This window comes from Bradyrhizobium sp. 61 (assembly GCF_023073075.1).
Taxonomy (GTDB): domain Bacteria; phylum Pseudomonadota; class Alphaproteobacteria; order Rhizobiales; family Xanthobacteraceae; genus Bradyrhizobium; species Bradyrhizobium barranii.
In genome coordinates this window covers 1-57,671 of the sequence record NZ_JADPIU010000077.1, presented here as the reverse complement: position 1 = coordinate 57,671, position 57,671 = coordinate 1, and the positions used below count along the sequence as shown (strand labels likewise).

General features: G+C 65.2%; 49 protein-coding genes and 2 tRNA genes (1 of these 51 running past the window's edge). 39 read left to right on the top strand and 12 right to left on the bottom strand.

The features are described from left to right. Positions 1-449, bottom strand: partial view of a TRAP transporter small permease gene (locus tag IVB46_RS29990; RefSeq protein ID WP_247311531.1) — the 5' portion only. 160 nt of this gene lie to the left of the window's left edge; the window shows 449 of its 609 coding nt (coding positions 1-449); its start codon is at positions 447-449; the stop codon falls past the left edge of the window. A gap of 231 nt (positions 450-680) precedes the next feature. Here IVB46_RS29990 and IVB46_RS29985 point away from each other — a divergent pair, with 231 nt between their 5' ends. Beyond that, the gene (locus tag IVB46_RS29985) at positions 681-1,373 is read left to right on the top strand and encodes a GntR family transcriptional regulator (protein WP_247310440.1); all 693 of its coding nucleotides are present in this window, start codon (positions 681-683) and stop codon (positions 1,371-1,373) included. Between the two features lie 126 nt (positions 1,374-1,499). Here IVB46_RS29985 and IVB46_RS29980 read toward each other — a convergent pair whose 3' ends face one another. Genes IVB46_RS29980 through dctP form a run of 3 tightly spaced genes read right to left on the bottom strand, consistent with a single transcriptional unit; the run spans position 1,500 to position 4,428 of the window. Continuing rightward, the gene (locus tag IVB46_RS29980; RefSeq protein ID WP_063983437.1) at positions 1,500-2,858 is read right to left on the bottom strand and encodes a TRAP transporter large permease; all 1,359 of its coding nucleotides are present in this window, start codon (positions 2,856-2,858) and stop codon (positions 1,500-1,502) included. Then, the gene (locus IVB46_RS29975; protein ID WP_063983436.1) at positions 2,855-3,409 is read right to left on the bottom strand and encodes a TRAP transporter small permease; all 555 of its coding nucleotides are present in this window, start codon (positions 3,407-3,409) and stop codon (positions 2,855-2,857) included. The genes IVB46_RS29980 and IVB46_RS29975 overlap by 4 nt, the downstream gene beginning before the upstream one ends. Next, on the bottom strand, positions 3,406-4,428 hold the full coding sequence (dctP, locus tag IVB46_RS29970) for a TRAP transporter substrate-binding protein DctP (protein WP_063983435.1): 1,023 nt from the start codon (positions 4,426-4,428) through the stop codon (positions 3,406-3,408). The genes IVB46_RS29975 and dctP overlap by 4 nt, the downstream gene beginning before the upstream one ends. Positions 4,429-4,725: 297 nt before the next feature. Here dctP and IVB46_RS29965 point away from each other — a divergent pair, with 297 nt between their 5' ends. Continuing rightward, positions 4,726-4,968: a pentapeptide MXKDX repeat protein gene (locus IVB46_RS29965; protein WP_247310437.1), complete on the top strand. Its 243-nt coding sequence runs from the start codon at positions 4,726-4,728 to the stop codon at positions 4,966-4,968. A 137-nt stretch (positions 4,969-5,105) separates the two neighbouring features. Here IVB46_RS29965 and IVB46_RS29960 read toward each other — a convergent pair whose 3' ends face one another. Then, the gene (locus tag IVB46_RS29960; protein ID WP_247311528.1) at positions 5,106-5,453 is read right to left on the bottom strand and encodes a DUF6481 family protein; all 348 of its coding nucleotides are present in this window, start codon (positions 5,451-5,453) and stop codon (positions 5,106-5,108) included. A 263-nt stretch (positions 5,454-5,716) separates the two neighbouring features. Between IVB46_RS29960 and IVB46_RS29955 the strand changes: the two genes are divergently transcribed. The 3 genes from IVB46_RS29955 (at position 5,717) to IVB46_RS29945 (ending at position 7,196) form a co-directional block, all read left to right on the top strand. Further along, positions 5,717-5,944: a hypothetical protein gene (locus IVB46_RS29955; protein ID WP_028150973.1), complete on the top strand. Its 228-nt coding sequence runs from the start codon at positions 5,717-5,719 to the stop codon at positions 5,942-5,944. 70 nt (positions 5,945-6,014) lie between these two features. Beyond that, entirely contained in the window at positions 6,015-6,239 is a 225-nt protein-coding gene (locus tag IVB46_RS29950; RefSeq protein ID WP_166096504.1) for a hypothetical protein, read from the top strand. Between the two features lie 174 nt (positions 6,240-6,413). Continuing rightward, entirely contained in the window at positions 6,414-7,196 is a 783-nt protein-coding gene (locus IVB46_RS29945; RefSeq protein WP_247310434.1) for a hypothetical protein, read from the top strand. 100 nt (positions 7,197-7,296) lie between these two features. On the opposite strand, the gene IVB46_RS29940 is transcribed toward IVB46_RS29945, so the two are convergent. Next, the gene (locus IVB46_RS29940) at positions 7,297-7,455 is read right to left on the bottom strand and encodes a hypothetical protein (protein WP_028161343.1); all 159 of its coding nucleotides are present in this window, start codon (positions 7,453-7,455) and stop codon (positions 7,297-7,299) included. Between the two features lie 188 nt (positions 7,456-7,643). On the opposite strand from IVB46_RS29940, the gene IVB46_RS29935 reads away from it, so the two are divergent. The 3 genes from IVB46_RS29935 (at position 7,644) to IVB46_RS29925 (ending at position 8,721) form a co-directional block, all read left to right on the top strand. Beyond that, positions 7,644-7,796: a hypothetical protein gene (locus IVB46_RS29935; protein WP_014495428.1), complete on the top strand. Its 153-nt coding sequence runs from the start codon at positions 7,644-7,646 to the stop codon at positions 7,794-7,796. 267 nt (positions 7,797-8,063) lie between these two features. Beyond that, the gene (locus tag IVB46_RS29930) at positions 8,064-8,282 is read left to right on the top strand and encodes a hypothetical protein (protein WP_063983431.1); all 219 of its coding nucleotides are present in this window, start codon (positions 8,064-8,066) and stop codon (positions 8,280-8,282) included. 265 nt (positions 8,283-8,547) lie between these two features. Further along, on the top strand, positions 8,548-8,721 hold the full coding sequence (locus IVB46_RS29925; RefSeq protein WP_155795230.1) for a hypothetical protein: 174 nt from the start codon (positions 8,548-8,550) through the stop codon (positions 8,719-8,721). A gap of 238 nt (positions 8,722-8,959) precedes the next feature. On the opposite strand, the gene IVB46_RS29920 is transcribed toward IVB46_RS29925, so the two are convergent. Next, positions 8,960-9,036, bottom strand: a tRNA-Arg gene (locus IVB46_RS29920). Positions 9,037-9,200: 164 nt separating this feature from the next. Here IVB46_RS29920 and IVB46_RS29915 point away from each other — a divergent pair. The 7 genes from IVB46_RS29915 to IVB46_RS29885 all read left to right on the top strand — a co-directional run bounded on the left by IVB46_RS29915 (position 9,201) and on the right by IVB46_RS29885 (position 20,613). Beyond that, positions 9,201-9,443, top strand: coding sequence for a hypothetical protein (locus tag IVB46_RS29915; RefSeq protein WP_166341529.1), 243 nt, complete (start codon positions 9,201-9,203; stop codon positions 9,441-9,443). Beyond that, the gene (locus IVB46_RS29910; RefSeq protein ID WP_247310427.1) at positions 9,440-14,644 is read left to right on the top strand and encodes an alpha-2-macroglobulin; all 5,205 of its coding nucleotides are present in this window, start codon (positions 9,440-9,442) and stop codon (positions 14,642-14,644) included. Before IVB46_RS29915 ends, IVB46_RS29910 begins: the two co-directional genes overlap by 4 nt. After that, a complete protein-coding gene (gene pbpC, locus IVB46_RS29905) occupies positions 14,644-16,836 on the top strand; it encodes a penicillin-binding protein 1C (protein WP_247344041.1) in 2,193 nt (730 codons plus the stop codon). Before IVB46_RS29910 ends, pbpC begins: the two co-directional genes overlap by 1 nt. A 50-nt stretch (positions 16,837-16,886) precedes the next feature. After that, a complete protein-coding gene (locus IVB46_RS29900) occupies positions 16,887-18,629 on the top strand; it encodes a glycosyltransferase family 39 protein (protein WP_247310421.1) in 1,743 nt (580 codons plus the stop codon). Beyond that, positions 18,630-19,475, top strand: a complete 846-nt coding sequence (locus IVB46_RS29895) for a phosphatase PAP2 family protein (RefSeq protein WP_085401447.1) — start codon at positions 18,630-18,632, stop codon at positions 19,473-19,475. It begins immediately after the preceding gene. Between the two features lie 65 nt (positions 19,476-19,540). After that, positions 19,541-20,278, top strand: coding sequence for a glycosyltransferase family 2 protein (locus IVB46_RS29890; protein WP_071914140.1), 738 nt, complete (start codon positions 19,541-19,543; stop codon positions 20,276-20,278). Beyond that, on the top strand, positions 20,275-20,613 hold the full coding sequence (locus tag IVB46_RS29885; protein ID WP_028151722.1) for a lipid-A-disaccharide synthase N-terminal domain-containing protein: 339 nt from the start codon (positions 20,275-20,277) through the stop codon (positions 20,611-20,613). Before IVB46_RS29890 ends, IVB46_RS29885 begins: the two co-directional genes overlap by 4 nt. A 9-nt stretch (positions 20,614-20,622) precedes the next feature. Here the strand turns inward: IVB46_RS29885 and IVB46_RS29880 are convergent, their stop codons facing one another. After that, positions 20,623-22,311 (bottom strand): Na/Pi cotransporter family protein, encoded by a 1,689-nt coding sequence (locus IVB46_RS29880; RefSeq protein ID WP_247344039.1) that lies wholly within the window; start codon positions 22,309-22,311, stop codon positions 20,623-20,625. A 179-nt stretch (positions 22,312-22,490) separates the two neighbouring features. After that, entirely contained in the window at positions 22,491-23,675 is a 1,185-nt protein-coding gene (gene metC, locus IVB46_RS29875; RefSeq protein WP_247310412.1) for a cystathionine beta-lyase, read from the bottom strand. A gap of 393 nt (positions 23,676-24,068) precedes the next feature. On the opposite strand from metC, the gene IVB46_RS29870 reads away from it, so the two are divergent. Genes IVB46_RS29870 through IVB46_RS29855 form a run of 4 tightly spaced genes read left to right on the top strand, consistent with a single transcriptional unit; the run spans position 24,069 to position 28,576 of the window. After that, complete coding sequence (locus tag IVB46_RS29870; RefSeq protein WP_208086720.1) at positions 24,069-25,085, top strand: amino acid ABC transporter substrate-binding protein; 1,017 nt, start codon at positions 24,069-24,071, stop codon at positions 25,083-25,085. Positions 25,086-25,104: 19 nt separating this feature from the next. Further along, on the top strand, positions 25,105-26,310 hold the full coding sequence (locus tag IVB46_RS29865) for an ABC transporter permease subunit (protein ID WP_247310409.1): 1,206 nt from the start codon (positions 25,105-25,107) through the stop codon (positions 26,308-26,310). Beyond that, positions 26,307-27,827 (top strand): amino acid ABC transporter permease, encoded by a 1,521-nt coding sequence (locus IVB46_RS29860; protein WP_247344035.1) that lies wholly within the window; start codon positions 26,307-26,309, stop codon positions 27,825-27,827. The genes IVB46_RS29865 and IVB46_RS29860 overlap by 4 nt, the downstream gene beginning before the upstream one ends. Positions 27,828-27,838: 11 nt before the next feature. Beyond that, positions 27,839-28,576, top strand: coding sequence for an amino acid ABC transporter ATP-binding protein (locus tag IVB46_RS29855; RefSeq protein ID WP_063983419.1), 738 nt, complete (start codon positions 27,839-27,841; stop codon positions 28,574-28,576). A gap of 173 nt (positions 28,577-28,749) precedes the next feature. Here IVB46_RS29855 and IVB46_RS29850 read toward each other — a convergent pair whose 3' ends face one another. Both IVB46_RS29850 and IVB46_RS29845 read right to left on the bottom strand, forming a co-directional pair. Further along, positions 28,750-29,784 carry a cysteine synthase A gene (locus IVB46_RS29850; RefSeq protein WP_028161359.1) on the bottom strand — a complete coding sequence of 345 codons (1,035 nt, stop codon included), beginning with the start codon at positions 29,782-29,784 and terminating at the stop codon, positions 28,750-28,752. 96 nt (positions 29,785-29,880) lie between these two features. Continuing rightward, a complete protein-coding gene (locus IVB46_RS29845; RefSeq protein ID WP_063986386.1) occupies positions 29,881-31,110 on the bottom strand; it encodes a cyclopropane-fatty-acyl-phospholipid synthase family protein in 1,230 nt (409 codons plus the stop codon). A 648-nt stretch (positions 31,111-31,758) separates the two neighbouring features. Between IVB46_RS29845 and IVB46_RS29840 the strand changes: the two genes are divergently transcribed. From IVB46_RS29840 to IVB46_RS29795, 10 genes are all read left to right on the top strand, one after another. Next, complete coding sequence (locus IVB46_RS29840; protein ID WP_247310405.1) at positions 31,759-33,210, top strand: efflux transporter outer membrane subunit; 1,452 nt, start codon at positions 31,759-31,761, stop codon at positions 33,208-33,210. Further along, entirely contained in the window at positions 33,200-34,600 is a 1,401-nt protein-coding gene (locus IVB46_RS29835) for an efflux RND transporter periplasmic adaptor subunit (protein WP_063983416.1), read from the top strand. Before IVB46_RS29840 ends, IVB46_RS29835 begins: the two co-directional genes overlap by 11 nt. Before the next feature lie 36 nt (positions 34,601-34,636). Continuing rightward, the gene (locus IVB46_RS29830) at positions 34,637-37,786 is read left to right on the top strand and encodes an efflux RND transporter permease subunit (protein WP_247310403.1); all 3,150 of its coding nucleotides are present in this window, start codon (positions 34,637-34,639) and stop codon (positions 37,784-37,786) included. Further along, positions 37,786-40,890, top strand: a complete 3,105-nt coding sequence (locus IVB46_RS29825) for an efflux RND transporter permease subunit (RefSeq protein ID WP_247310401.1) — start codon at positions 37,786-37,788, stop codon at positions 40,888-40,890. Before IVB46_RS29830 ends, IVB46_RS29825 begins: the two co-directional genes overlap by 1 nt. A gap of 225 nt (positions 40,891-41,115) precedes the next feature. Beyond that, entirely contained in the window at positions 41,116-41,916 is an 801-nt protein-coding gene (locus IVB46_RS29820; RefSeq protein ID WP_247310399.1) for a class I SAM-dependent methyltransferase, read from the top strand. Positions 41,917-42,426: 510 nt separating this feature from the next. Beyond that, positions 42,427-43,161, top strand: a complete 735-nt coding sequence (locus IVB46_RS29815) for a tRNA-uridine aminocarboxypropyltransferase (protein ID WP_247310397.1) — start codon at positions 42,427-42,429, stop codon at positions 43,159-43,161. Between the two features lie 196 nt (positions 43,162-43,357). After that, on the top strand, positions 43,358-44,074 hold the full coding sequence (locus IVB46_RS29810) for an ABC transporter permease (RefSeq protein WP_346016149.1): 717 nt from the start codon (positions 43,358-43,360) through the stop codon (positions 44,072-44,074). Between the two features lie 7 nt (positions 44,075-44,081). Next, the gene (locus IVB46_RS29805) at positions 44,082-44,843 is read left to right on the top strand and encodes an ABC transporter ATP-binding protein (RefSeq protein ID WP_247310393.1); all 762 of its coding nucleotides are present in this window, start codon (positions 44,082-44,084) and stop codon (positions 44,841-44,843) included. 56 nt (positions 44,844-44,899) lie between these two features. Next, positions 44,900-44,973: transfer RNA gene (locus IVB46_RS29800), tRNA-Cys, on the top strand. Between the two features lie 189 nt (positions 44,974-45,162). Then, positions 45,163-45,309 (top strand): hypothetical protein, encoded by a 147-nt coding sequence (locus IVB46_RS29795; protein WP_166341563.1) that lies wholly within the window; start codon positions 45,163-45,165, stop codon positions 45,307-45,309. Between the two features lie 81 nt (positions 45,310-45,390). Here IVB46_RS29795 and IVB46_RS29790 read toward each other — a convergent pair whose 3' ends face one another. Continuing rightward, entirely contained in the window at positions 45,391-45,585 is a 195-nt protein-coding gene (locus IVB46_RS29790; protein WP_039148908.1) for a hypothetical protein, read from the bottom strand. 262 nt (positions 45,586-45,847) lie between these two features. On the opposite strand from IVB46_RS29790, the gene IVB46_RS29785 reads away from it, so the two are divergent. From IVB46_RS29785 to IVB46_RS29740, 10 genes are all read left to right on the top strand, one after another. Continuing rightward, the gene (locus IVB46_RS29785; protein WP_063983409.1) at positions 45,848-46,111 is read left to right on the top strand and encodes a hypothetical protein; all 264 of its coding nucleotides are present in this window, start codon (positions 45,848-45,850) and stop codon (positions 46,109-46,111) included. Positions 46,112-46,550: 439 nt separating this feature from the next. Beyond that, entirely contained in the window at positions 46,551-47,468 is a 918-nt protein-coding gene (locus IVB46_RS29780; RefSeq protein WP_247310391.1) for an ABC transporter substrate-binding protein, read from the top strand. Continuing rightward, positions 47,468-49,090, top strand: a complete 1,623-nt coding sequence (locus tag IVB46_RS29775; protein WP_247310389.1) for an amino acid ABC transporter permease/ATP-binding protein — start codon at positions 47,468-47,470, stop codon at positions 49,088-49,090. The genes IVB46_RS29780 and IVB46_RS29775 overlap by 1 nt, the downstream gene beginning before the upstream one ends. A gap of 43 nt (positions 49,091-49,133) precedes the next feature. Further along, positions 49,134-50,375, top strand: coding sequence for an acetamidase/formamidase family protein (locus tag IVB46_RS29770; protein WP_247310387.1), 1,242 nt, complete (start codon positions 49,134-49,136; stop codon positions 50,373-50,375). A gap of 134 nt (positions 50,376-50,509) precedes the next feature. Beyond that, positions 50,510-52,858 (top strand): acetamidase/formamidase family protein, encoded by a 2,349-nt coding sequence (locus IVB46_RS29765; RefSeq protein WP_247310385.1) that lies wholly within the window; start codon positions 50,510-50,512, stop codon positions 52,856-52,858. Continuing rightward, positions 52,855-53,238, top strand: coding sequence for a RidA family protein (locus IVB46_RS29760; protein WP_247310382.1), 384 nt, complete (start codon positions 52,855-52,857; stop codon positions 53,236-53,238). Before IVB46_RS29765 ends, IVB46_RS29760 begins: the two co-directional genes overlap by 4 nt. 340 nt (positions 53,239-53,578) lie before the next feature. Continuing rightward, positions 53,579-54,742 carry a PspA/IM30 family protein gene (locus IVB46_RS29755; RefSeq protein WP_247310380.1) on the top strand — a complete coding sequence of 388 codons (1,164 nt, stop codon included), beginning with the start codon at positions 53,579-53,581 and terminating at the stop codon, positions 54,740-54,742. 10 nt (positions 54,743-54,752) lie between these two features. Then, positions 54,753-55,412: an OB-fold-containig protein gene (locus IVB46_RS29750; RefSeq protein ID WP_247310378.1), complete on the top strand. Its 660-nt coding sequence runs from the start codon at positions 54,753-54,755 to the stop codon at positions 55,410-55,412. Positions 55,413-55,435: 23 nt separating this feature from the next. Next, positions 55,436-57,130, top strand: a complete 1,695-nt coding sequence (locus IVB46_RS29745) for a flotillin domain-containing protein (RefSeq protein ID WP_247310376.1) — start codon at positions 55,436-55,438, stop codon at positions 57,128-57,130. Positions 57,131-57,340: 210 nt separating this feature from the next. Beyond that, the gene (locus IVB46_RS29740) at positions 57,341-57,607 is read left to right on the top strand and encodes a hypothetical protein (protein ID WP_247344029.1); all 267 of its coding nucleotides are present in this window, start codon (positions 57,341-57,343) and stop codon (positions 57,605-57,607) included. Positions 57,608-57,671 lie beyond the last annotated feature (64 nt).

Here is a 57,671-nt window from a genome sequence, read left to right as displayed (position 1 = left end):
TGGGTGTGCTCGGTATAGAGAAAGTTGAAGGTCTCGGCCGCGAGCTTGCGCCCGTCGAAGCCGGCACGCGCGAGGCCAATCGGGTCCATCCAGAGCATGCAGGTCACGATCAGTGCGATTCCGAACGCGACGACCATGCCGGTCGAGATCACCTTTGCGATCTTCTGGTGCCGTGGCGAAAGACGCTCCGTCAGCATGGTGACCGCGAAATCGAGCCGCAGCCGCGTCATCGCGGAGGCGCCGACAAAGGTCAGCCAGACCACGCAATAGACCGCGGATTCATCGATCCAGTAGATCGGGAAGCGCGCGTAACGGGTGACGACGTTCACCAGGATCAGGCCGGTGAGCAGGTACATCAGGCCCATCAGCGCGACGCGCTCGACGGCGAGCAGGGCACTGGACGCGCGGACGACCATGTGTCGAACGCTGAATGCGCGCGTGGCCGGCATCGTCTGCTCGATCATGAAAGAGGCCCCGACCCCTGAGAAATCTCGTGCTATCGACAAATGTATAATTTATACATTTTGCGTGTCAAACGGAGATTGCGGTCATTTCGGCGGCAGGACGCGCTTTTGCTGGGCACTGGCTTTTGCCGGGCCCCACACTTTTGTTGGGCCCCTCAACATGCAAGAGAGAGACCGCTTCGGCCGGATGAGTCGGGAAGGACAACAGAAGGTCAGATGAAACAGCCTCTGAAGCATCGCACCCTGTCGGCCGCGATCGTCGACCAGCTCAGGCAGGCGATCCTCGACGGCACCTATCCGGCCGGATCGCAGCTACGGCAGGACGCACTTGGCGAGGCCTATGGCGTCAGCCGCATCCCGGTGCGCGAAGCGCTGTTCCAGCTCGAAGCCGAAGGCCTGGTGCGCATCGTCCCGCAGAAGGGCGCGATCGTCTCGGAGCTGTCGCTGGACGAGATCAACGATGTGTTCGACCTGCGCGGAATCCTGGAGCCACGCCTCCTGGCGCAATCGGCGCCGCGTTTCACCGCCGATGATTTTAGCGGGCTCGATGACATCCACAAGAGCTTCGAGAAGGCGATCAAGGCGCGTAACGTCAGCGAATGGGGCCAGCTCAACGCCGATTTTCACATGGCACTCTACGTTCACGCCCCGCAGCCGCGTACGCGCGCGATCGTGCTGTCGCTGCTCCAGACCAGCGACCGCTACACGCGCCTCCAGCTCTCCAACACCAAGGCGATGGGGACAGCCGAGAAGGAGCACGCCCATCTGATCGCGCTCTGCCGTGCACAGAAGGTCGAGGAGGCCTGCCGGTTCCTGGAGCGGCACATCGAGGCCGTGCGCAAGGATCTGTTGCAGGTGGTGGCCGGCAGCACGATCGCGCCGAAGTTACGGCGGAAGGATAAATCGTAGAGATCTTAGGGTTAGCTCGTAGGGTGGGCAAAGCGAAGCGTGCCCACCACTTTTATCGGGATCGAGGAGAGATGGTGGGCACGGCGCTGCGCGCCTTTGCCCACCCTACGGCACTTGCGATTGCCTCTACCTGCTCCCGTCCGGCCCCATCACCAGGTCCGGCAGCCCGGTCGAGATTCCCGGGAAGAAGCACAGCAGCAGCACCGCGAGCATCATCAGCAGCACGAAGGGCAGGGTGCCCCAGATCACCTCGCGCAAGGGAATGTCCGGCGCGACGTTGCGGATGACGAAGATGTTGAGGCCGACCGGCGGATGGATCAGCCCCATCTCCATCACGATGGTCATGACTACGCCGAACCAGATGATGTCGAAATTGGCGGCGCGGAGCGGCGGCAGGATGATCGGCGCGGTCATGAGAATAATGGAGACCGGCGGCAGGAAGAAGCCGAGCACGACGACCATGACGAGGATCGCGAACAGCAGCTCCCAGCGCGGCAGGTGCATCGCGACGATGGATTCGGCGACCGATTGCGAGATGTGCAGATAGCTCATCACGTAGGAATAGAGCAGCGACATGCCGATGATCATCATCAGCATGGTCGATTCCCGGATCGTCGACTTCAAGATCGGGGCGAGGTCGCTCGGCCGCCACACGCTGTAGATCGCCGCGATCAGCGCCAGCGCGAGCAGGCCGCCGAGGCCGGCGGTTTCCGACGGCGTCGCGTAGCCGCCATAGAGCGCGATCATGACGCCGGTGAGCAGCAGCACGAACGGGATCACGCGCGGCAGCACGCTGAAGCGTTCGGCGAGCGTGTATTCGTCGCGGGCCAGGATCGCCGCCTCAGGCCCGCCTTTCTCAAAGATCGCCTGCGCCGCGGCATATTCCTGGCGGAAGCGGATCACCGCATAGGCGCCGAACAGGGACACCAGCAGCAGGCCGGGCCCGATGCCGGCGAGGAAGAGACGGCCGAGCGATTTTTCAGCGGCGACCGCGAACAGGATCATCGTGATCGAGGGCGGCAGCAGAATGCCGAGCGTGCCGCCGGCCGCGATGATGCCGGCGGCAAAGCCGCCGGAATAGCCGCGCTTACGCATCTCGGGGATGCCGGCCGATCCGATCGCCGAGCAGGTCGCAGGGCTGGAGCCCGCCATCGCCGCAAACAGCGCGCAGGCGAACACGTTGGCGACGCCGAGGCCGCCGGGGACGCGATGCAGCCAGGCATGCAGGGCCGAATAGAGATCCTGGCCGGCGCGCGATTTACCGATGGCGGCGCCCTTCAGGATGAAGAGCGGGATCGACAGCAGCGTGATCGAGGCCATTTCCTCGTAGACGTTCTGCGTCACCGTATCCAGGGACGCGGCCGGCATGTAGATGCCCATGAACACGACCGCGACCGCGCCGAGCGCGAACGCGATCGGCATGCCTGAGAACATCACGACCAGCGTCGCGATACCGTAGGCGAGGCCGATACCGAAAACGCTCATGGACGCCTGGCTCCTGCGAAAGGCAGCGCAAGCTGCACGAGGATCTGGATGCAGAGCAGGCTCATCCCGAGCGCCATCAGCGAATAGGGAATGGCGAGCGGCGGCGACCACATCGAGTTTGAGACCTGACCGTCGACATAGGCTTCATGGGTCAGCGTCCAGGACTTCCAGGCGAAAAAGGCGCAGAACAGGAACGTCGCGGCATCGACCAGCCAGAGCCTGATCCGGTTCGCGAGCGGTGACAGCAGGCCGACAAAGGCCTCGATGCCGATATGGCCGCGGTTCTGCTGCACATAGGCCGCCGTCATGAAGGTGGCGCCGACCAAGAGGAATACGGCGGCCTCGTCCTGCCAGTAATTGGCGGCCTTGAACAGGGCGCGGCTGAGCACGCTGTAGCTCAGGATGGCGCAGGCCGCGATCAGCGCGATCGCTGCGAACACGACGATGATGGTGTTGAGGACGGCGAGACCGCGATCGATCGCCGCCGCAAGGCCGGTCCCTGCGGCAGCGTTCGCCTGGTCATCACGATCCGGAAGCGGACCGTGGCTCATGCGCCGACGTCGGAGGCGAGCTTGAGCAGGTTGGCGGCGGTCGCGGTCTTGGCGCCGTAATCCTTCCACGCGGTGTCGCGGGCGATGTCGCGCCATTTGCCGACGGTGGCGGCATCGAGCGCACTGACCTTGGCGCCGGCCTTCTCGTAGACCTTGGCGACCTCGACGTCGTCGTCCTGCGCGCCCTTGCGGCCGAAGGCTTCGAGCTCGGTGCCGACCGCGAGCAGGACGTCCTGCTGGTTCTTCGGCAGCTTGTCGAAGATCGCCTTCGACATCATCAGCGGCTCGAGCATGAACCAGTAGGAGGCACCCGCACCCGAGGTCAGCGACTTCGCGACCTCTTCGAGCCGGAACGAGATCAGGCTGGTCGAGGAGGTGATGCCGGCATCGCAGGCACCGGTCTGCATCGCCGCGTAGATTTCGTTCGACGGCACCGAGAGCACCGAGGCGCCGGCGGTCTGGAGCACCATGTCCATCTCGCGCGAGCCGCCGCGCACCTTCATGCCCTTGGCATCTTCAGGGGCGACGATCGGTTTGGAGCGGCTGGCGACGCCGCCGGCCTGCCACACCCAGGTGAGCAGGATGATGCCCTTGTCGGCGAGGAAGTCAGTCAGCGCCTTGCCGACCGGCGCCTTCTTCCAGCGCATGCCCTGGTCGTAGGTGGTCACGAGGCCCGGCATCAGGCCGATATTGGTCTCCGGTAGCTCACCACCGGCGTAAGGCATCGGATAGAGGCTGATGTCGAGCGCGCCCTTGCGCATCGCGGAGAACTGCGCGTTGGTCTTGATCAGCGAGGAGTTCGGATAGATTTCTGCAGCGATGTCGCCTTTGCTGCGCTTGGCGACTTCAGCCGCGAACATGCGGCAGAGCCGGTCGCGGAAGTCGCCCTTGTCGATGGTCCCTCCCGGGAATTGATGCGAGATCTTTAGCGTGGTCGCGGCATGCGCGGTACCAGTGCCGAAGCGAAGAATGGCGGGTGCGGCGACGGCGGTCGCGATCAGATGACGGCGCGTGAGCATGGTGTATCCCCTTGGACGGCCCTTGGCCGGTTCTTGTTTGGTGTGAGGTGGGCTGGGTCCTTGAGACCAGCGCATAGGTCCATCCTAGCCGGTCTCTCACCCAATATTCTCTCATCTGATAGTTCGAGACCGAATGCCGGGGCAAGTGCCGGCCTTGCTGCAGTGCACACGGAACATCCTCGCAGCCGGCCCGCAGAAATTTTGTCAGTGGGCGCGTAACAACGCCAGCGGGCAATCCGTCGAGATCAGATAGCGGCGTCCGTCGCTGACAAACACCATCTCGAAGGGAAATCACTCATGACCATTCGCACCCGCATCGTGCTCGGCGTCTCGGCTGCCGCTCTGTCGCTTGGCCTCGCGCTGTCGCCGGCCGCTTTTGCCCAGGACAAGATGGGCAAGGACGACGGCATGATGAAGAAGGACACGATGTCCAAGGACGGCATGAAGAAGGACACCATGTCCAAGGACGACGGCATGAAGAAGGACCACATGTCGAAGGACGGGATGAAGAAAGACGACGGGACGATGAAGAAGAACTGATCTTCCGCCGTCGTCGCGGCGTCTGCGAAGGCAGACGCGCGCTTGGAAGTCCGAGGGCGGTCACATGGACCGCCCCCAGCGATGTTTCAGTTCAACTTCACTTGAACGCGACGTGAGTTGAACGTGACTTGCGAACGTTACTTCCGCTTAGCCTTTCGGGCAGCGTAGCGGGCGTCGCGCTTGGCCTTTTGCTCGGCCTCGACTTCAGCCTGCTTGGCGATCGCTTCTTCCGCTTCGCGGGCGATACGCGCGGCTTCGGCCGCTGCAGCTTCTTCCGCAATACGCTTCTGCTCGGCCTTCTCGACTTCGCGCGCGGCCTTTGCCTCTGCGCGCTTGGCCGCGAGCGCCTCGCGCTCAGCACGACGTGCCGCCACCGCCGGATCATCCAGCCCGGGCTGCGACTTGAATTTGTTCAAAAGATTTTTGCGCGCTTCCTGCGCCGCCTTTTGCCGGTCTGAAAACCCGGGTTCCCTAAATCCACTCACGGGCCTTGCCTTCCTCGCTTTCAATCCTACATCGGTGACTGTTGGTACGTCGGCTGGGCATAGCAGGCACCACGCGACGCAGAAGCGTGTACATCGGCGCGCGTCGCGAAGCCACCCATAATCGCAGCCGATCAGGTAGACGAAAAATCGCCACCCCCGACGATCTCTCGTAGCCCCGAAAAACTGCCGAATTGTGATGTCCTTCATAGAGGACCACACGGAGCGGCGCCTAGCGTCCGCCCGGTACGAGACGGAGCACGGGCATGATGATCTCAAGACTGAGCCCGAAGGCGCTCGCAATCGCCGTCGCGGTGGTCGCCTTGGCTGGCGTCGCACTGTTGCTTGCCCGCCCGAAGCCGATCGAAAGTGCCGTCCTCGGCGCGGATTGGGAATGCACCCAGACCGCATTCTTGCTGACGACCTGCGCACCGCGGGCCACACCGGCGGTCGAAACCTCGCGCAAGGATGCGATCCGGCAGACCCGGGGCTGAACGATCGACCGGGATGTGACGCGACGTCGCAGAGGTGGTAAAGCCGGCTCACCCCTGCGATCGGCCAGTCATGTCCAAGTCTGAGTCCAAGCCCGAACCGGGCAAAAAGCCCAAATCCCTCGCAAAACCTCAATCCGGCGACAACCGTCGCGGCGCGATTGCCGGATTGATCATCGCGCTCGTGATCCTCGGTGTCGGCTGGTGGCTCGCCCGCGATCTCACCGCGGCCAGCAAGATGCAGGACTGCCTGATGTCGGGGCGGACCAACTGCAATGTGATCGAGCCGGCGCGCTAGAACGGTTCCGCCGCGCCCCCCAGGGCCGAAAATTGCCGTGATCTTAATCATTTGTAACGGGACTTAGCCGACCAAAGCAGGTCAGTTATGTCCGCCGGCATCAGCCAGGCGCGAGGCGAATCGTCTATCGCGCTAGGCACCACGGCAATCGCGAGAGTAGGGGGTTAAGCACGCATGAGTGCGTCCAGCCGCATGAAGATCATTATTCCCTTGGTTTCGGCCATGTCCCTTGTCGCGCTTTCGGCGCAGGCACAGGACTCATTGCCGCCAAGACCCCAGGCCCAGACGCCTGCGGGGCCCGGCGCGGGCGCGCCGCCCCAGAACAATCAGAACATGCGCAAGGGCCCCCCGCCGCAGCAGGCGGCCCGGCCCGCGCAACAGCCCGGCGGCCAGCCCCACGCCGGCGGCCCCGGTCCCGGCCCACACGGAGCAGGTGGCCCGCCGCCCGGACGCAATTACGCCAGGGGCCCCGCACCGGAGCGCGACTGGGGCGGACACGCCTATCGCGGCAATCGCGCCTGGGATGGCGGGCGCTGGCGCCACGAGGTCCGCAACGGCCGCTCCGGCTGGTGGTGGGACGTCGGCGGCGTCTGGTACTATTATCCGCAGCGGATGGCCGGCCCGCCGGCCTACATCTCCGAGGATTACTTCGACGACATGCCGGTGGCCTATGCCCCGGCGCCGCCTCCCGTCGCCTACGAACCGCCGCCGCCTCCGCCACCGGCTGATCCCGGCGCAAGCGCGCTTGGCGGCGCTATCGTCGGCGGCGTGCTGGGCGGCCTGATCTCGGGCAACGCCTCGGGCGCGGCCGCGGGTGCCGTGATCGGCGGCGCCACCGGCGCGATCGCCGGCGCCACGGCTGCCTCGCGGCCCGGCTATTATTTCGCCCAGGGCAATTGCTACTACCGCTATCCGAGCGGCCAGTATGTGCAGGCCGATCCTCGCGCGTGTTACTGAGGCTTCAGGCAAGGTCTGAAACAAGGAGGCGGGCGCAGGCCCGCCTCTTTTTGTCTGGGCAACGTATTGCTTGCTGAAGCGATACTGATCGCTTCGCGCGTCACACCAGCCAGTTGAAGAACGCGATCGCGGCCCAGACCAGGCCTGCGATCCAGGCCAGCATCACGATACCGATGGTGGCAAGAAACGTGGCGCCGAACAGGTCGGGCCTTGCGCGTCGCGTTGGGACGTGAGCCTCGGCTGCTGCTTCCTGTGTCATGATGGACCACCCATGCCCTCTCGCGGTGGTGCGAGCGGTTGAGTTCTGTTTAGCCGAGACGCCGGTTGCAGGCTGTGACGCACTTCACAGATGCGTCAGGGTGGGTTCGGACGACGCGAAGCCACCCCGCATTCATACGGACGAAATTGCCATCGGTCCGTCCATATCGGTCGGTTAGGTTCGGCCTCATGTGCCCCAAGTACGACCCACAGCACGAAGCCGAGGCGGCGATGAAGCGGGCCGCGGCGTCCGCCGACGGCGCCGACCGGCAGAGACTGATCCAACTGGCTCTGGCCTGGCATCAGCTCGCCCGCGACCGGCGCGACGAGCAGACGGACTAATCGCATCCTCGGCGAGATCTCGCGTCAATGGCCGGCCGAGGTCGGGACGCTGGTTGGCCTGCATGAGAAAGCCCCGTGCTCGGGGGGACAAGCACGGGGCCCTTCAAAGCCGACCGGGGCTGGCGGGTCGGCACCACTCCATTTCGTTGCAGCCAACGTGCTGGTCGTGATCTCGTTCGCGGCGCTACGCATTTCGTCGCGCCGTGGTTCGCTGCGACTGACGTTGCGCGGTTAGGAACATCCGTTCCCCGTCGACGTTGGCCGGCTATGACAGACCCCGAATTGCGCGCGCAGTCTTTCGAGATCGCCTGGAAATATCTCGACCAATCCGGCCTGCTCACCGGTGAGCCCAATGATTCAGCCCGCTTCATCCTGAACAGGATCGACCGGTTGATGCTGCGCGGCGAGCGGCGCAGGCTGCTGCTGTCGAACGCCGCGATCGATGCGTACCGATTGCGGCCCGTGCTCGTGACCTCGGATGCATGAACGAACCGAGCCAGCGAAACGCGGCATTAATGAATGCGCGCTGCCGATTTTTGCGATGACGATTCGTGCTTTTGGAACGAAGCGGAGTCGGACCGTGAACAAAAGAAAGGCCGCTTAGGCGTCGGCTGATCTGGTGCTGCGCCTGACTCAATCGATCGCCAGGCAGTGCTCCAAATGTGGCTCCGAGTCCGCCTTCTGGCGGCTTGGACGCGCCCAGGCCTGGATAGCGAAGGCGAGTTGATGCTGACTGGCCGCCGCGTCCGCAATGGAAGCCCGCGCCGTCTCGATGCGCCGTGTGATCACGCTGGAGTTCACGACGCCTGCGTCGATTGCCAAATACGACATCGCGATCACGGCAACCGCAGATGCGATAGCCATTCTCGTCCACTCGGTTGGCAGCATCGAATTCCCTATCGGGCGCACGTCGCCCGGCGCATAGATAGGGTTCGTCTGCCCGGTTCAAAGACCGGGGCGAGGGTACCCACGTATTCGTGAAGTAATGAGGATAGGTAACTGTGCGTCCGTCACGTCGATCAAGCGGCACCGAAATTCCGGCAGCGCGAATCGAAATCGTCCAAGGGATCGACGAGAACAGCGAGGCTCTTGAAGACGTCACCGGTGAGCGGGCGGCCGATACCGCAAGTCGGCTCCGTCGGCCTCGTCAATCCAGTAATGAATGGCGATCCCAGCAGGACTCGAACCTGCAACCCGCGGAGTAGAAATCCGCTACTCTATCCAGTTGAGCTATGGGACCGTCTTGATGCCGGCCTCGGCTACCACCTTGCCGGTCTTCTATCACGCCAAATATGAAAAATCCGCAGCTTCGCCAAGTCTGAACCGAACCGTTTTCCTCAACGCCGCGACTAAGCGGAACGGTGGGGTGTCAGGGTGCCGGGTTGAGCGGCAGCGGACTGGACGATGGATTACATCGCCGGGAACGCTGGCCAGCTTCCGGGACACGGCCGCCGGTCGATCGGTCAGGTATGGCTGCGCCATCAGGACGGCGTGCGCGGTGATATCTCGATCGGTCTCCTCAGGGCTTGCCTTGTCATGGCGAATGCGACGATTTGCACCTTTGGTTCCATCGCCTTGAGTCCGTCACCTTTCCGCGCATTTCATGCTCACGCGGCGTTCGCCGCGATTTCCGGGAGTCCATTATGATCGGTCTTGTTCGCGCCGTCACACTCTGCGCCACGCTGGCGCTCGGCCTTAGCGCAGCGCTGGCCGCCGACAAGGCGTTCAAGCGCGACGACCTCGCCGATTCCGCGATCAAGCTGGAGGCCCAGATCAAGAGCGAAGCGGGGCCGGTCGCCAAGACCAGCGCGACGCTGCGCACCGACGCCGACGCCGCCTTCCGGCGCAATGATTTCCGCACCGGGCTGTCGGTGCTCGGCCAGATCGCCGCGACCACGCCGGAGGATACCGGCAACTGGCTGCGGCTCGCCAAGGTGATCTTCCAGATCTCGCCGAAAAGCTCGAGCGAGCAGACGTTCCTGCTGGAGCGGGCCTCGACCGCCGCCTACATCGCCTACCAGCGCGCCGGCAATCCGGGCGAGGAGGCGGATGCGCTCGCCGTGCTCGGCAAGTCGCTGGCCGAACGCAAGCTGTGGCGGCCGGCGCTGGATGCGCTGCGGCTGTCGCTCGACATGCGCGAGGTCGCTGACGTCCGCGGCCAATACGAGAAGATGCGCGATGAGCACGGCTTCCGGCTGCTCGACTATACCGTGGACTCGGATTCGGCGAGCCCGCGCGCCTGCTTCCAGTTCTCGGAGGAACTGGCCAAGCGCACCGATTTCGCGCCGTACCTCGCGCTGGCAGGCCAGGACAAGCCGGCGCTGTCGGCCGAAGGCAAGCAGCTCTGCGTCGACGGGCTGAAGCACGGCGAACGCTACAACATCAATCTGCGCGCCGGCCTGCCGTCCACCGTGAAGGAGGGCCTGCCGAAATCGGCCGAGTTCAACGTCTATGTGCGCGACCGCAAGCCCTTCGTGCGCTTCACCAGCCGTGCCTATGTGCTGCCGCGGACCGGCCAACGCGGCATTCCCGTGGTCAGCGTCAACACGCCCGCCGTCAACGTCAACGTCTTCCGGATCGGCGACCGCAACCTGATCAACACGGTGGTCGACAGCGATTTCCAGAAGACGCTGTCGCGCTACCAGCTCGCCGATCTCGGCGGCGAGCGTGGCGTCAAGGTCTGGACCGGCGAGCTCGCGACCGCGATGACGCTGAACCAGGACGTCACCACCGCATTCCCGGTCGACCAGGCGCTCGGCGAGCTCCAGCCCGGCGTCTACGTGATGACCGCCGCGGCCAAGGGGCCGGGCTCGGATGACGACTACCAGCTCGCAACGCAATGGTTCATCGTCTCCGACCTCGGGGTCACCGCCTATTCCGGCAATGACGGCATCCACGTCTTCGTCAATTCGCTGGCCTCGACCGACCCGGTCGGCAAGGCCGAGGTCCGGCTGGTTGCCCGCAACAATGAGATTTTGGCGACCCGCAAGACCGACGACAGCGGCCATGTGCTGTTCGAGGCGGGCCTTGCGCGCGGCGAAGGCGGCCTGTCGCCGGCGATGCTCACGGTCACGGGCGAGAAGGCCGATTACGCCTTCCTGAGCCTTAAGACCTCGGCATTCGACCTGTCCGACCGCGGCGTTTCGGGCCGGGCGGTGCCATCGGGCGCCGATGCCTTCGTCTATGCCGAGCGCGGCGTCTATCGCTCCAGCGAGACCGTCTATCTCACCGCGCTCTTGCGCGACGGGCAGGGCAATGCCGTTGCCGGCGGGCCGCTGACGCTGGTGATCGAGCGCCCCGACGGCGTCGAATTCCGCCGCGCGGTGCTGGCCGACCAGGGCGCCGGCGGCCGTACGCTGTCAGTGCCGCTCAATTCGGCGGTCCCGACCGGGACCTGGCGGGTCCGTGCGTTCACCGATCCGAAGGGCTCGTCGGTCGGCGAAACCACCTTCATGGTTGAGGACTACGTCCCTGATCGGATCGAATTCGACTTGTCCGCCAAGGACAAGCTGATCAAAGCTAACGCTCCGGTGGAACTCAAGGCGGATGGCCATTTCCTCTATGGCGCGCCGGCCTCCGGTCTCCAGCTCGAAGGCGACATGCTGGTCGCGCCCGCGAGCGAGCGCCCGGGCTTTGCCGGCTACCAGTTCGGCGTCGCCGACGAGGAGACCACCTCGAACGAGCGCACACCGCTGGAGAATTTGCCGGAAGCCGACGCCAATGGCGTTGCCACCTTCCCGGTGACGCTGGACAAGCAGCTTGCCTCGACGCGCCCGCAGGAGGCGCAGATCTTCGTTCGCATGGTCGAGACCGGCGGCCGCGCCGTCGAGCGCAAGATCGTGCTGCCGGTCGCGCCCGCCAACGCCATGATCGGCATCAAGCCGCTGTTCGGCGACAAGAACGTCGCCGAAGGCGACAAGGCGGAGTTCGATGTCGTGTTCGTCTCGCCCGAGGGTGAGAGACTGCGCCGCGACGGCCTGCGCTACGAGCTCCTGAAGATGGAGTCGCGCTACCAGTGGTATCGCCAGAACAATTACTGGGAGTACGAGCCGGTCAAATCGACCTCGCGCGTTTCCGACGGCGACGTGACGGTCGCGGCCGACAAGCCGTCGCGGATCTCGCTCAGCCCGCAGCCCGGCCGCTACCGGCTCGATGTGAAGTCGAACGATGCCGACGGTCCGGTGACCTCGGTGCAGTTCGACGTCGGCTGGTATTCCGACGGCAGCGCCGACACGCCGGACCTGCTGGAGACCTCGATCGACAAGCCGCAATACGCCTCCGGCGACACCATGACGGTGTCGGTGAACGTCCGCAGCGCCGGCAAGCTCACCGTCAACGTGCTCGGCGACCGCCTGCTGACGACGCAGACCATCGACGTCAAGGAAGGTACCGCACAGGTGCGGCTGCCGGTCGGCAAGGACTGGGGCACCGGCGCCTATGTGGTGGCGACGCTGCGCCGCCCGCTCGATGCGGCTGCGCAACGCATGCCGGGCCGGGCGATCGGCCTGAAATGGTTCGGCATCGACAAGCAGACCCGCACGCTCCAGGTGAGGCTGACGCCGCCGGCACTGGTCCGCCCGAATGCGACGTTGAAGATCCCGGTCAAGCTCGACGGGCTCAATCCGGGTGAGGACGCCAAGGTCGTGATCGCCGCGGTCGATGTCGGCATCCTCAACCTCACCAATTACAAGCCGCCGGCGCCTGACGATTATTATCTCGGCCAGCGCCGCCTGAGCGCGGAGATCCGCGATCTCTATGGGCAACTGATCGACGGCATGTCGGGCACGCGCGGACAGATCAAGTCCGGCGGCGATGCCGGTGCGGGCGAATTGCAGGGCTCTCCGCCCGCGCAAAAGCCGCTCGCGCTCTACTCGGGCATCGTCACGGTCGCCGCCGACGGCACCGCCGAAGTGAGCTTCGACATCCCCGAGTTCGCCGGCACCGCGCGCGTCATGGCGGTGGCGTGGACCGCGACCAAGCTCGGCCGTGCCAACACGGATGTCGTGATCCGCGATCCCGTGGTGCTGACCACGACCTTGCCGCGCTTCCTGCTCAATGGCGACCACGGCACGGTCAACCTCGAGATCGACAATGTCGAGGGCCAGGCCGGCGACTACGTCATCAACGTGAAGACCGGCGGCCCGGTGAAGATGACCGGCAATCCCGCAACCACGGTCAAGCTCGCCGCCAAGCAGCGCAACGCGTTTACGCTCGCGATCGACGCGACGGCAGCAGGGCAGGCGACGCTCGACGTGGACATCAAGGGACCGAACGGCCTTGCTCTGGCGCGTCACTATGCGCTCGACGTCAAGGCGGCGACGCAGGTGCTGGCGCGGCGTTCGATCCGGACGCTGGCAAAGGGTGAAAGCCTGACGCTGACCTCGGACATGTTCTCCGATCTCGTCCCGGGCACCGGCAGCGTCTCGGTGTCGGCCAGCCTGTCGACGGCGCTCGACGCCGCAACGATCCTGAAGGCGCTCGACCGCTACCCCTATGGCTGCTCCGAACAGATCACGAGCCGTGCCTTGCCGTTGCTCTATGTCAACGAGCTCGCCGTCGGCGCGCATCTGGCCATGGACACCGAGGTCGACCAGCGCATCCGCGATGCGATCGAGCGGCTGCTGGCGCGCCAGGGTTCCAACGGCTCGTTCGGCCTGTGGTCGGCCGGAGGCGACGACGCCTGGCTCGACGCCTACGTGACGGACTTCCTCACCCGCGCCCGCGAAAAAGGCTTTGCGGTGCCGGACGTGCTGTTCAAGAACGCGCTCGACCGTATCCGCAACTCGGTCGTGAACGGGAACGAGCCTGAGAAGGACGGCGGGCGCGATCTCGCCTATGGCCTCTACGTGCTCGCGCGTAACGGCGCTGCTCCGATCGGCGATCTGCGCTACCTCGCCGACACCAAGCTCGCCAACCTCGCGACCCCGATCGCGAAGTCACAGCTTGCGGCGGCGCTCGCGCTGGTCGGCGACCGCAACCGCGCGGAACGCGTCTACGGCGCCGCGCTCGACAGCCTCGCGCCGAAGCCGGTGCTGGAGTTCGGCCGCACCGACTACGGCTCGCAGCTGCGCGATGCCGCAGCGCTGGTCTCGCTTGCCAGCGAAGGCAACGCGCCGAAGGCGACGCTGACGCAGGCGGTGTCGCGGGTCGAGACCGCGCGCGGCCTGACGCCCTACACCTCGACGCAGGAGAATGCGTGGCTGGTGCTGGCGGCGCGCGCGCTGGCCAAGGAGAACCTGTCGATGGAAGTCGACGGCCAGCCGGTGAAGACCGCGCTGTACCGCAGCTACAAGGCCGTGACGCTGGAGGGCAAGCCGCTGAAGATCACCAACACCGGCGATGCGCCGGTGCAGGCGGTGGTCTCGGTGTCGGGCTCGCCGGTCACGCCGGAGCCGGCTGCATCGAACGGCTTCAAGATCGAGCGGAATTATTTCACGCTCGACGGCAAGCCCGCCGACATCAGCAAGGTCAAGCAGAACCAGCGTTTCGCCGTGGTGCTGAAGATCACCGAGGCGAAGCCCGAGTACGGCCACATCATGGTGTCCGACTATCTGCCCGCGGGCCTCGAGATTGACAATCCGAAGCTGGTGTCGTCGGGCGACAGTGGCACGCTGGACTGGATCGAGGACGGCGAGGAGCCTGAAGATACCGAGTTCCGCGACGACCGCTTCACGGCGGCGGTCGATCGTGCCTCGGACTCCAAGTCGGTCTTCACCGTCGCCTACGTCGTGCGCGCGGTCTCGCCCGGCAAATACGTGCTGCCGCAGGCCTATGTCGAGGACATGTACAATCCCTCGCGCTACGGCCGGACCGGGACGGGTAACGTCGAGGTGCGGGCGGCGAAGTGATGAGCGAGGTGACGCCTCATACTCAGTCGTCATGCCCGGGCTTGTCCCGGGCATCCACGGACTTTCGTGCCGAAGAAAAGAACGTGGATGGCCGGGACAAGCCCGGCCATGACGGAGTGCGAAGCTGGGGTCTTCGTGTCCTCTCGGCTGCCACCTTCGCCTTCATCCTCGCCATCTGCGGCTTCGTCGCATGGGTTTACTCGCTCGGCCCGCTGCCGCTCGACGAGGCGCGCCAGGTCTCCACTACCGTCGTCGATCGCAACGGAAAGCTGCTGCGCGCTTATGCCATGGCCGACGGCCGCTGGCGGCTGCCGGTCGAGACAAGAGCGAACGTCGATCCGACCTATCTGAAACTGCTGCTCGCCTATGAGGACCAGCGCTTCTACGCGCATAACGGCCTCGATCCGCTCGCGCTGGGGCGCGCCGCGCTACAGCTCACCACGCGCGGCCACATCGTCTCGGGCGGCTCGACCATCTCGATGCAGCTGGCGCGGCTGATGGAGCCGCGGCGGCAACGCTCGCTCTATGCAAAGCTGCGGCAGATCGTGCGGGCGATCGAGATCGAGCGCAGCATGAGCAAGGCCGAGATCCTCGACCTCTATCTCGCGCTCGCGCCCTATGGCGGCAATCTCGAAGGCACCCGCTCAGCCTCGATCGCCTATCTCGGCAAGGAGCCGAAGCGCTTGTCGCTGGCGGAAGCCGCGCTGCTGGTGGCGCTGCCGCAATCGCCGGAGACGCGCCGGCTCGATCGCTATCCCGAGGCCGCACGCAAGGCGCGCGACCGCGTGCTGGACCGCATGGTCGAGGAGCATGTGGTCAGCCTTGAGGACGCGAAGCAGGCCAAGGCCGTGCCCGTGCCAAAACTGCGCAAGCCGATGCCGATCCTCGCGCCGCATGCCTCCGACACGGCGCTTTCGACGGTCAAGGATACGCCGGTCATCAAGCTGACGCTCGATGCCAATCTTCAGAAGGTGCTGGAGCCGCTGGCGCGCGACCGCGCCATTGCGCTCGGGCCCAACATCTCGGTCGGCATCATCGTGGTCGACAATGAGAGCGGCGACGTGCTCGCCCGCGTCGGTTCGGCCGATTATTTCGACGAGAGCCGGGCGGGGCAGGTCGACATGACCCGCGCCGTCCGTTCGCCGGGTTCGACGCTAAAACCCTTCATCTATGGGCTCGCGTTCGAGGACGGCTTCGTCCACCCCGACAGTCTGATCGACGACCGGCCCGTCCGCTTCGGCTCCTACGCGCCGGAAAATTTCGACATGACGTTTCAGGGCACGGTGCCGGTGAAGAAGGCGCTGCAATTGTCGCTGAACGTGCCGGCGATCGTGCTGCTCGACCGCGTCGGCGCGAGCCGGCTGTCGTCGCGGCTGCGGCAGGCCGGTGGCAATCTGGTCCTGCCCAAGGACGAGGCACCGGGGCTCGCGATGGGACTCGGCGGCGTTGGTGTGACACTGCAGGACCTCACCCAGCTCTATACGGGTTTCGCCCGGCTCGGCACCACCATGCCGTTGCGCGACCTCATGACCGGCCGGGACGATCGGGAACCGCTGCGGCTGCTGGACCAGGTCGCGGCCTGGCAGGTCGGCAACGTGCTCCTGGGCACGCCGCCGCCCGAAAACGCCGCCCACAACCGCATCGCGTTCAAGACCGGCACCTCGTACGGCTATCGCGACGCCTGGTCGGTCGGCTTCGACGGCCGCATGACCATCGGCGTCTGGGTCGGCCGGCCCGACGGCGCGCCGGTTCCCGGCCTGATCGGCCGCGTGGCCGCAGCCCCGATCCTGTTCGATGCCTTCGCCCGCACCGGCAAGACGCTGGCCCCGTTGCCCAAGCCGCCGAAGGGAACCCTGGTCGCCAGCAACGCCAAGTTGCCATTGCCGCTGAAGCGGTTCCGCCCGGTCGGGGAACTAGTGCGGACCGGCAGCGAGCAGGCGCTGCACATCCAGTTCCCGCTGAACGGCTCGCGGATCGATGTCGACCGTTCCGGCGGCGAGGGGAGCGCAGCCATGCCGGTGAAGGTCGCCGGCGGCGTCCTTCCCATGACCGTCATGGTTAATGGAACATCACTCGGCGAGATCGACGGGCGCCGCCAGCGCCTGATCGATCCGCCCGGTCCGGGCTTTGCGCGGCTGACCGTGATCGACGCCACTGGCGCCGCGGACACAGTTGTCATTCGAATTCAATGACCCCGCCTTAACCGGTTGTCGGAATGACGGTTTCAGCGTAAGCGGAACCAATGGCCGAGACCTATCCCAGCCCCCGTTTTGGAGCACCCCGCGAGCCGAAAGTGCCCGTAAATCCGGGCAGCCGCCTCGTGTCCATGCTCGACGTCGCCACGGCCAGCCACGCCCGCGCGGTCGGCTTCCTGCTGCTCTGTGCGCTGCTGCTATTCCTGCCGGGCTTCTTCACGATTCCGCCCGTTGACCGCGACGAGGCGCGCTTTGCGCAGGCGACCAAGCAGATGGTCGAGAGCGGCGATTATGTCGACATCCGCTTCCAGGAAGACGTCCGCTACAAGAAGCCAGTCGGCATCTACTGGTTGCAGTCGGCCGCGGTTGAAGCCGCATCCGCGCTCAAGCTGCCGAAGGCCGAATTGCGGATCTGGGTGTACCGGCTGCCGTCGCTGATCGGCGCAATCGGCGCCGTGCTCATGACCTATTGGGCCGCGCTCGGCTTCGTCACGCGGCGCGCCGCGGTGCTCGCCGCGCTCCTGATGTGCGCCTCCGTGCTGCTCGGCGTCGAAGCACGCCTCGCGAAGACCGATGCGATGCTGCTGTTCTGCGTGACCGCCGCAATGGGCGCGATGGCGCGCGCCTATCTGTCGTGGCAGCGCGCCGAGGACGAGACGCATCCGCCATGGAGCTGGCCCGCGATCTTCTGGACCGCGCTCGCGGTCGGCATCCTCATCAAGGGTCCGCTGATCCTGATGTTCGCGGGCCTGACCATCGTCGCGCTCGCGATCCAGGACCGTGATGCCTCGTGGCTGTGGAAGCTGCGTCCGCTCTGGGGCCTGATGTGGATGCTGGTGCTGGTGCTGCCCTGGTTCGTCGCGATCTTCTGGCGCGCGGGCGATGCCTTCTTCGCCGATTCCGTCGGCGGCGACATGCTGAGCAAAATCGGCGCCCAGGAATCCCATGGTGCGCCGCCCGGACTGTATCTGGCGCTATTCTGGATCACATTCTGGCCCGGCGCGCCGCTTGCGGCGATGGCGGCGCCGGCGGTGTGGCGGGCGCGGCGCGAGCCCGGCGCGCAGTTCCTGCTGGCCTGGCTGATCCCGTCCTGGATCGTGTTCGAGGCAGTGCTGACCAAGCTGCCGCATTACGTGCTGCCGCTGTATCCGGCGATCGCGATCCTCACCGTCGGTGCGCTGGAGCGCAACGTGCTGTCGCGCTCGTGGCTCGCGCGCGGCTCGGCCTGGTGGTTCGCGATTCCCGCTGCCGCCTCGATCATCGCCGTGGTCGGCGCGGTCATGCTGACGCGGCAACCGGCGTTCGTGGCCTGGCCGTTCATTGCGGCCTCGCTCATCTTCGGTCTGTTCGCCTGGTGGCTGTTCGACACCAACCGCGCCGAGCGCTCGCTGCTCAACGCGCTGGTCGCAGCGCTGATGCTCGCGGTCGTGGTCTACGGCATCGTGCTGCCGTCGCTGACCCCGCTGTTTCCGAGCATCGAGATCGCACGCGCGCTTCGCAACGTCACCTGCGTCGGGCCGAAGGCAGCCGCTGCCGGATATCACGAGCCGAGCCTCGTGTTCCTGACGGGCACGCAGACGCTGCTGACCGACGGCTCTGGCGCGGCGGATTTCCTGCGGCAGGGGAGCTGTCGCTTCGCGCTGATCGAGCAGCGCTCGGAGCGCAGCTTCGTGCAGCGCGCCGAGGCGATCGGGTTGCGCTACAAGGTCGGTACGCGCATCGACGGCTATAATTTCTCGCAAGGGCGCGCGATCTCGATCTCGATCTTCCGCTCGGAAGGCACTGAGTAGATGCCGGCGCCAGCCGACATCACGCCGCGCCCGGGCTATCCCGCGCAATTGCTCGCGGTGTCGGGCCGTGCCCTGGCGCAACTCGTCCGTACGCCTTCGCATTCATGCCGCGCCGAAGCCGCGCGAAAGCTGGCGCGGCATTCGCTGTGGCTCAGCGCGGCCGGTGCGGCCTTGATTATCGTGCTGATGCTCGCGTTCGATCAGACCGAAATCCAGCTGATGCCGGTGCGTGGCACGCCGAGCCTGTGGCCGATCCGCATCCTCACCGATTTCGGCAAGGACGAGTATGTGCTCTCGGTGCTCGGGGGGACGCTGGTGCTCCTGGCGCTCGTTGCAGCGGGATTGCACGGCACCCGTCGTGGGTTGCTGCTCGGCCTCGGTACGCGGCTGCAGTTCATGTTTCTGTCTGTCGCCCTGTCCGTGTTCGTTGCCGAGATCCTGAAATATCTCATCGGTCGCGGACGTCCGTTCGTGAGCGGCAAGGCCGATCCGTTCAACTTCATCCCGTTAGAGGGAACGGGGGCTTATGCCAGCCTGCCGTCGGGTCATGCGGTGACGGCGTTTGCGCTGGCGTTTGCGGTCTCGGCACTGTGGCCGCGCCTGCGCGTGTTCATGTTCACTTACGCAATCGTGATCCTGCTGACCCGGCTGGTGCTGCTCGCGCATCATCCGAGCGACGTCGTCGCCGGCGCTCTGGTCGGCATGGTCGGCGCCATGGCAGTGCGCTACTGGTTCGCGGCCCGGAGGCTCGGCTTTGCCATCCGCGCCGACGGCACCATTGTGCCTCTTGCAGGGGCGGTCTCGGGCCGCCTCAAAAGGGTTGCCCACGGGGCATCCGCCCCATAAAAGCGGCTGCCTGCCGGGACCGCCGGTTCCCCGGGGCAGGCCAATTCCAACCACGAGCTTTCGATTTGTCGTCGTCCCAGCCTTCGGTTTCCATCGTCGTTCCCGTGCGCAACGAAGCCGACAACATCGCGCCGCTGATCGAGGAGATCGGCGCGGCGCTCGACGGCCGCTGGGCCTATGAAATCATCTACGTCAATGACGGCTCGACGGACGCGACCGGCGAACGGCTCGGCGCGATCATGCAGCAGCGGGACAATCTCCGGCAGCTTCGCCATGCCAGATCAGGCGGCCAGTCGGCAGCAGTGCGCAGTGGCGTGCGCGCGGCGCGCGGCACGATCGTAGCGACGCTCGACGGCGACGGGCAGAACAATCCCGCCTTCCTGCCCGACCTGATCGCGGCGGTCGAGAAGGGGGCGGGGCGCGTCGGTCTCGCTGCCGGTCAGCGTGTCGGACGCAAGGATACCGGCTTCAAGAAATTCCAGTCGCGCGTGGCGAACGGCGTCCGCAATGCGATCCTGAAGGATGGAACGCGCGATACCGGTTGCGGCCTGAAGGCGTTCCGACGCGACGTGTTCCTGATGATGCCCTATTTCGACGGGCTGCATCGCTTCCTGCCGGCGCTGGTGCGCCGCGAGGGCTACGAGATCGCCTATGTCGACGTGATCGACCGGCCGCGCCGTTCCGGCGTGTCAAACTATGGTTTCTTCGACCGGCTATGGATCGGCATCATGGATCTCGTCGGCGTGTGGTGGCTGATCCGCCGCAAGAAGCCGACACCAGATGTGACTGAGGTGAAGGCATGATCATCCAATACGGTCAGGCGTTGAACAACTATCTCTACGACGTCTTCGTCGCCAAGTTCGATTTCTGGCTTGCGTTCGGCCTTGTCGCGCAGCTGTTCTTCACCGCGCGCTTCCTGGTGCAGTGGATCGCGAGCGAGCGGGCCGGCAACAGCGTGGTGCCGATGGCGTTCTGGTTCTGCTCGATGGGCGGCGGGCTGATGACGCTGGTCTATGGCGTCGTGAAGCGCGAACCCGTCATCATCCTCGGACAGGCGCTTGCGACCATCATCTATGTCCGCAACATCATGCTGATCATCAAGAACCGCGGCCGCGCCTCAAGAACGCTGGAACGCTGAGATGCGCCGCTAGCGCGGTAACGCCGAGGCCGCGCCGGAGGCGGGCAGGGCGGCATCCGCCTCGCTCCTGCGATAAGGCTCGCCGGCGGCTTCGAGCACGGGATAGGCGACCGAGCAGATATGCGAGTGGATGCGGCGCAGGTCGCGCAGCACGTCCAGATGCAGCGAGGTGGTCTCGATGGTCTCGGGGCGGCCCTCGCGCAGGCGGTCCAGATGGCGCTCGACGGCGGCGAGCTCGTTGTTCTTCAGCGTGGTCTTCTCCACCAGCAGCTTGCGCGCTTCGTTGGCGTCGCCCGACATGAAGACGCCGAAGGCGATCCGCAGCGAGTCCATCGTGCGCTTGTGGAAGGCGGCGAGCTCCTCGGCGCCCTCGGCCGAGAACTGGAAGCGCCGCTTGATTTTTTTGGTCGCGAGCTCGCTCAGGCTCTTGTCGATGATATCGCCGATATGCTCGAGGTTGATGGCGAAGGAGATGATCTCCATCGCGCGCCGCCCCTCGCTCTCGTCGAGGCTGCCCCGCATCAGCTTCGTCACATAGAGCTTGATGGCTTCGTCGAGGCTGTCGACGACATTGTCCATCTTCGTGACCTGGTCGACCAGCGCGCGGTCGCCGGTCATCATCGCCGCCATCACCTTGCGCAGCATGACCTCGACGAGATCGCCCATGCGCAAGGTCTCGCGCGCGGCGTCGGCGAGCGCCAGTGACGGCGTCTCCAGCGCGCTCTCGTCGAGATAGCGCGGCCGGGCCGGATCGTCTTCCCGGACGCGATCAGGCAGCAGCCGGGTCAGGAGCCGGGACATGATGTCGAGCAGGCCGATGAAGATGACGGCCGTGCCCACATTGAAGGCGATGTGGAAGGCCGCCGTCATCCTGGCGAGATCGGGCTGCCAGGCGTGCATGTGCTCGGCGATCCCACTCAGGAAGGGCAGCACCAGCGCGATCCCGATCACGCGGTTGGCGAGATTGCCGAGCGGCAGGCGGTAGCTCGCGGGATCGTCGCGCCGGGCGCCTTCGAATACGGGATTGATGGCGCTGCCGAGATTGGCCCCCAACACCAGCGCGAGGGCTGCGTAAGGCGTGATGAACTGCGAATAGGCCAGCGACATGATCAGCAGCACGCTGGCGACGCTCGAATGCACCGCCCAGGTGACGAGCGCGGCGATGACGATGCAGAGCACGGGATCGCCCGTGATTGCCGACATCATGACACGAACACCCGGCGCGTTCTCCGCCGGAGCCAGCGTGTCGAGCAGGATGTGCAGCGACAGCAGCATCAAGCCGAGGCCGATGAAGACGCGGCCGATATCCTTGATCCGCGACCGTGGGCCGGAGCGGAAGGCGACGAGCCCGAGCACGAACAGGACAGGCGCAACGGCTGCGATGTTGAACGACAGCACCTGCACGATCAGCGTCGTGCCGACATTGGCTCCCAGCATGATGGCGAGCGCGGCGGCCAGGCTGACGAGGCCTTCTGCCGCGAATGAGCTGGTGATCAGCGCCGTCGCCGTGCTGCTCTGGAGCAGCGCGGTGAGGCCTAGCCCGGCGGCGAACGTGTTGAATCGGTTGCCGAGCGCCTTGCCGAGCAGCCGCCGCAGGTCCGGGCCGAAGGCGCGCAGAATCCCGCTGTGGACCATGTGCAGGCCCCACAGCAACAGCGCCACGCCGCCCATCAGATCGAGCAGAACCAACGTTCCCATGCTCCGCGTCCGGATTGGAGTCGATTGGTGAGGCTAGCGCCAAACGTCAGCGGTTCAAACCCTTTGTTGGCGCATCCGCGTTAACGTTTGCGGCGGTTGCGCGTTCCCGCGGCGCGCGTTTTGCGCGTCCGCCGGCGCGCGATTGCCGCGTCCCGAGGCGCGATGCCTTGTGAGCAGGCTCACATTGCCGCCTTGAGGGCAGCGAAGCCGCGATCGAGATCGGACTTGAGATCGTCGACGCTTTCGAGGCCGATGTGCAGTCGCAGGGTCGGGCCGCCCGGCGACCACTTCGTGGCGGTGCGATAGGCGTCGCAATCGAAGGGAATCACGAGGCTCTCGAAGCCGCCCCAGGAGAAGCCCATGCCGAACAGCTTGAGCGTGTCGAGCATGGTGTCGACGGCCTTCTGCGGCGCCGGCTTCAACACGATGCTGAACAGGCCCGACGCGCCGGTGAAATCGCGCTTCCAGATGGCATGGCCGGGATCGGTCTCGAGCGCCGGATGCAGCACGCGCGCGACCTCGGGGCGGGCCGCTAGCCAGCGCGCCATGTCGAGCCCCGAGCGGTGATGCTGCGCCAATCGTACCGACAGCGTGCGCAGGCCGCGCAGCGCCAGGAAGACGTCGTCAGGGCCGGCGCAGACGCCGAGCAGGCGGATGCCTTCGGCAATCTGCGGCCACGCCTTGGCGTTGGCCGAGATGGTGCCGAACATGATGTCGGAATGGCCGCCGATATACTTCGTGGCGGCCTGCATGCTGATGTCGACACCCTGGTCGAGCGAGCGATGATAGAGCGGCGTCGCCCAGGTGTTGTCGTCGATGACGAGCGCATCGCGCGCATGCGCGACCTCGGCGATGGCGCGGATATCAGGCATCTCGAACGACTGCGAGCCCGGCGCCTCCACCAGCACCGCGCGGGTGTTGGGCTTGAACAGCTTGTCGATGCCCGCGCCGATCAGCGGATCGAAATAGGTGGTCTCGATGCCAAGGCGCGCGAGCATGCCGTTGCAGAAATTGCGCGAGGGCCGATAGACGTTGTCGCAGACGAGCAGATGGTCGCCGGTCTTCAGCACCGAGAGCAGGGTGGTGGAGATCGCCGACAGGCCAGACGGCACGATGCCGACGCCGGCGCATTGCGGCCCCTCCAGTGCCATCAGCGTCTCCTGGAACGCCCTGGTGGTGGGGGTGCCGTGGCGGCCGTACTGGAACTCGCCGCGATGGGCGTGCAGGTCCTCGGCGGTCGGATAGAGCACGGTCGAACCGTGAAACACCGGCGGATTGACGAACCCCTTCTGCGCCTTGGTGTCGCGGCCGGAGGTCACCAGCCGGGTTTCGGCGTGCTGTCGGGAGGGGTGCGAGGAATCCATGCGTCTGCTTTCAAAACCGCGTTTCCACCGGGCGCGCCGCGCCCGCGGGCCGGCCGAAGGCCGCTGCCGTTAATAACAGAACACAGAAGAGTCCCGTCAACCCCTTGACCCGGCTCGCCAGTCGTTCTGAGATGCGCGGGTGCTATTCAGTCGCCGCATGTTGAGGGGCTGCCGCGACCTTCGATCCATCGTCTGACCGGACCTTGCGTCACAGCCATAACGGCGGGCGCCTGCGGCGGGGATTAAGGTATGGCCTCCCGGGATGGGCGAGTGTTCGGCAAGGTTTTCCAGCATGACTCTTGCAAGGCTAGTCTTGATGCGGCTAGCCCTGGCGGAGACGATCCCAAAGACGCCATTCCTGACATTGAGACGACTTTGAAAGGCCTTCAGCCCATGAAACGCGTAACCCTGGCTCTCACTCTCGCTCTCGCCGCCGGCCTCTCCGCCCAGGCCGCCGATGCGCAAACGCTCAAGACCATCAAGGACCGGGGCATGCTGTCCTGCGGCGTCAGCCAGGGCCTGCCCGGCTTCTCCTCGCCCGACGACAAGGGCAACTGGACCGGGCTTGACGTCGACCTCTGCCGCGCGATCGCCGGGGCGATCTTCAACGATCCGACCAAGGTCAAGTACGTGCCGTTGTCCGCCAAGGATCGTTTCACGGCGCTGCAATCCGGCGAAATCGACGTGCTCTCGCGCAACACCACCTGGACCATCTCGCGCGACACCTCGCTCGGCGCCAACTTCACCGGCGTCACCTATTATGACGGGCAGGGCTTCATGGTGAAGAAGTCGCTCAAGGTGAACTCGGCGCTCGAGCTCAACAGCGCCTCGGTCTGCGTCCAGACCGGCACCACCACCGAGCAGAACCTCGCCGACTACTTCAAGGCCAACAACATGAAGTACGAGGTGATCGCGTTCGGCACCAACGACGAGACCGTCAAGGCCTATGAAGCCGGGCGCTGCGACGTCTTCACCACCGACCAGTCGGGCCTGTACGCCAACCGCCTCAAGCTTGCCAATCCCAACGACCATATGGTGCTCCCCGAAATCATCTCGAAGGAGCCGCTCGGGCCGATGGTGCGTCACGGCGACGACCAGTGGTTCGACATCGTGAAATGGACGCTGTTCGCCATGGTTACCGCCGAAGAGCTGGGCGTGACCTCGAAGAACGTCGACGAGAAGGCGAAACTGGAAAATCCGGAGCTGAAGCGCGTGCTCGGCAGCGACGGCAATTTCGGCGAACAGCTCGGCCTGACCAAGGACTGGGTGGTGCGGATCGTGAAGGCCACCGGCAATTACGGCGAGGTGTTCGATCGCAACGTCGGCGCCGGTTCGCCGCTCGGCATCAGCCGTGGCCTCAACAATCTCTGGAATAAGGGCGGTCTTCAGTACGCGCCGCCGATCCGCTGATCCCGCCTGATCCGCGGCGATGAGCACCGAGGCTCGAAAACCGCCGGCCCAGATCGCGCTGAAGATCAGGCGCGTTCTGGGCGGCAAGGCAGGCTGGAACGGCGTCGCCGTCCAGTTTGCCTTCGCGGCGATCCTGGGTTGGATTGGCTATGAGATCGTCTCCAACGCCCGGACGAACCTCGAAAACCAGCACATTGCCGCCGGCTTCGGCTTCCTCCGGAACAATGCCGGCTTCGACGTCAACCAGACCCTGATCTCCTACACCGGCTCGGACACGTTCCTGCGCGTGTTCGTGGTCGGGCTTTTGAACACGCTCGTGGTCTCGGTGGTAGGCATCTTCTTCGCCACCGTGATCGGCTTCATCGTCGCGCTGTGCCGGCTGTCGCCCAACTGGCTGCTGTCACGCGTCGGCGAGATCTATGTCGAGATCTGCCGAAATCTGCCGGTGCTGTTCCAGATCCTGTTCTGGTACCTGGCGGTTCTCGCGGCCTTGCCCAATCCGCGGCAGAGCATTTCGCTGCTGGGCATCGCCTTCATCAGCAACCGTGGGCTCGTCATTCCGCGCCCGATCGGTGAGGGCGGCTTCGAGCCATTCCTGGCGATGCTGGTCCTCGGCATCGTCGCTTCGCTGGTTTTGCGCTTCTATGCGCGGCGGGCGCTATTTCAGCGCGGTCAGATGATCCGGATCTGGCCCTATGTGCTGGGCCTGCTGTTCGGGCTGCCGCTCGCGGCCGTGCTGGTGTTCGGCCTGCCCTTCACCTTCGAGCTGCCGCAGCTCAAGGGGTTCAATTTTGCCGGCGGCTCAAGAGTCATCCCGGAATTCGTGGCGCTGACGCTGGCGCTGTCGACCTATACCGCGGCCTTCATCGCCGAGATCGTGCGCGCCGGCATCCTGTCCGTCCACTCCGGTCAGATGGAAGCGGGATCCTCGCTCGGCCTGAGCCGCGGCACCACGCTCCGCCTGATCGTCGTGCCGCAGGCGATGCGCGTCATCGTTCCACCGCTGACCAACCAGTACCTCAACCTCACCAAGAATTCCTCGCTCGCGGTCGCGATCGGCTATCCTGACCTGGTGTCGGTGTTCGCCGGCACGTCGCTGAGCCAAACCGGGCAGGCGATCGAGATCATTGCCATGACGATGGGCGTCTACCTCCTGATCTCGCTGCTCACGAGCGCCGTCATGAGCGTCTACGGTTGGCGCGTCAGCCGGAGCCTGGGCGCATGAGCGACATCATCTCGTCCGCCTACGTCCGCCAGGACCTGCTCACTGAGCGGCCTGCGCCGGTGAAGAGCACGGGCTTCATTGGCCTCGTGCGGACCCGCCTGTTCAATTCGCCGACCAACATTTTGCTCACGATCGTGGGCGCGTTGCTGCTCTGGTTCACCATCATTCCCTCCGTCAAGTTCCTGATGGTCGATGCGGTCTGGACCGGCAAGGATCGCACGGCGTGCCTGACCGAGAATGCCGGCTTTACGGTCGGCGCCTGCTGGCCCTTCATCCAGGCCAAGCTGCCGCAACTGATCTACGGCTTCTATCCCGAGGCCGAGCGCTGGCGGGTCAACCTCTCGCTGATCCTGGCGGCGGCTCTGCTGCTGCCGCTGCTCATTCCGCGCCTGCCGGCGAAAGGACTGAACGCAAGTCTCTTCTTCTTCGCCTTTCCCGTGGTGGCGTTCTTTCTGCTGCACGGCGGCGGCATCACCGGGTTCGGCCTGAGCTGGACGGCCGGCCTGCTGCAATTGTTCGACGACAGCATCATCGGCGCCGGGCAGGCTCTGCTCAGTCTCGCCAAGACCTCAGCCATCGCACCGCTCTTCTGGCTGGCCGGCAATCTCATCGTGCTGGTCGGCACCGCGATCTACTGGCTGATCTTTCCGCTGACCTGGCTGCGCGACCAACTCCAGGGAACGGGCCAGTCGGTCTGGGCCGATTTCGCCATCACGGCGGCGGTCGTCTCCCTGATCGCCTTCGTCGTCGGTGGCGGCGTTCGCACCGGCGGCCGGGCGCTGACATCCAGCATCGGCACCTTCATCGCGATCGCGGTCGTGATCAAGCTGATGGGGCTCGATCACGGCGGCCTGCCGATCGTGGGCACAAATCTGTGGGGCGGGCTTCTGGTGACGCTGGTGGTCTCCGTGACCGGCATCGTCACCTCGCTGCCGATCGGCATCGCGCTGGCGCTCGGCCGCCGCTCGACCATTCCGCTGATCCGGATCTTCTCGATCGCCTTCATCGAGTTCTGGCGCGGCGTGCCGCTGATCACCGTGCTGTTCTTCGCAACCTACATGCTGCCTTTGTTCCTGCCGGGCAATTTCACGGTCGACGGTCTGGTGCGCGCGCTGATCGGCATTTCGCTGTTCACGGGCGCCTATCAGGCCGAGAACGTCCGCGGCGGGTTGGCCGCGATCCCGCGCGGGCAGGGCGAAGCGGCGGCCGCTCTGGGCCTGTCCTGGTGGAAGACGACCTCGCTGATCGTGCTGCCGCAGGCGCTGCGCCACGTCATTCCGAACCTCGTCAACAGCTTCATCTCGCTGTTCAAGGACACGTCGCTGGTCTCGATCGTGGCGCTGTTCGACCTGCTGGGCTCGCTCCGGGCGTCGTTCTCGGATCCGAAATGGTCGACGCCGTCGACCGCGTTCACCGGCTTTGCCTTCGCCGGGATCATCTACTTCGTCTTCTGCTTTGGAATGTCGCGCTACTCGCTCTTCGTCGAGCACCGCCTCAACGCTCACCGTCGCAACTGATCGAGGTCATCATGTCCGACCCCATCGTCAAGATTTCCGGCCTCAACAAATGGTACGGCGAGTTCCACGTGCTGCGCGACATCGACCTCGAGGTCAAGAAGGGCGAGCGCATCGTGATCTGCGGCCCCTCAGGCTCCGGCAAGTCGACGTTGATCCGCTGCATCAACGCGCTCGAGGAATTCCAGGAGGGCGAGATCGTCGTCGACGGCATCGAGCTCGGGCCGAACCTGAAGCACGTCGATGCGGTCCGCCGCGAGGTCGGCATGGTGTTCCAGAGCTTCAACCTGTTTCCGCATCTGACCGTCCTGGAGAACTGCACTCTGGCGCCGATCTGGGTGCGCAACATCCCGAAGAGGGACGCCGAGGTCAACGCGATGAAATTCCTGGAGCGGGTCAAGATCCCGCATCAGGCCAACAAGTTTCCCGGACAGATGTCCGGCGGCCAGCAGCAGCGCGTCGCGATCGCACGCGCGCTGACGATGAACCCCAAGGTGATGCTGTTCGACGAGCCGACCTCGGCGCTCGACCCCGAAATGGTCAAGGAAGTGCTCGACACCATGGTCGACCTCGCCGAGGAGGGCATGACCATGCTGGTCGTCACCCACGAAATGGGCTTCGCCCGCGAGGTCGCCAACCGCGTCGTGTTCATGGATGCCGGCCAGATCATCGAGGCCAACACGCCGAACGAGTTCTTCGCCGCTCCCCAGCACGCCCGCACGAAGCTGTTTTTGAGCCAGATCTTGCGGTGAAGCGAGCTGCCGTAGGGTGGGCAAAGGCGCGTCGCGCCGTGCTCACCGTCCCTCGGCGATCGTGGCAAGCATGGTGGGCACGCTGACGCTTTGCCCACCCTACGGCTACGGCACCGCGGCTTAGCTCAACTTGAGCCGGACTTCGTAATCCGGCCGGCCGCAACCCTCCCGGCCTAGACGAACGGCGGCTTGATGTTGCTGCGCTTCTCCAGCCATTCCGGCACCGGCAGGTTCTTGGCGCGCATGAAGTCGGCATTGAACAGCTTCGACTGATAGCGGCTGCCGGAATCGCAGAGCACGGTGACGATGGTCTTGCCGGGCCCGAGCTGTTTCGCGAGTCGTATCGCGCCGGCGATGTTGATGCCGGTGGAACCGCCGAGGCACAGGCCTTCGTGCTGGAGCAGCTCGTAGATCACCGTGACGGCTTCCGCGTCGGGAACGAGATAGGCGTCATCGACCTTCGCGCTCTCGACGATTGCGGTCGCACGGTTGAGGCCGATACCTTCCGTGATCGAGCCGCCCGGCGTCGCCTTGGCGTCGCCGCTCCGGAAATATTCGAACATGCCGGCACCATGCGGATCGGCGCAGGCGATCCGGACGTCCTTGTTCTTCTCTTTCAGATAGCGGCTGACGCCGGCGAGCGTGCCGCCGCTGCCGACCGAGCAGACGAAGCCGTCGACCTTGCCGCCGGTCTGCTCCCAGATCTCGGGGCCCGTCGACTCGTAATGCGCCTTCGCATTGTCGAGGTTGTTCCACTGGTCTGCGAACAGCACGCCATTGGGCTCGGTCTTGCGCAGCTCGTCGGCGAGCCGGCGGCCGACATGCTGATAATTGTTGGGATTGGCATAGGGCAGGGCCGGCACCTCGATCAGCTCGGCGCCGCACAGCTTCAGAAAGTCCTTCTTCTCCTGGCTCTGCGTCTCCGGGATCACGATCAGCGTGCGGTAGCCGCGCGCGCTCGCCACGACCGCGAGGCCGATTCCGGTGTTGCCGGCGGTCGCCTCCACCACGAGACCGCCCGGCTTGAGCTCGCCGCGCTTCTCGGCCTCCAGGATCATCCATTTGCCGGCGCGGTCCTTCACCGACTGGCCTGGATTCATGAACTCGGCCTTGCCCAGAATGGTGCAGCCGGTCAGTTCGGAGGCGCGCTTGAGCTTGATGAGCGGGGTGTTGCCGATGGCTTCGACAACGTCATTTTTGATGGTCATGTCAGGCAATTACCGGCTGGATCATAGGGTGGGCGCGACCCTAAAGTAGGGTGGCGGGCCTTACAAGCGACCCTTGCAAGCCGAGCCCGCAAAGCCTTATTGCTGCTTTGCGAAGATGACTTGCCGGACGTCGATATTCCCGGACAGGAATCCGGCCTCGCAATAGGACAGGTAATACTCCCACAGCCGCCGGAACCGGTCGTCGAAGCCGAGCGGCACGAGGCCCGGCCAGGCCGTCTGGAAGTTATTCCGCCAAGTGGCCAGCGTCTTGGCATAATCCTGCCCGAAGATGCGCTCGCGAATGACGGGCAGGCCGAACCTGTCACCGAGCGACTTGAGCACGGCGGGCGAGGGCAGCATGCCGCCGGGAAAGACGTAGCGCTGGATGAAGTCCACCTCGCGCCGGTAGCTCTGGAACAGCCTGTCCTGGATGGTGATCGCCTGGATGCCGGCGAGGCCGCCGGGCAGCAGCCGGTCCCGCAACTGGGCGAAATATTTCGGCCAGAACTGCTCGCCGACGGCCTCGATCATCTCGATCGAGGCGATGCGGTCGTAGCGGTCGCATTCGTCGCGATAATCCTGAAGACGGATCTCGACCTTGTCGGCAAGGCCCGCCTCGTGAATGCGCTTTTGCGCAAAATCGCGCTGCTCGGTCGAGATCGTGAGGCCCACCACGCGCGTGCCGAAGGTCTTTGCGGCGAACTCGGCGAAGCCGCCCCAACCGCAGCCGATCTCGAGCAGCGTCTGGTCCGGCTTCAGGTCGAGCGCCTCGGCGAGCCGGCGGTATTTGTTGGTCTGGGCTGCCGTGAGATCGGAGGTACTCTCCTCGAACAGCGCCGAGGAATAGGTCATGCCGGGATCGAGCCAGGCCGAATAGAACGCGTTGCCGATGTCGTAATGGGCATGGATGTTGCGCCGCGCCTGACGGCGGGTGTTGCGGTTGAACCAGTGCTGCAGCAGCTGGACGAACCGCATCAGCGGCTTGTCGTTCAGCATGGCCTGGATCAGATCGTGATTGACGCAGAACAGGTAGAGGAATTGCGTCAGGTCCGGCGTATCCCAGTCGCCGGCGAGATAGGCCTCCGCGATGCCGATGTCGCCGCCGTTGATGAGGCGCGACGCGAAGCCGTAATTGTGCAGCCGCATCGCCGCATTCGGGCCCGGCTCCTGGCCGCCGAGGCGGATCACGCGTCCGTCGGGCAGGGTGACGTCGAGCGTTCCTCGCCGCAGCCGCGCGCCAAAACTGAGTGCGAGCCGAACGATGCGCGGCAGATCGGCGAGCACCGTGTCTATGGTGTCTGACGTCACCGAGATGGTATGCGACATCGGCAGATCCATCACCTGAACGGATACTGTCCGACCGCGAGCCAGGCGCCCCCATACGCCTCATATCGCTGGACCCGAGGGCGCCCCGCAAACGGTCAGCGTCGAATCATGCGCATGATATAGGTGCGCGCTGCGCCGGTCGCCAAGGGGCTGGCGGGGTACCTCCGGCAGTCCACCGCCGTGTGCACAGCGCAATTGCGGGCCAGCCCCCGATCATAGCGCGCCGTGCGCTCAGCCAAGGCCGGGGAAGCTGCGGTGCGCCGCGGTGCAGGTTTCGGTGGAGCGCCTGGCGGGACCGGTAGCCCTGGCGTCGGCGTGGCGGCAATATCACATGAAATCTTGGTAAGCTTGAATGCGCCCCGGGCCGAGGTTGGAATACAAAATAGCCCTGTGACACAGGCATATTTTGTATTTGCGTGAGTTCGGCATCGACGCATTCGAGGCCGCATTTCGCAGGTGCGGGACTGTCCCCCTGTTCCGCGCCCCGCTAGTATGAACTTCAGGTTCCGCAGAAAGCATCACGGCTGTGAACGAGTTACATAAACGCCCCCGGCCGTCCCGCCACGAATCGGTTAATCCGGCTCTGCGGTGGCGGATCTATCTGCCCGGCGGGGGGTGGATGTGACACAGGATGGTCCTGCGGTCGCCATGAGGCGATCTCCCGGCCTTACGTTCCGGACGTCGCGCGCGGCGCGATGGGCTGCCGTGGCGTGCCTTGCCGCCAGTTCAGGCGCCTGCGTGCTGACGCAGGATTTGCCTGATCCCGCACTCGATGTTCCCGCGCAGTACAAATACGCGGCCAAGCCGGATGCGCCGCCGTCGCTGGATTGGTGGCGCGGCTTTCGCTCCGCGGAGCTGACGCAACTGGTGGAGGAGGCGCAGACCGTCAATCTCGACATCGCCGCCGCCGTCTCGCGCATCGTCCAGGCCGACGCCCAGGCGCGGCAGGCGGGCGCTGCGCTGCTGCCGAGCCTGTCGGGCGGCGGATCGGAAACCTATTCACGCACCTCGGGTTCGAGCGCCTCGGGCCTGTCCATCGGCGGCCGCGAGGTCGTCAACTATTCGGCGTCGCTCAGCGCGAGCTACCAGCTCGACTTCTGGGGCCAGAACCGCGATGCGCTGCAATCGGCGGAAGAGACGGCGAATGCCAACCGGTTCGATCGCGACGTCGTCGCGCTGACGACGCTGGCAGGCGTTGCCAACGCCTATTTCCAGGTGCTGGCCTCGCAGGACCGGCTGCGCACCGCCCAGAGCAACATCGCCAGCGCGCAGCGGATCCTTGATGCCATTCGCGAGCGCCGCAAGGCCGGCACCGGGACCGATCTCGACGTCGCCCAGCAGGAGAGCGTGGTCGCCAACCAGAAGGCGCTGGTGCCGCCGCTGCGCCAGACGCTCGACCAGAACGTCAACGCGCTCGCCGTGCTGGTGTCGCGGCCGCCGGAGAGCGTGCGCGTGCTCGGCGGCTCGCTGAACAAGATCGCGATCCCGCGCGTCACGCCCGGCCTGCCGTCGGAGCTTTTGACGCAGCGGCCCGACATCCGCCGCCAGGAGGCACAGCTCGCCTCGGCGACCGCGAACATCGGCAATGCCCGCGCGCAGTTCTTTCCGACGATCCAGCTCACCGGCAATGGCGGCTATCAGAGCTCGGCGCTGGTCTCGCTGTTCCAGCCGCATGCGGCCTTCTTCCAGCTCGTCGGCAGCGCCACGCAGCCGATCTTCGACGGCGGCAAGATCCTCGGCAATTTCGAATTCGCCAAGGCGCGGCAGGACGAGTTGCTCCAGACCTACCGCAAGACCATCATCCAGTCGTTTGCGGACGTCGACAACGCGCTGTATTCGATCAAGCAGACCACGATCAAGCTACAATTGCAGCGCGATGTCGTTACCTCGTCGAAGCGCGCCTTCGATCTCGCCGAGCAGCAATTGCGCGCCGGCACGGCCGACATCGTGACTGTGCTGAACGTCCAGCAGACACTATTTCAGGCCGAAGATGCGTTGTGGCAGGCCCAACTCGCACGGCTTCTCGCCATCGTCAGCCTGTATCAGGCGCTCGGCGGCGGCTGGGAGCCGCGAATGGAGAAACCGGTCAATGCTCTTTAAGCCGGATACGAAGGAAGGCGCGAAAGAAGGGACGGCGAAGAAATCGCGCGGCCGCGGCTTCGTCATGACCCTGATCACGCTCGCCATCCTTGGCGGGCTCGGCTATTTCGGCTGGACCGTCTGGCATCAGCAGCCGCAGCAGGCGAATGGCCGCAACCAGCGGCCCGACCTGCCGGTGCCGGTGCTGGCGGCGACGCCCCGCATCCAGGACGTGCCGGTCTATCTCGACGGCGTGGGTGCGATCCGCGCGCTCAACACCGTGACCGTGCGCTCGCAGGTCGACGGCAAGCTGATCGCCGTGAAATTCACCGAGGGCCAGGACGTCAAGAAGGGCGACGTGCTCGGCGAGATCGACCCCGCGCTCTACCAGGCGACGTATGATCAGGCCGTCGCCAAGAAAGCGCAGGACGAGGCCCAGCTCGCCAACCAGCGCATCGACCTCACCCGCTACGAGCAGCTAGCTGCCTCCAACGCGGGCTCCAAACAACAGGCCGACACCCAGCGCGCCGCGGTCGCGCAGACCGAGGCGCTGGTCAAAGCCGACCAGGCCGCGATCGACAATGCGGCGGCGACGTTGAGCTACACCAAGATCGTGGCGCCGCTCTCCGGCCGCGCCGGCCTGCGCCAGGTCGACCAGGGCAACATCATCCACGCCGCCGACGCCACGGGCCTCCTGGTGATCACGCAATTGCAGCCGATCGCGGTGTGGTTCAGCCTGCCGCAGCAGCAGATCATGCGCGTCAACGCGGCGGCGTCGAAGGGCACGCTCGCCGTCGACGTGTTCGGCAATGACGGCATCACCGTGATCGACACCGGCAAGCTCACCGGCATCGACAACCAGGTCGACCAGACCACCGGCACGCTCAAGCTCAAGGCGGAATTCCCCAACGCCAATTACCAGCTCTGGCCGGGCCAGTTCGTCAATGTCCGCCTCAAGGTCGAGACCTTGATGCAGGCGCTGGTGGTGCCGACATCGGCGGTGCAGCGCGGACCGATCGGCACCTTCAGCTACGTCATCGGCGAGGACAATGTCGTCTCGGCCAAGCCGGTCACGGTGACCCAGCAGAACGAGCATGACGCCGTCATTGCCAGCGGCTTGTCGCCGACCGACAAGGTCGTCACGACGGGCTTTGCCAATCTGTCCGACGGCTCCAAGGTGGTCGTCGGCCGCGATGACCAGACACCGTCGGCCGATCTCGCACCGCGCAAGCGCACGCGCGGCCCGGACGGCCAGAAGAAGGATGGGCAGGCCAAGGATGGGCAAAAGGACGGACAGGGCAAGGACGGCGAGCACCGCGCCAAGCGGAGCAGCAGTGAAGGCGACCAGAAGGGGCAGACCGGACCGGCATCGGGGCCGGGGGCATCGGGACCTGGAGCCAAGCAGCCATGATCCCGACAACAGCCGCCTGAGCGGCAGGCATATCCCATGGGCGTCTCCGAACCCTTCATCCGCCGCCCGATCGCGACCTCGCTGCTCGGCATCGCCCTGCTGATCGGGGGCGCGCTCGGCTATTTCTCGCTGCCGGTCTCGGCGCTGCCGCAGGTCGATTTCCCGACCGTGCAGGTGTCGACGCAGCTTCCGGGCGCCAGCCCCGACGTGATCGCCTCGCTGATCACCGCGCCGCTGGAACGGCAGCTCGGCCAGATCCCGTCGCTGACGGCGATGAACTCGACGAGCTCGTTCGGCGTCAGCCAGATCTCGCTCCAGTTCGATCTCAACCGCGACATCGACGGCGCGACCCAGGACGTGCAGGCCGCGATCAACGCGGCGGCCGGCGTGCTGCCCAAGACGCTGCCTTATCCGCCGACCTACGCCAAGGTGAACCCGGCGGACGCGCCGGTGATGACGCTGGCGCTTCGCTCCGACACGATCTCGCTGCGGGCGATGAGCGACATCGCCGACACGCTTCTGGCGCAGCGGCTGAGCCAGATCTCCGGCGTCGGCCGGGTCTCGGTGCTAGGTGGGCTGAAGCCGGCCGTGCGCATCCAGGCGGATCTGGCGCGCCTTGCCGCCTATGGCATCGCCATGGAGGATCTGCGCACCGCGATCTCCAATGCCAACGTCTCCGGGCCAAAAGGCTCGCTCGACGGGGCGCAGCAATCCTACATCATCGCCGCCAACGACCAGATCGCCGCTGCCGACGCCTACAAGCCTGTTATCATCGCCTACCGCAACGGCTCGCCGGTCACGATCGGCGACGTCGCGCAGATCGTGGATGGCCTCGAGAACGACCGCACCGGCGGCTGGTACCAGGGCACGCCGGCGGTCATCATCGACATCCAGCGCCAGCCCGGCGCCAACGTCATCGATGTCGTCAGCCAGATCCGGGCGGAAATCCCAAAGGTCCAGCGCGCCATTCCGGCCGGCGTGAACCTCACCATCGTCTCCGACCGTACCGTCACCATCCGCGCCTCGGTCCGCGACGTGCAGTTCACCCTGATCCTCAGCGTCGTCTTGGTGACGCTGGTGGTGCTGCTGTTCCTGCGCTCCCTGCGGGCCACGCTGATCGCGGGCGTCGCGCTGCCGCTGTCGCTGATCACCAGCTTCGGCATCATGTATTTCGCCGGCTTCAGCCTCGACAATCTGTCGCTGATGGCGCTCACCATCGGCACCGGCTTCGTCGTCGACGACGCCATCGTCATGATCGAGAACATCGTCCGCCACATGGAGAACGGCGATAGCGCGATGGAGGCCTCGCTGAAGGGGGCCAGCGAAATCGGCTTCACCGTGATCTCGCTGACCGTGTCGTTGATCGCGGTGTTCATCCCGCTGCTGTTCATGTCCGGCCTCGTCGGGCGCATGTTCCGCGAATTCGCGCTGACGCTGACGATCGCGGTCGTGACCTCGGCCGTGGTCTCGCTGACGCTGACGCCGATGATGTGCTCGCGCCTGCTCAAGCACGCCCATGAGGAACTGGCGGTGCCGGGATTGGCCGCGATCAGCCGCTTCATCGATAGCACCGTCGAGTTCTATCACCGGACGCTGCTCTGGGTCCTGGAACGCCAGCGCGCCACGCTGCTCGTGACATTTGCGACCCTGGTCGCGACCCTTGTCCTCTACGTCGTCGCGCCAAAGGGCTTTCTGCCGCTTCAGGACACCGCCTCGATCACGGCGGTGACGGAGGCGGGACCCGACGTGTCGTTCACCGAGATGCAGAAGCGTCAGGCCGAGGCGGCCGATGCCATCAAGGCCGACCCTGACGTGGTCGGCGTGGTCTCGGTGATCGGGGCGGGCTCGGTCAACCCGACCACCAATGTCGGGCGCCTGGTCATGACCTTGAAGCCGCGCGGCGAGCGGCGCGACGACGTCAGCGCGGTTGTGACCCGGCTGAAGGAACGGGTGTCGGCTATCCCGGGCATGACCGTCTATTTCCAGCCGGTGCAGGACGTGCAGATCTCGACCCAGTCGAGCCGTTCGCAGTACCAGTACACGCTGACCGGGACCGACGCGACGCTGGTGTCGGAATGGGCGCGCAAGCTCGTCGCCGAGATGCGGCGCGATCCGCTGTTCCGCGACGTCTCCTCGGAGGCGCAGGAGGGCGGCCTGCGGGCGCAGCTCGACGTGGACCGGACCCGGGCCGGACAGCTCGGCGTGAGCCTGCAAGGAATCACCGACACGCTCAACGACGCGTTCGCGCAGCGGCAGATCTCGACCATCTACGGCCAGGCCAACCAGTACCGCGTGGTGCTGGAGGCGCTGCCGATGTACCAGCGCGATCCCTCGATCCTGTCGAAGCTGTATCTGCCGGGCGCGGCGAGCAGCATCGTGGGCGCGCCCAACGCCCAGGTGCCGCTCTCGGCCGTGGCGACGCTGAAGCGCACCACGGCGCCGCTCGCGATCTCGCACCAGGCGCAATTCCCGTCGATCTCGCTCAGCTTCAACCTCGCCCCGGGCGCCGCGCTCGGCGATGCCGTCGAGGCGGTGAAGACCATCGAGACCCGGATCGAGATGCCCAACAGCATCGTCGGCGTCTATGCCGGCGACGCCGCCGAATTCGCCAAGGCGCTCGCCGGCCAGCCCTGGCTGCTGCTTGCCGCCGTGATCACGATCTACATCGTGCTGGGCGTGCTCTATGAGAGCTACATCCACCCGATCACCATCCTGTCGACGCTGCCTTCGGCCGGCGTCGGCGCGATCCTGGCGCTGATGCTGTGCGGGCAGGACCTCTCGGTGATCGGCCTGATCGGCATTATCCTGCTGATGGGCATCGTCAAGAAGAACGCGATCATGATGATCGACTTCGCGCTCGAGGCCGAGCGCCGGCAGGGGATGTCGCCGAACGAGGCGATCGTGCAGGCCTGTCTCCTGCGCTTCCGTCCGATCATGATGACGACGCTGGCGGCGCTGTTCGGCGCGCTGCCGCTCGCGATCGAGAGCGGCACCGGCGCCGAGCTGCGCTTTCCGCTCGGCATCTCCATCATTGGCGGCCTGCTGCTGAGCCAGCTTTTGACGCTCTACACCACGCCCGTGATCTACCTCGCGCTCGACCGCATCAACCGCCGCCTCGAGCAGGCGCTGCCGCCGGCTGAATCCGGCGGCCCGCCGGTCGCGGGCGCGACCGAGGGGATGCAGTGATGGCATCGATCTCGGAGCCCTTCATCCGCCGGCCGGTCGCGACCACGCTGCTGTCGATCGGGTTGTTCCTGCTGGGTGTCGTCGCCTACGAGTTCCTGCCTGTCGCCTCGGTCCCGAACGTCGACTTCCCCGCCATCTTCGTGTCGGCCAGCCGTCCGGGCGCCGACCCGTCCGTCATGGCGGCGACGGTGGCCTCGCCATTGGAGCGTCGGCTCGGCGAGATCGCGGGCATCAACCAGATCACCTCGACGTCGTCGCTCGGCACGACCAGCATCCAGCTCCAGTTCGACATCGGCCGCAACATCGACAAGGCCGCGCGCGACGTGCAGGCGGCGATCAACGCGGCGCTGATCGACCTGCCGAGCGACCTGCCGACGCTGCCGCGCTTCCGCAAGGCGAACACGGCCGGCGCGCCCGTTTTCGTGCTGGCGCTGACCTCGAAGACGCTGTCCGCCAGCGCGATCTACGACGTCGCCGATACCGTGCTCGCGCAGCGCATCTCGCAGGTGCCGGGTGTCGGCGACGTGACGGTGAGCGGCGCCGACCAGCCGGCGGTGCGCGTGCAGCTCAACCCCGTCGCACTGTCCAACGCCGGCATCGCCACCGACGACGTCAGGACTGCGATCATCAATGCCAATCCGCTTGGTCCCGTCGGTATCTTCAACGGCGAGCGCCAGAGCGAGACGCTCTCCCTCAACAAGCAGATGCGGACAGCGAAAGAGTTCCGCGACATCATCATCAAGAGCTCGAACGGCAATTTCGTCCGGCTGTCCGACGTCGCCGACATCGAGGACTCCGTCCGCAACGCTCGCTCCATCGCCTGGTTCAACAAGCAGCCGGCGGTGCTGATCCAGATCACCAAGCAGGGCGACGCCAACGTCATCGACACCGTCGACCGGGTGAAGGCGCTGATCCCGGCCCTGAAGCAATGGATCCCGGCGGGTGTCGATATTTCCACGCTGGTCGACCGCACCAGCACGATCCGCGCCAGCGTGCTCGACATGCAGTGGACGCTGCTGGCAACCGCTGTCCTCGTGATGGTCGTGGTGTTCGTGTTCCTGCGGCGGCTGACGCCGACGATCGCGGCTGGCATCTCGGTGCCGCTGGCGCTGGCCGGGACCTGTGCCGGGATGTGGGTCGCGGGCTTCTCGATCGACAATCTGTCGCTGATGGCGCTGGCGATCTCGGTCGGCTTCGTGGTCGACGACGCCATCGTCATGATCGAGAACATGTACCGCAATCTCGAACATGGCATGCGGCCGCTCCAGGCCGCGCTCGTAGGCGCCCGGCAGATCGGGTTCACCGTGGTCTCGATCAGCCTGTCGCTGATCGCGGCTTTCACGCCGTTGATCTTCATGGACGGCATCGTCGGCCGCCTGCTGCGCGAGTTCTCGCTGACGCTGACCTTCGCGATCCTGGTCTCGACGCTGGTGTCGCTGACGGTCACACCGATGATCTGCGCTCATTACATCCGGCAGACCACGTCCGGCACCGCGACGCTGTTCGATCGGCTGATCGAAGGCTCGCTGTCGCGCGTCGTCACGTTTTACGCCCGCAGCTTGCGCACCGTGCTGCAATATCCGCTGCTGACGCTGCTGGTGTTCTTCGCCACCATCGGCCTCACGGTGACGCTCTACATCAAGGTCCCCAAGGGCTATTTCCCGACCGACGATTCCGGCTTCGTCATCGGCGCGACGCGCGCCTCGGCCGACATCTCGTTCCAGTCCATGCTCGGCCTGCAGCAGCGGCTCGCCGACATCGTGATGCAGGATCCGGCCGTGGCCGGCATCGGCTCGACGGTCGGCAGCGGAGGCGGGCCGGGGGGAGCGACCTCGAACCGCGGCACCATGTTCATCAGCCTGAAGCCGCCGGAGGAGCGCGACCACGTCTCGACGCAGGTCGTGATCGACCGTCTCAGGCGCGCCCTGTACCCGGTGCCCGGCATCCGCCTGTTCATGTTCGCCGCCCAGGACGTCCGCGCCGGCGGACGGCAGAGCGATTCCGACTACCAGTACACACTGACCAGCACCGACCTCAGCCTGCTCCAGAAGTGGGCGCCGATCGTGGCCAAGCGCATGGAGAGCGTCGAGGGCATCACCGATATTTCCAGCGACCGCGATCCCGGCGGGCTTCAGCTCACGCTCTCGATCGACCGCCAGAAGGCCTCGGCGCTCGGCGTCAAGGTCCAGGACATCGACAACGCGCTCAACAACGCATTTTCGCAGCGGCAGATCGGGATCATCTACACCCAGCGCAACCAGTATATGACCGTGCTGGAGATCGACCCGAAATTCCAGGTCGACCCATCCAACCTCGATCGCATCTATGTCGCCGGTGCCAATGACGCGCAGGTGCCGCTGTCGGCCGTGGTACACGCGACGCGCGGGCTCGCTGCGCTGGCGGTCTATCATTCGCAGGGGTTTCCCTCGACCACGGTGTCGTTCAACCTGATGCCGGACGTGCCGCTCCAGACCGCGACCCAGAACGTGCAGCGCGCGGTCGAGGAGCTGCACATGCCCGAAGGCATTCGCGGCAGTTTTGACGGCAACGCGGGCGATTTCGCCAGGACCAGCGGCCGCCAGCCGCTGCTGATCCTCGGCGCGCTGGTGGCGATGTATATCGTGCTCGGCGTGCTCTATGAGAGCCTCGCCCATCCGCTGACGATCATCTCGACGCTGCCATCCGCCGGGCTCGGCGCGCTGCTCGCCTTGCAGCTCACCAACACGCCGCTGACGGTGATCGCCTTCGTCGGCATCATCCTGTTGATCGGCATCGTCAAGAAGAACGGCATCATGATGGTGGACTTCGCGCTCGATGCCGAGCGCCAGCGCGGCCTGTCCTCGGCGGAGGCGATCTTCGAGGCCTGCCAGGCGCGCTTCCGCCCCATCCTGATGACGACGATGGCGGCGCTGTTCGCCGGCATTCCGCTGGTCATCGCGACCGGTCCGGGCACGGAGCTGCGCCGTCCGCTCGGCATCACCATCATCGGCGGCCTGTTCGTCTCGCAGATCCTGACGCTCTACACGACGCCCGTGATCTACCTGCTGATCGACCGCCTGCGCCGCCGTTCCGAGCCGCGTCCGCTCGCCATGCCCGCGGAATAGGCGAAGTATCGCGCACGTTCCGACACCGTCAGTCGGCTCGATCCCCTAACATTTGATGTTATCAAATTAACATCTGTATTCATAAAAGCTGCTAGTTCTCATTTCTGTCAACAAAGCTCGTTACAGAACGGAGACGGGCGCAGCCTTCGCTCGTCGCGCCGCCCGAAGCTGTTGCATTCGAACGGGATCCCGCCCCGAGAACGTGTGACGTGCTTGGGAAACCTTGTGGGCGAGCGGAAATCGGCTGGCTCGTGTTGCTTTGGAGTGATTGGCCAAATGGCTAATACCGTCGGATCGCACTTTTTCCCAGAGATTGCGGCGGGTGGTTTCTCTCGGGTCGATGGCACGATTCAGTTCTGGCAGCGGGTCGGGGCCTTGGTTGGACCGGATTCCGTCGTGCTGGACTTTGGCGCCGGGCGAGGCGCCGGCCAGAGCGAGGATTCGGTCGCCTACCGGCGCAGTCTGCGGTCGTTGAAGGGACGGGTGCGCGAGCTCGTCGGGGTGGATGTCGACCCGGCTGTCACGACCAACAAGGCGCTGGATCGGGCGTTCGTGATCACACCCGACGGAGAGCTTCCGATCGCCGATCACTCCATCGACGTGATCGTATCGGATTTCGTGTTCGAGCATCTCCAGGATCCTGCCAGAGCCGCCCGTGAACTCGATCGCGTGCTCAAGCCGGGCGGCTGGATCTGCGCGCGAACGCCCAACCGCTATGGATACATCGCACTCGCCAACCGGATGATCCCCGACCAGCTGCATGCCCGCATCATCCAGTCGGCCCAGGACGACCGCAAGGGCGAGGATGTCTTCCCGGCCGTCTATCGGCTGAACACTGCCGGCGCGTTCAAACGGCATTTTCCCGCCTCCCGATACGATCTGTATGTGATCCCGTGGGACGCGGAGCCGGCCTATTATTTCGGATCGAAGCTGCTCTATTCGCTGTTGCTTGCGGTTCAGCACTGCACGCCGGCTCCGTTCAAGACAGTGTTGACGGCGTTCATGCGCAAACGCCCCGTGCCGTGAGCCCGACAGCCAAGTCACGTCGGGCTCAAGCCGCCGTACACCTCATTGCGAAGACGAAAGAGCGCACGGGACGAAAGGCCTTCGAGCGCGGAACGTCACGCAACGCAGGCGCCTTGTAGAAAGATCGTACCCTCCAAGACGTCACCAAGTCCGAGCGATAACGTCATTCGGAGATCAACTGGGGCGTGTATTACGGCCTGACCACCACACTTCATGACCATCGCCTCCCAATCCCCGCCCCAAAGCCCATGTCGACGTAGGTGCTCAGTTCTACGACACCGACCTCAGCAAGCCGATTTGGGTCGCCAACGTGGCCGCGAATGGTACTGTGGATTGGAGAGACGCTGCCGGAACGCCGGTCTAGCAGAGCGGTCGACGCATTCGACATACCGGCGCAACGAGACCGCCTTCGGGCGGTCTTTTTGTCGTGTGCCGAGGTTCGGGGTTATGGCGGCGCCACTCCCGGCAAGAGAGTTGTTGAACCGCCGCTTCAAGCGTATAGCGGCGACCATGTCGAACCCCACAGCCGCCGCGCCGGCCGATCCGATCCCCGAATGCCCGCACTGCCAGAAGCCGATGCCGCTGTGCATCTGCGACAGTGTCACGCCCATCAAGAACCGGCTCTCGCTCCTGATCCTCCAGCATCCGCAGGAGCAGGACAGGGCGCTCGGCACCGCCCGGCTGCTTGCGAAGCACTTTGCCGATGCCACGGTGCGGGTCGGCCTGTCCTGGCCGAGCCTGTCCAAGGCGCTCGCGCGGCCGATCGAGAACGCCTCGCACTGGGCCGTGCTCTATCTTGGCTCGGCGCGCGCGGCCGATCTGGAGGCCGAGGGCGAGATCCTGGCGCTCAACCGCAAGGGCGAAGTCGCGGAGAACCAGCGCTCGATCCTCGGCAAGCTCGAAGGCGTGGTGCTGCTCGACGGCACCTGGAGCCAGGCCAAGGCGCTGTGGTGGCGCAATCCCTGGATGCTCAAATGCCAGCGCGTGATCCTCAACCCGGCGCATCCCTCCCGATACGGACGCCTGCGCAAGGAGCCGCGGAAAGACGGGCTGTCGACCATCGAGGCGGCCGCGACCATCCTGGCCAGTCTTGAGAAGCGCCCCGATATCGCCGAGACGCTCAATGCCAGTTTTGAACGGATGTTGACGCGCTACCGCGAGGTTCAGGCCGAAATGCCGGAATTGGCGCCAAAACCGCCGGTCAAGGACCGCCGGCGCGGTGTCCGGCGCAGCAAGCGCAGCTGACTCGCGCTTAAATCCTCCGTACGGTTGATTGCCCCGCGCGAGACGGGCGGGTAGAGACGATCGGCCGATGGGCCGCGAACTGTTATCTTCGCAGCATCGAAAAGCCGGAAGCGGAAGGGGCAGTCGAATTCAGGCCGCGGCGAAGGAAATCCTTGCACAGGCGGCGCGGCCCGATCGGTGGGGCACGCTCGCGCTGATGGACATCTCGCTGCGTTACCGGCGCACCGTGATCGGCCCGCTCTGGATCACGCTGACGCTGGCAGCAACAATCGCAAGTGTCGGCACGGTCTACGCCGCACTGTTCAAGCAGGACATCGCCGGTTTCCTGCCGCCCTTCGCCGTCGGCCTGATCGTCTGGACCCTGATCGCGACGACGCTCCAGGAAGGCTCAAGCATCTTCGTGGCGTCGGGCCACCTGATCAAGGCCGTGCCGGCGCGGCTGATCGTGCATGTGCTCCAGATGATCGCGCGCAACGTGCTCATCTTCGCGCATCATCTGGTGATCGTGGTGCTGCTCTACATCGTGATGCCCTGGCCGCTGCATGGGAGCATGCTGCTCGCGGTACCCGGCTTTGCGATCCTGCTCATCGTTCTGCTCGGCGGTTCGGTCGCACTCGGCATGCTCTGCGCGCGCTTTCGCGATATCGGCACGGCGATCGTCAGCGGCCTGCAATTCATCTTCTTCCTGACGCCGATCATCTGGACCGAGGACGCCCTGCGCGGCACTGCGTTCTACTGGCTGATCCGCGCCAATCCGTTCGCGACGCTGCTCGACCTCGTGCGCAGGCCGCTGCTGTCGCAGCCGACCGATCCTGTCCAATGGCTGCTCGGGGCGATCTATGCGATCGTCGTAGCCGTCATCGCCTTCGGCTGCTACGCGAAATACCGCCACCGCGTGGCGTATTGGCTGTGAGGCGCGCATGAGCCTTGTTGCCCACATCGTGCTTCGCAACGTTTCGGTCAAATTTCCGGTGCTGTCGTTCCGCGACCGTTCGCTACGCAGCCGGTTCGTCAGCGCGGTGACGCTGCGCCGGACGCCGGCGGTGCCGCACATCGTCTCCGCGCTCAACGACGTCAGTCTCGACATCCGCGCCGGCGACCGCGTCGCCATCATCGGCGCCAACGGCGCAGGCAAGACCACGCTGCTGCGGGTTCTCGCCGGCATCTATCATCCGACCGCTGGCAGCGTGGACGTGCTCGGCCGTTGCCTGTCGTTGTTCGACCTGTCGGCCGGCTTCGACGAGGAAGCGACAGGTTATGAGAACATCATACGCCGCGGGCTCGTGATCGGCGCGCGGCGCTCCGAGATCGATGCGCGGCGGGCGGAGATCGCCGAGTTCACCGAGCTCGGTGACAGGCTCGACCTGCCGCTGCGGACCTATTCCAGCGGCATGATGCTGCGGCTGATCTTCGCGGTCGCAACCGCCGTGGAAGGCGAGATCGTGCTGCTGGACGAATGGATCGGCGTCGGCGACCAGCAATTCCGCCGGAAGGCGCGGCAGCGGCTCGACGAGATCGTGGCCCGTGCCGGCATCCTGGTGCTGGCCTCCCACGACATCGAGCTGATCCAGAGCACCTGTAACCGCGCGATCCTGCTCGAGGAGGGGCGGATCACCGCGGCCGGCCCGACCGATGCGATTCTTGCGAAATATCTCGCCGGCCCGGGCGGGTGCAAGGCGTAAACGCCCGGCCGGGGTTGCCTAAGACATTGATCCCCTATATTGCTCCGCCCTTACGGGGCCACGTGGCGGAGTGGTTACGCAACGGTCTGCAAAACCGTGTACACCAGTTCAATTCTGGTCGTGGCCTCCATAACAACCTCCTGATATTTCATCATGAATTTGGCTCACCGCGCGTTCCGCGGAGCACGCGGTTGAGGCCTGCTAGGCCGTGCACACCGGGTTTGCCCGGGGCTTGGCGGACACCAGCGATTCAGGCCCGATGGCATAGACTTCGCATCTGCGAAGTGATGCGTCACGAACCCCTGGAGCTGGAGAGCACGTGAGCGACGTCGTCCGATTTATCCCGAAATCCGAGCTGGAACGGGCTCGCCTCATTCGCGAGGCCCGTGCGATCTATGACAGCATCTTTCCGCCGGCCGCACCCGACCGGGCGCCGCAGGACGGCGAGGAGCGGGTCAAGACCTGATCGATCCCGCGCCATTCCGGCGCATGGCCGATAGCAAAACGCCCGCGGGAGCGGGCGCATCGGTTGACGTTGAAAGTGGTCTCAACAGGCCGCGTACCAGCCGTCCGGAAACGGCAGAAGGGGCCAGGCGCCCTCATTGTCATTGGCGGCTTTGGGCGTTGCGACGTACGACCACGAGCGGGGCACGAATTCCTCCTCCGGCTCGGGCGCGAAATCTTGATAGACCATGGCGTCCCGGACGGCATCCAGCAGCAAGTTGAATTCGGCTTCGCTCATCGCACCCTCGCAGAACGCGGATGGCGCAATGTCGCAAAGCCGGTTTGTTACCCGATTGAGCCGATCGTTCGCATTTTAGCGACCCGGCGATCGGGCTCCGATTGGTTAGCGATTCCTTAAAATCCCCGCGGAACCGTACGTTCCTCCCGTCCGGCCTCAGTGTGAAAGAGATCACATCCCCCGCGATTTATTTCTCCTACCCCTTGGCACGACACCGGCCAGCGAAGGCCGGGGGCGGGCAAGGCAGACGGGAGACTTGGTCATGAGGGCAAGGTTCTTACGGTTTGCGGGGGCGAAGAGCCGGGCGCGCCGCGCCTCGACGGTCGGGCTGTTCCTGGCGCTGTTCGCCTCCGCCGCCAATGCGCAGCAGGGAACGCCGGAGCAGCGCCGGGCCTGCACCCCCGACGTCTATCGGCTCTGCGCTGGCGAGATCCCCAACGTCCGCGCCATCACGGCCTGTCTGCGCCGTAACCGCTCAAGCTTGAGCGAGGCTTGCCGCACCGTCTTCGACCAGGCCGGCGGCTGACATAGCCGCCCTGTGGGTTTGTGCGCAGCAAGTGGCTCGTGCGGTCTCGCGAATCCGGCATAGTCGGCCTGTGGATATGCTGCGGACAGGCTGTGGAAAGCGGTGAGATGCTGTGGATGTCGTCCACAGATGCGTCTGCCGGCACCTCATTTCCGTTAGCAAACGTCATATCTCTGTCAAATATCCTGACTGATTGATTCTCCGACCGTGCAGATCATTGCGTCGCGCGAGATCATTTGGTTCTCCCGAATTCGGAATTGCGTGCCGCAGGACACCTGACGCACGAACAGTTTTTGTGCAGGGGGCTGCCCAATTCGCGGGCCCCATTCATCCAATTTTTTGTACGCCCGCGGACAAGCTTTCCCGTCCGCACTCCACCTAGGCTCGTTCCCGAGATCTGGAACATGGCCAGTGCCATGACAATTCGAAGGAGCTGGAGATGGAGACACGGGTATTGCCCCATGCACGGGGGATCGCACGCGCATCATTGCCATGGCGCAAGATCGCGCTCGGCGCCACCATCGCTTTCGGCTTCGCCGCCGCGGCACCGTTGAGCGCACAGGCCGCCGCGCCCGCCGCCTGCGCCGCGCTCCAGGAGAAATATCCGGACTGGAAGGGCAAAACGCTCGTCAACGCCATCAACCCGCACACGCCGGGCTATGAGACGATCGATCCGAAGGATCCCAGCAAATATATCGGATTCGACATCGATCTTGGCGAGGCCATCGGCGAATGCCTCGGCTTCAAGCTGACCTACAAGCCGGTGACGTTCGCAGCGCTCCTGACCACGCTGGCCGCGGGTCAGGCCGACATCGTCATCTCCGACATCTACGCCACCAAGGAGCGCGCCAAGGCGGCCGACTTCATCACCTACTCGAAGGTGTTCGACGGCGTGCTGGTCGCCAAGGGCAACCCGAAGGGCATCAACGGCATCAACATGTCGATGTGTGGTGCTGCTGCCGCCGAAAACACCGGCTATGTCGAGGTGCCCCTGATCCAGGCACTGATCCCGGAATGCAAGAAGGCCGGCAAGGCCGAGCCGACCATCCAGCTCTACGACAACAACGCCAACTGCATCCAGGCCATCCTCGCCGGTCGCGCCGACACCTATGTCAACGACGTCAACACCGTCGACAGCGCCGTCAAAGCCTATCCGGACAAGCTGGAAAAGGCGATCGCGGTGACGATCCCGTATTCGGTCGGCATCGCCGTGCCCAAGGACAAGCCGAAATTCCGCGACGCCGTGCTCGCCGCGCTGATCGAGGTGCAGAAGGCCGGCACGCATATGGAGCTTCTGAAGAAGCACGGGCTCGACGTGAACAACTTCAAGGAGCCGGACATTCTGACGGCTGACTGATGTCGCTGTTTCTCCATTACCTGAGCATGCCGTATCTGCTCGAGGGCATCGAGCTCACCCTCGAGGTGACTGCCCTCGGGCTCGGTGGCGGATTGATCCTCGGATTGATCCTCGCCGGCATGCAGCTCTCGCGCTTCTGGCCCCTGGCGGCGATCGCCAGGGCCTATACCGTGATCTTCCGCGGCACGCCGCTGATCCTTCAGATGGTGTTCGCCTACGACGCGCTGCCGCATATCGGCATCAAGCTGCCGGCGGTGCTGGCGGCCGGCCTCGCGCTCGCCTGCAACGAGGCGCCGTTCATCGCGGAGATGCTGCGCGCCGGCGTGCTCGGCGTCGACCGCGGGCAGGTGACGGCCGGCCAGGCGCTCGGCATGACGCCGCGGATCCTGATGTGGCGGGTGATCGCGCCGCAGGCGATCCGCACCATGATCCCGGCCTTCGGCAACGAGGCCGTCAGCGCGCTGAAGAATTCCTCGCTGGCGTCCGTCGTCGCAGTCCAGGAGCTGACCTTGCGCTCGACGCAGCTTGCGTCCTCGACCTTCGACTTCTTCTCGATCTTCTTCGCCTCTGGCCTCTTGTACCTCGTGCTGACCTTCGCCATCAGCGTCATCCAGTTGTTCGTCGAATGGCTGCTCGATCTCGACCGCGCCAAGGGACGGAAGCGCAAGCTCGCCGATTACCTGCCCTGGCGTCGCGTCGATCTCGGCGCCAAGCTGGAGCTTGCGGAGGCGACCGTCGCCGATCCCGAACCCGTGCAGGCAGAGCTGACCGACACGCCGCCGCTTGCTCTGACCAGAGAGGAGCGCACGCGGCGTTCCGCGACGATCGCGCGCAACAACATCGCAGTCGAGACCAAGGACCTCACCAAGAGCTACGGCACGCAAAAGGTGCTCGACGGCCTCGATCTGACCGTTCGCGTCGGCGAAGTGGTCGCGCTGCTCGGCCCCAGCGGCTCGGGCAAGAGCACGCTGCTCCGCTGCATCAACCATCTCGAAAGCTGGGACGGAGGCACCGTGCGCGTCGGCGGCCGCCGTCTCGGCTTTGACGACGACGGCAAATTGCTGTCACCCCGGGCCATCGCCAACGAGCGGGCAACCGTCGGTGTCGGCATGGTGTTCCAGCAGTTCAATTTGTTCGCCCATCTGTCGGCGCGCGAAAACATCGCCGGGCCTTTGCGCTGGGTCCACGGTATGACCCGCATCGACGCCGACCGTCGCGCCACCGAACTGCTCGACCGCGTCGGTCTCTCGCATCGCGCCGACGCGTTGCCGCGACATCTCTCCGGCGGCCAGCAGCAGCGCGTCGCCATCGCCCGCGCGCTGGCGCCCAATCCAAGCGTGCTGCTTTTGGACGAGCCGACCTCGGCGCTCGATCCCGAGCTCGTCAACGAGGTACTGGAAGTGATCCGGCGGCTCGCCATCGACGACGGCCTCACCATGATCATCTCGACGCACCAGATCCGCTTTGCCGATGAAGTCGCCGACCGCGTCGCATTCTTGAGCGGCGGCGCGATCATCGAGGAGGGGCCGGCGCACGAGGTGCTCACCAATCCCCGCAATCCGCTGACGGCGCGTTTCCTCAGCGTGATGGAAGCCGACAAGACTCCGGAGGCGGTGCGATGAGCGCTGCCTTCGTAAGGTTCAAGACTCCCGAAGAGGCCATCTCATGAAGCATTTCACGCTGCCGGTTTCGCCGAAGACCGTCCACTGGGGCTATTTCTCCAAGAAGGTGACGCCGGCCCTGACATTGCGCTCCGGGGATCGCGCCACCATCGAGACGCTGACCCATCATGCCAATGACGATTACGAGCGCATGATCCAGGGCGATCCCGGCGCCGAGAGCGTGTTCCAGTGGACGCGCGAGCACAAGGCGGTCGCGCGCCGCGGCTCCGGGCCGGTCGAAGGTCCGTTTATCCGCGGCGCAGGCGAGGGGGTTGGCGTGCATCTTCTCACCGGACCGGTCGCGATCGAAGGCGCCGAGCCCGGTGACATCCTGGAAGTGCACATCCTCGATATCAGGCCGCGGCCGAGCTGCAGCGCCTGCCATGCCGGCCGCTGCTTCGGGTCCAACGTCGCGGCCAATTGGGGCTTTCACTATCACGATTTGATCGAAGAGCCGAAGCCGCGGGAGGTCGTCACCATCTTCGAGCTCGACACCTCGGGCGAGCCTTATGCGAAAGCGGTCTACAACTACGTCTGGACGCCGCAGACCGACCCCGACGGCATCGTGCATCCGACCATCGACTATCCCGGCGTGCGCGTCGATCACGCCACCATCAAGAAGCGCGAGAACGTCCTCGCAAGTGTGAAGGTGCCGGCGCGTCTGCATTTTGGCACCATGGGCCTCGCGCCCTCGGAAGCTGATTTCGTCAGCTCGATCCCGCCGAGCTACACCGGCGGCAACATCGACGACTGGCGCATCGGCAAGGGCGCGCGGATGTTCTATCCGGTCGCAGTCCCCGGCGCCTATTTCTCGGTCGGCGATCCCCACGCCGCGCAAGGCGACAGCGAGCTCGGCGGCACCGCAATCGAGACCTCGCTCACGGGCGATTTCGAGTTCATCCTGCACAAGAAGGCTGATCTGGCCGGCACCAGTCTGGAGGGCCTCGACCATCCGATGTTGGAGACCGATCACGCCTGGTCGTTCTACGGCTTCACCTATCCGAACTATCTGGCCGCACTCGGCGCCGACGCACAAACCGAGATTGCCAATCACTCGAGCCTCGACCGTGCGATGCGCGATGCGTTCAGAAAACTCCGGCGGTTCCTGATGACCGTGCACGGTCTCAGCGAGGACGAGGCGATCTCTCTGCTGTCGGTCGGCGCCGATTTCGGCGTCACTCAGGTCGTCGACGCCAATTGGGGCGTCCACGGCACGATCCGCAAGAACATCTTTCGCTGCGACTAATGCATTGAGACACAGCGAGTTTTCGGGATGAGGAGATGAGCAGCGAACGTCATTTGCTGCCCGTTGCTGCGACGGATGACCGCGTTCGTCTGGCACAGAGGTTGCTTCGATCAACTGCAATCTGGGTTGATCCGATGAGCTTCCGGCCGTTCACGAGCGAGTCCTACGCGCAAGACGACCGCCCCGAGGCCTGGCGGGACGTGCTGGCGGCGGTCGGCCTGCAGCCGGCGACCGGCCATTCCTTCTTTGACGGACACGCAACCGCATCGCATCGCCACACCGCAGGTGTTGCGCTGACGCGCATGGCGGCTGGCGCGCAAAGCGTCGCGCCGCTATCGCAAGCGAATGAGGACCTTCCGATCGCGCTGATCCCGGTCGAGGACGGCATGGTGCTCAGAAGCGCCGGCGGCCACCGCATCGTTCCGGTCGGCCATCTCGTGCTGCTGCCGCGGAGCGGTGACTGGAGCATCGTGTTCCAGCGTGACATGCGGGCCATCGTGCTGTCGGTGACCTCGGAAGCGCTGCACGGACGCCTCTCGGGCAGGCCGCGGCTCGGCGAGCCCCGCGTGGTTCCACCCAGCGGCTTTGCCGATGTGTTCTCGCGTCTGCTGGATGCGACCGCGCGCACGCTCGACACGCTGAGCGATGCCGAATGGAATTCGGTCGCGCAGTCGCTCGTTGATCTGCTCCTGACGCTCGCGCATCAACTGGCGGCCTCGACGTCCGATGCCGGATCGAGTGCGACGCAGGCCGCGCTGCTGCATCGGATCTGCCAGACCATCGAGCGGCGGCTCGACGATCCCGAACTGGCGCCGGCGCGCGTCGCGCAGGCCCAGGGGATTTCCGAGCGCTACCTGCAAAAACTGTTCGAGACGGTCGGCGACAATTTCACCCATTACGTCCGGGAGCGCCGCCTCCAGCGTGCCTGGGCCGATCTGTCCAATCCGACCGAGGCGCTTCGTTCGATCTCGGAGATCGCCTACGCCTACGGCTTTGGCGATTCCGCACATTTCAGCCGCGCCTTCCGTCATCGCTTCGGCCTGCCGCCCCGCGAGTTTCGCCAGCAGGAGGCGGAGCGGGCGACCTTGCAGCACGGCATTGCCGGCCAGCGCGGCTGGCCGCAGGAGGCGCTGGCGCAGCTCCGCGTGCATTCGAGCGTCGAAGCACGCAGCACCGTTGCGTGTGCCGGCACCGAAGAGCGGACGACCACGGAACGCAGGCATCACCATCTCCCGGTCGAGGCCAGCCGCGTCCATTGGGGTTATTTCAGCCGCTCGCTATCGCCGCAAATCGAGATCGCCTCGGGCGACACCATCACCATCGAGACGCTGACGCAGCACGCCTCCGATGCGCCCGAGATGATGATCGCGGGCGATGCCGGTGCTGAAAGCGTGTTCGGCTGGACACGGGACAAGAAGAACGTCGATCGTCGCGGCGCTGGCCCGATGGATGCCAGCGTGTTCGGCCGTGGCGCCGGCGAAGGATTTGGCGTGCACATCTGCACGGGGCCGGTCGCGGTGAAGGATGCCCAGCCCGGCGACGTGCTGGAGGTGCGCATCCTCGACATCGTGCCGCGCGCGAGCCGCAATCCGAACCATGCCGGCCGCGTGTTCGGCTCCTCGGTCGCGGCTTGGTGGGGCTATCACTACAACGAGTTTCTCGGCGGTCCCATGCCGCGCGAGGTCGTCACCATCTACCAGATCTTCGACGATCCAGAGGAGCCGCACGCCCGGGCGCTTTATTCCTATCGCTGGGAGCCGCAGACCGACCCCTTCGGCGTCGTGCACGCCACCTACGACTATCCCGGCGTCCCCGTCGCGCCCGCCACGGTGAAGCGCCGGCATGCCGTACTCGATGGCATCCGCATTCCCCTGAGGCCGCATTTCGGCGTGATCGCGGTGGCGCCGCGCGAGGTCGATTTCGTCGACTCCGTGCCGCCGTCCTATTTCGGCGGCAATCTCGACAATTGGCGGCTGGGGAAGGGGGCTACCGTCTATCTTCCGGTTTCGGTGCCCGGCGCGCTGCTCTCGGTCGGCGATTCCCATGCCACGCAGGGCGACGGCGAGCTCAGCGGCACCGCGATCGAATGTTCGATGACAGGGACGTTCGAGGTGATCCTGCACAAGAAGGCCGAACTGGCCGGCCAGCCCTTTGCCGATCTCTCTTATCCCCTGATTGAGACTGAGACCGACTGGGTGCTGACCGGCTTCAGCCATCCCAACTATCTCGCCGAGTTCGGCGCGCAGGGCCAAAGCGAAGTCTACACAAAATCCTCGCTCGACCTCGCCATGAAGGATGCGTTCCGGAAAATGCGGCGCTTTCTGATGAACGTCAAAGGGCTCAGCGAGGACGAGGCGATCGCCTTGATGTCGGCCGCCGTCGATTTCGGCGTCACCCAGGTCGTTGACGGCAATTGGGGCGTGCACGCCATCCTCAGCAAGCGCCTGTTCCGGGACTTGCCTCAACAAGGACACCTCAAGTGAAATTCCACATGATCAGCGGCGGACCGAAGCCGGTCGCGCCCTTCAGCCACGCCGTCGAGACCGACGGGTTTGTCTTCGTCACCGGCCAGATGCCGGACACGCCGCAGGCGCCGGGTGTGCTGCCAGAAGGTATCGTCGCGCAGACCCGCGCGGTGATGGAGAACTTGAAGGTCGTGCTCGCCGGGCTCGATCTCGGCCTCGAGCACGTCGTGATGACGCGGATCTATCTGACGCGTTTCAAGGAAGACTACGCCTCGATGAACGAGACCTATCGCACGTACTTCGCGCCGGATCGTTTGCCGGCTCGCACGTGTGTCGGCGTCACCGGGCTCGCCTATGATGCGCTGATCGAGATCGACCTGGTGTGCCGGCGGCCGTGAGCTCGGCTTTCGCAGCCCGGACGCTGCGGCACGAACTGATGCGCAGCAGAGCCGGGGCCCATGCCACAGCTACGGTGCGGCTTTCCGGGTCCCGGCTTGGCGCCGTAACGTTCCACGTTGCAACGCGGCCGGGACACGCGAGCGGCAGTCGCCAAACGCTCCCTCCACTTCGTCTTAAATTGCAACCCGCGCGTGCAAGAAGTCTTGATCGGCCGTGATCTAGGGATGATCAACCGCCTTGAACGCGTCGCCTGCGGCCGACGACTAACCCACAGAGTGCATGAGGGTCAGGGGAACGTGATCGTACTTCCTCTTCCTAAAGCACCAAAATGGTGCTTTAGTGCTTTCCATGAGCCCGTCGCCCCGAAACGCGCCGTCCGCGCTGCGCTACAGGCTTGCCCCTGACCCGGCCGCCAAGGCCGCGCTTGAGGCGACGTTCCAAGCCTATGACCGCATGATGGAGATCCTGGACGAGGTCGCGCGGAGCCATAACGTCGGCTCGAACGTCGTCCTGCTCCATGCCCATGCCTATGAGTCGATCCGGAAACAGACCGCGCTGCCCTCGCGCCTGGTGACGCTGGGCCTGCGCGACCGCGCCGATTATCGCGCCGCGCAGGGCCGCCGCCTGCCGCTCGACGACAAGCTCGCCAAGATCAAGGGCCCCGCCACCATTTCGATTGCAACCGTGGAAGGGCGCTTCAGCGTGCCCTTCGACTATGCCGGCTATGCCGAGGGTTGGGGGCAGAGCGCTCCCGCGCACCTGATCCGCACCGACGACGGTTTCGAAGTTCACTACGGCGTCACGCCGAACAATCTGCCAGAGGAGGAGAACGCCATGGATACCATCGCTGCCGCCCCCGACAACTTCCTGTCCCGGGTCGGGCGTCTGATCGCCGGGATCGCCTATGACGCGATCGAGCAGGCGGAGGGGAAGAACAAGCTGAACGTGGTTGGCCAAGCCATCCGCGAGATCGAGCGCGCGGAGAGCGAAGCGCGCGATGCGCTCGCGGCCGCGCGCGCCGAGGAATACCGTCTCAACGCGCGCCGCACCGAGATCGAACGCGAGATGACCGATCTTGCGCCCAAGATCGAAGGTGCGATTGCTGATTGCCGGGACGATCTCGCCCGCGCCGGCATCGCGCGGCAGATGGACCTCGAGGCGCAGTTCGAGGTGCTCTCCCGCGCCATCGACGAGAACAACGAGAAGATCGAGCAGTGCGTGACGTCGCTGCGCGCCGTGCTGTCAGCGCTCCAGGATGCCGAGCAACGCCGCGCCGATCTCGAAAAGAGCGAGGCTCAGGCAAGCCATCAGGCCTCGACGTCGCCCCGGAAGTCCGGCGGTGCCTCGGCGGCGGCGAAGGCATTGCGTGCGGGCAGGGCGGTGGCGCGCGCCACCGGCGTTCCGGCCTCCATCCCGTACTCAAGCGACATCGACGAGCTCAGCACGTTGCATCGCGAGAAGGAGATTGCAGCGCGGCTGGCGCGGTTGAAGTCGCGCTCCTGAGTAATGTGTCATGAGCGCTCTGCTCGAACACGTGATGTCGCCGGAGGTCAGGCCGTTCGCGATCGCGGCGGCCATGATCCTCATCGTCGGCTCGATCGAGGTGGTCTCGATGCTGGTCGGGGCCTCGCTGAGCGAGATGCTCGGCACCAACATCGATTTTGGTCACCCCAGCGACAATGGCGTGATCAACGCCATCTCCTGGATCAATGTCGGCGGCGTGCCGCTCTTGATCTTCCTGCTGTTGCTGCTCGGCGCGTTCTCCATCTCCGGCTTCCTGATCCAGGACATCGCGCGGATGGTGGCGGGTCCCTTGCCGGCAACGCTCGCGTCGGTCGGAGCGGTCGCCGTCTCGATTCCGCTGGTCCGCGCCGCAAGCAGGGGCATCGCGCGGGTCATTCCCAAGGATGAAAGCTATGCCGTCGGCCTCGGCGATCTCGTCGGCCGCGTCGGCGAGGTCGTGATCGGCCCGCTCGATCAGGGGCCGCCCGGCCGCGTCAGCGTCGCCGACATCCACGGCAACCGCCATTTCGTGTGGGCGGTCGCCGCACCGTCATCATTGCCCCTGCCGCAGGGAACCATGGTCCTGCTGGTCGATCGCGCCGGCACCCGCTTCGTGGCGGTGAAGGCCGACGATGAACTGAAACCTTCCAAACCGCCTCTAAGCAGCTGACCAGTCATTTATCGGAGAAAGTCATGTTCGACATTGCAGTCCCGGCCATGATCGGCGTCGCGCTGATCGTCGTCCTCGGGATCGTCTTCACCATCCTCTACAAGCGCGCCACCCGCGACGAGGCCTTCGTGCGCACCGGCCTCGGCGGCAAGAAGGTCGTGCTCGACGGCGGCGCCATGATCCTGCCGATCTTCCACTCCTATGCCAGCGTCAATTTGAAGACGCTGCGGCTCACCGTCGAGCGCAAGGAGCGGGAGTCCCTGATCACCAAGGACCGCCTGCGCGTCGACATCGTCGCCGAGTTCTACGTGCGCGTCCGTCCTGACGATGAGAGCATTGCGCTCGCGAGCCAGACGCTGGGCGCGCTGACCAATGACGCCGAAGCCCTGCGCAACCAGGTCGAGGCAAAATTCGTCGACGGCCTGCGTTCGGTGGCAGCCACCATGTCCATCCTGGAGTTGCAGGAGAAGCGCAGCGACTTCGTCAAGCATGTGCAGGCGACCGTGGAATCGGACGTGAAATCCAACGGTCTCGAGCTTGAATCGGTGTCGCTGACCAAGCTCGACCAGACCGACGTCAAATTCTTCAACCCGGAGAACTTCTTCGACGCCGAAGGTCTGACCCAGCTGAAGACCGTTACCGAGACGCGCCGGCGCGACCGCAACTCGATCGTGCGCGACAACGAGGTGGCGATTGCGCAAAAGGACCTCGAGGCGCGGCAGCAGACCCTGACCATCGAGCGCACCAAGAAGGAGGCCGAGCTCTCCCAGGAGCGCGACATCGCCAACAAGACCGCGAGCACCCGCGCCGAGGTGGCGACTGCGACGCAGACGGCGCGCCTGACCGAGGAGAACGCCCGCATCGATACCGACCGCGCCGTGGCCGAGAAGGAGGCCGGCGCCAAGCAGGTCAAGGAAACCGCGGTCATCGAGTCGGATCTCGCCATCAACAAGCGCAAGACCGACGCGCAGCGCGAAATCCAGATCGCCACGCAGGAGAACGAGATCCAGATCGCGGCCAAGAGCAAGCAGACCTCGGAAGCCGTCGCCGAGGCCAAGACCGCGGAAGCGGTCGCCGTCTCCGCGGAGGAAAAGGTGGTGACCGCCCGCGCGGTCGAGGTCGCCGACCGTGCCCGTCTCACCCAGGTGCTCGCCGCGCGCACCGAGGCCGAGCGCAAGTCGACCGAGCTGATCGTCGCCGCCGAAGCCGAGAAGAGGGCTTCGCTCGATCGCGCCGAGGCCGTCAAGACGCTGGCCACCGCGGAAGCCGAGTCCAACAAGATCAAGGCTGTCGGCGTCAGGAATATCGGCGAGGCCGAAGCCGCAATCATCACGCTCAAGAACGAGGCGCAGAACAAGCTCGGTGCCAACGTCATCGACTTCGAGCTCGCCAAGAAGCGGATCGAGACCATGCCCTCGGCGCTAGCCGAGATGGTGAAGCCGATCGGAAATCTCAAGGACGTCCGCATCCTGCACACCGGCGGCGCGTTCGGCGGCAATGGCACCGGCGGCGGCAATGTCGGCTTCGGCGAAGGGCTTGCGGGCGAGCTCCTCAAGGTGCACGCGCTGCGTCCGATGATCGACGAGATCCTGCGCCAGAGCGGGTTTGCGCCGGGCGAGGATCCCGTGAAAGCGCTGGTCGGCGCCGTGACGGGAAAGAGCAACGGCGCCGCAGTGCCGGCGCCCGTGCCGGAGAAAACAAACACCGCCGATCTATGAACGCCGGTTCATTGCTGCGGAGAATTCGAATCGATATGAACTGCCCGTGCGCGTCTCGCGTCGCGCACGCTCCGGAGCGTCGATCGATCGCGTGTTGAACCACTCGATCGCGCTCCGGGTGAATTCTTCGAGGCAACGCCATTTGTTGCCGCGGTGCCTGCGCGGATCGACGTCAGGCACCGGAGCCTCTTTCGATCGGGGGAATTTCACATGAAGTATTTTCTGTCCGGACTGATCGCGATCGGTCTTGCGATCGCCGCTACGCCGTCGTTCGCGGCCGACGCCCGCAACGTCACCGTCGTCAACGAGACCGGCTATGCCATCAAATTCCTGGGCTTCAACGCGCCGGACGACGGCCTGGACGAATGGGAGAACGAGCTCGAAAAGGTTTTGCAGAACCAGGCGAGCACCTATGTCGAGTTCGAAGAGGACGACGAGGGATGTGTCTGGAACACTGGACGGCGGAAAATGTCTTAACAAAAACAACGGTCGTCAGTTATGTGTCAGTCATTGCCCGGTTTCGGTTTGTTCCGGGCCTCAA

Excerpts from the sequence above, each read along its gene's own strand:
- IVB46_RS29955 (WP_028150973.1), top strand. The coding sequence starts at position 5,717 with ATGATGATCTCAAGACTGAGCCCGAAGGCGCTCGCAATCGCCGTCGCG.
- IVB46_RS29915 (WP_166341529.1), top strand. The coding sequence starts at position 9,201 with ATGGATTACATCGCCGGGAACGCTGGCCAGCTTCCGGGACACGGCCGC.
- IVB46_RS29925 (WP_155795230.1), top strand. The coding sequence starts at position 8,548 with ATGGAAGCCCGCGCCGTCTCGATGCGCCGTGTGATCACGCTGGAGTTC.
- IVB46_RS29740 (WP_247344029.1), top strand. The coding sequence starts at position 57,341 with ATGAAGTATTTTCTGTCCGGACTGATCGCGATCGGTCTTGCGATCGCC.
- IVB46_RS29745 (WP_247310376.1), top strand. The coding sequence starts at position 55,436 with ATGTTCGACATTGCAGTCCCGGCCATGATCGGCGTCGCGCTGATCGTC.
- IVB46_RS29750 (WP_247310378.1), top strand. The coding sequence starts at position 54,753 with ATGAGCGCTCTGCTCGAACACGTGATGTCGCCGGAGGTCAGGCCGTTC.
- IVB46_RS29865 (WP_247310409.1), top strand. The coding sequence starts at position 25,105 with ATGAGCACCGAGGCTCGAAAACCGCCGGCCCAGATCGCGCTGAAGATC.
- IVB46_RS29810 (WP_346016149.1), top strand. The coding sequence starts at position 43,358 with ATGGACATCTCGCTGCGTTACCGGCGCACCGTGATCGGCCCGCTCTGG.
- IVB46_RS29845 (WP_063986386.1), bottom strand. The coding sequence starts at position 31,110 with ATGTCGCATACCATCTCGGTGACGTCAGACACCATAGACACGGTGCTC.
- pbpC (WP_247344041.1), top strand. The coding sequence starts at position 14,644 with ATGAGCGAGGTGACGCCTCATACTCAGTCGTCATGCCCGGGCTTGTCC.
- dctP (WP_063983435.1), bottom strand. The coding sequence starts at position 4,428 with ATGCTCACGCGCCGTCATCTGATCGCGACCGCCGTCGCCGCACCCGCC.
- IVB46_RS29900 (WP_247310421.1), top strand. The coding sequence starts at position 16,887 with ATGGCCGAGACCTATCCCAGCCCCCGTTTTGGAGCACCCCGCGAGCCG.
- IVB46_RS29940 (WP_028161343.1), bottom strand. The coding sequence starts at position 7,455 with ATGACACAGGAAGCAGCAGCCGAGGCTCACGTCCCAACGCGACGCGCA.
- IVB46_RS29885 (WP_028151722.1), top strand. The coding sequence starts at position 20,275 with ATGATCATCCAATACGGTCAGGCGTTGAACAACTATCTCTACGACGTC.
- IVB46_RS29935 (WP_014495428.1), top strand. The coding sequence starts at position 7,644 with ATGTGCCCCAAGTACGACCCACAGCACGAAGCCGAGGCGGCGATGAAG.
- IVB46_RS29930 (WP_063983431.1), top strand. The coding sequence starts at position 8,064 with ATGACAGACCCCGAATTGCGCGCGCAGTCTTTCGAGATCGCCTGGAAA.
- IVB46_RS29860 (WP_247344035.1), top strand. The coding sequence starts at position 26,307 with ATGAGCGACATCATCTCGTCCGCCTACGTCCGCCAGGACCTGCTCACT.
- IVB46_RS29895 (WP_085401447.1), top strand. The coding sequence starts at position 18,630 with ATGCCGGCGCCAGCCGACATCACGCCGCGCCCGGGCTATCCCGCGCAA.
- IVB46_RS29985 (WP_247310440.1), top strand. The coding sequence starts at position 681 with ATGAAACAGCCTCTGAAGCATCGCACCCTGTCGGCCGCGATCGTCGAC.
- IVB46_RS29880 (WP_247344039.1), bottom strand. The coding sequence starts at position 22,311 with ATGGGAACGTTGGTTCTGCTCGATCTGATGGGCGGCGTGGCGCTGTTG.
- IVB46_RS29805 (WP_247310393.1), top strand. The coding sequence starts at position 44,082 with ATGAGCCTTGTTGCCCACATCGTGCTTCGCAACGTTTCGGTCAAATTT.
- IVB46_RS29775 (WP_247310389.1), top strand. The coding sequence starts at position 47,468 with ATGTCGCTGTTTCTCCATTACCTGAGCATGCCGTATCTGCTCGAGGGC.
- IVB46_RS29825 (WP_247310401.1), top strand. The coding sequence starts at position 37,786 with ATGGCATCGATCTCGGAGCCCTTCATCCGCCGGCCGGTCGCGACCACG.
- IVB46_RS29965 (WP_247310437.1), top strand. The coding sequence starts at position 4,726 with ATGACCATTCGCACCCGCATCGTGCTCGGCGTCTCGGCTGCCGCTCTG.
- IVB46_RS29910 (WP_247310427.1), top strand. The coding sequence starts at position 9,440 with ATGATCGGTCTTGTTCGCGCCGTCACACTCTGCGCCACGCTGGCGCTC.
- IVB46_RS29975 (WP_063983436.1), bottom strand. The coding sequence starts at position 3,409 with ATGAGCCACGGTCCGCTTCCGGATCGTGATGACCAGGCGAACGCTGCC.
- IVB46_RS29785 (WP_063983409.1), top strand. The coding sequence starts at position 45,848 with ATGAGGGCAAGGTTCTTACGGTTTGCGGGGGCGAAGAGCCGGGCGCGC.
- IVB46_RS29835 (WP_063983416.1), top strand. The coding sequence starts at position 33,200 with ATGCTCTTTAAGCCGGATACGAAGGAAGGCGCGAAAGAAGGGACGGCG.
- IVB46_RS29765 (WP_247310385.1), top strand. The coding sequence starts at position 50,510 with ATGAGCTTCCGGCCGTTCACGAGCGAGTCCTACGCGCAAGACGACCGC.
- IVB46_RS29840 (WP_247310405.1), top strand. The coding sequence starts at position 31,759 with ATGAGGCGATCTCCCGGCCTTACGTTCCGGACGTCGCGCGCGGCGCGA.
- IVB46_RS29980 (WP_063983437.1), bottom strand. The coding sequence starts at position 2,858 with ATGAGCGTTTTCGGTATCGGCCTCGCCTACGGTATCGCGACGCTGGTC.
- IVB46_RS29780 (WP_247310391.1), top strand. The coding sequence starts at position 46,551 with ATGGAGACACGGGTATTGCCCCATGCACGGGGGATCGCACGCGCATCA.
- IVB46_RS29855 (WP_063983419.1), top strand. The coding sequence starts at position 27,839 with ATGTCCGACCCCATCGTCAAGATTTCCGGCCTCAACAAATGGTACGGC.
- IVB46_RS29830 (WP_247310403.1), top strand. The coding sequence starts at position 34,637 with ATGGGCGTCTCCGAACCCTTCATCCGCCGCCCGATCGCGACCTCGCTG.
- IVB46_RS29770 (WP_247310387.1), top strand. The coding sequence starts at position 49,134 with ATGAAGCATTTCACGCTGCCGGTTTCGCCGAAGACCGTCCACTGGGGC.
- IVB46_RS29850 (WP_028161359.1), bottom strand. The coding sequence starts at position 29,784 with ATGACCATCAAAAATGACGTTGTCGAAGCCATCGGCAACACCCCGCTC.
- IVB46_RS29815 (WP_247310397.1), top strand. The coding sequence starts at position 42,427 with ATGTCGAACCCCACAGCCGCCGCGCCGGCCGATCCGATCCCCGAATGC.
- IVB46_RS29950 (WP_166096504.1), top strand. The coding sequence starts at position 6,015 with ATGTCCAAGTCTGAGTCCAAGCCCGAACCGGGCAAAAAGCCCAAATCC.
- IVB46_RS29945 (WP_247310434.1), top strand. The coding sequence starts at position 6,414 with ATGAGTGCGTCCAGCCGCATGAAGATCATTATTCCCTTGGTTTCGGCC.
- IVB46_RS29790 (WP_039148908.1), bottom strand. The coding sequence starts at position 45,585 with ATGAGCGAAGCCGAATTCAACTTGCTGCTGGATGCCGTCCGGGACGCC.
- metC (WP_247310412.1), bottom strand. The coding sequence starts at position 23,675 with ATGGATTCCTCGCACCCCTCCCGACAGCACGCCGAAACCCGGCTGGTG.
- IVB46_RS29870 (WP_208086720.1), top strand. The coding sequence starts at position 24,069 with ATGAAACGCGTAACCCTGGCTCTCACTCTCGCTCTCGCCGCCGGCCTC.